Origin of the sequence: Streptomyces sp. NPDC001549 (assembly GCF_042894025.1) — a bacterium.
Lineage (GTDB): Bacteria > Actinomycetota > Actinomycetes > Streptomycetales > Streptomycetaceae > Streptomyces > Streptomyces kutzneri.
Genome location: NZ_JBIAVJ010000001.1, coordinates 1 through 55,340, shown reverse-complemented (window position 1 = coordinate 55,340; position 55,340 = coordinate 1). Strand labels below are relative to the sequence as shown.

Sequence of the window (55,340 nt, the reverse complement as noted above, 5' to 3'; positions counted from 1 at the left end):
AGGTCGCGGATGGAAACGCAGGCGCGGGCCTACAAGGAGGCCGTCGAGGCCGCCGCCCCGCAGGAGCGCACGGAGGCCCTTGCCAGGGCGTTGACCACGGACGGGTACGCTGCTACGGCGAAGAGCGCTCCCGGTCCGCACAGCGGTGAACAGCTCTGCCAGCACCACTGCCCGGTCGCACACGTCGCCGAGCAGTTCCCGCAGCTCTGTGAGGCGGAGACCGAGGTCTTCTCCCGCCTGCTGGGGACCCATGTGCAGCGCCTCGCCACGATCGCCCATGGCGACGGGGTGTGCACGACGTTCATTCCGCGTGGCGCGAGCACCACACAGACCGACACATCAGTATCTGCAAGTACGGCCGGGAGGAACCCCGCATGACCACGGAGATCGCTCACCCTGAGCTCGATGGCCTGGGCACTTACGAATACGGCTGGGCCGACTCCGACGCGGCCGGTGCCGCTGCCAAGCGGGGTCTGTCCGAAGATGTCGTCCGCGACATCTCGGCGAAGAAGTCCGAGCCGGAGTGGATGCTCAAGCTCCGCCTCAAGGGCCTGAAGCTGTTCGACAAGAAGCCCATGCCGAACTGGGGTTCCGACCTCTCGGGCATCGACTTCGACAACATCAAGTACTTCGTGCGTTCCACCGAGAAGCAGGCCGCTTCGTGGGAGGAGCTGCCCGAGGACATCAAGAACACGTACGACAAGCTCGGCATCCCGGAGGCGGAGAAGCAGCGCCTCGTCGCCGGTGTCGCGGCCCAGTACGAGTCCGAGGTCGTCTACCACCAGATCCGTGAGGACCTGGAGGAGCAGGGCGTCATCTTCCTCGACACGGACACCGCGCTCAAGGAGCACCCGGAGCTCTTCCAGGAGTACTTCGGCACGGTCATCCCGGTCGGCGACAACAAGTTCGCGTCGCTGAACACCGCGGTGTGGTCCGGCGGCTCCTTCATCTACGTCCCCAAGGGCGTGAAGGTCGACATCCCGCTCCAGGCCTACTTCCGTATCAACACGGAGAACATGGGCCAGTTCGAGCGGACGCTGATCATCGTCGACGAGGACGCCTACGTCCACTACGTCGAGGGCTGCACCGCCCCGATCTACTCCTCGGACTCGCTGCACAGCGCCGTGGTCGAGATCATCGTCAAGAAGGGCGGCCGCTGCCGCTACACGACGATCCAGAACTGGTCGAACAACGTCTACAACCTGGTCACCAAGCGCGCCGTGGCGTACGAGGGCGCGACCATGGAGTGGATCGACGGCAACATCGGTTCCAAGGTCACCATGAAGTACCCGGCCGTCTACCTGATGGGCGAGCACGCCAAGGGCGAGACCCTGTCCATCGCCTTCGCGGGCGAGGGCCAGCACCAGGACGCCGGCTCCAAGATGGTCCACATGGCGCCGAACACCTCCTCGAACATCGTCTCCAAGTCGGTGGCCCGAGGCGGCGGCCGCACCTCCTACCGAGGCCTGGTCGAGATCGGCGAGGGCGCCCACGGCTCGAAGTCCAACGTGCTGTGCGACGCGCTCCTGGTCGACACCATCTCCCGCTCGGACACGTACCCCTACGTGGACGTCCGCGAGGACGACGTCTCCATGGGCCACGAGGCCACGGTCTCCAAGGTCTCCGACGACCAGCTCTTCTACCTGATGAGCCGCGGTATGACGGAGTTCGAGGCGATGGCCATGATCGTGCGCGGCTTCGTCGAGCCCATCGCGCGTGAGCTGCCCATGGAGTACGCCCTGGAGCTGAACCGGCTGATCGAGCTGCAGATGGAGGGATCGGTCGGCTGACCGCCGGCCGCGCGGCATCCCCCGCCGCACATCCTTTGACGTAGGCAGTGTTCTTTAAAGAGAGTGAGCAAGACGACAGCCATGGCTGAGGCTCAGAACATTCCGGCGGGTTCGACCACCGCCGGCGCGATCGCGGTGGCCGCCGAGTCCACCGTCGCCACCCGGATGAGTGCGCCCCCGTCCTTCGACGTGGCGGACTTCCCGGTTCCGAACGGCCGCGAGGAGGAGTGGCGGTTCACGCCGCTCGCCCGCCTCAAGGGCCTGCACGACGGCACCGCGGTCGCCAACGGCACCATGAAGGCCCAGATCGACGCGCCCGAGGGCGTCACGGTCGAGTCGGTGGAGCGCGACGACGCGCGCATCGGCAAGGCCGGCACCCCGGTGGACCGGATCGCCGCCCAGGCGTTCTCGTCCTTCGCCAAGGCCACGGTCGTCACCGTGCCCAAGGAGACGGTCCTGACCGAGCCGGTGCGCGTGACGCTGCACGGCGAGGGCGGCACCACCTTCGGCCACACCGTCTTCGACGTGCAGGCCTTCGCCGAGGCCGTCATCGTCATCGACCACACCGGTGACGGCGTGCGCGCCGCCAACGTCGACTTCCTGGTCGGCGACGGCGCCAAGCTCACCGTCGTGTCCGTGCAGGACTGGGACGACACCGCCGTCCACTGCTCCCAGCACAACACGCTGGTCGGCCGCGACGCGACCTTCAAGTCGATCGTGGTCACCTTCGGCGGCGACGTCGTCCGCATCCACCCGCGGATCAGCTACGCCGGCCCCGGCGGCGAGGCCGAGCTCTTCGGCCTCTACTTCACGGACGCCGGCCAGCACCAGGAGCACCGCCTCCTGGTCACGCACGACGCCCCGCACTGCAAGTCGAACGTGGTCTACAAGGGCGCGCTCCAGGGCCAGGACGCCCACGCCGTCTGGATCGGTGACGTGCTCATCCAGAAGAGCGCCGAGGGCACCGACACCTACGAGATGAACCGCAACCTCGTCCTCACGGACGGCGCGCGGGTCGACTCGGTGCCGAACCTGGAGATCGAGACCGGCGAGATCGTCGGCGCCGGCCACGCCTCCGCGACCGGCCGCTTCGACGACGAGCAGCTCTTCTACCTGCAGGCCCGTGGCATCCCGGCCGGCGAGGCCCGCCGCCTGGTCGTCCGCGGCTTCTTCGCGGAGCTCGTCCAGCAGATCGGTGTCGACGACATCGAGGAGCGTCTGCTCACCAAGATCGAGACCGAGCTCCAGGGTTCCGTCTGATGAACTACGTCAAGGCCTGCGCGCTCAGCGAGCTGGAGGAGAACACCCCGAAGCGGGTGGAACTCGACGGCACGCCGGTGTCCATCGTCTCCACCGAGGGGGAGGTGTTCGCGATCAACGACATCTGCTCGCACGCGAACGTCTCGCTCTCGGAGGGTGAGGTCGAAGACTGCATGATCGAGTGCTGGCTGCACGGGTCGGCCTTCGACCTGCGCACCGGCAAGCCTTCGGGTCTGCCCGCGACGCGCCCCGTACCCGTATACCCCGTAAAGATCGAAGGGGACGACGTGCTCGTCTCCCTCACCCAGGAGTCCTGAGGTATCCATGGCAACGCTTGAAATCCACGACCTGCACGTCTCTGTCGAGGCCGAGAACGGCGCCCGCGAGATCCTCAAGGGCGTCGACCTCACCGTCAAGCAGGGTGAGACGCACGCCATCATGGGTCCGAACGGCTCCGGCAAGTCCACCCTGGCGTACTCGCTCGCCGGTCACCCGAAGTACACCATCACCGGTGGCACCGTGACCCTCGACGGCGAGGACGTCCTGGAGATGTCCGTCGACGAGCGCGCCCGCGCCGGCGTCTTCCTCGCGATGCAGTACCCGGTCGAGGTCCCCGGTGTCTCGGTCTCCAACTTCCTGCGCACCTCGGCCACCGCGATCCGCGGCGAGGCGCCGAAGCTGCGTACCTGGGTGAAGGAGGTCAAGTCCGCGATGGAGCAGCTCCAGATGGACCCGGCCTTCGCCGAGCGCAACGTCAACGAGGGCTTCTCCGGCGGTGAGAAGAAGCGCCACGAGATCCTGCAGCTGGAGCTCCTGAAGCCGAAGATCGCGATCCTCGACGAGACCGACTCCGGTCTCGACGTCGACGCCCTGCGCCAGGTCTCCGAGGGCGTCAACCGCGTCCGCGCGACCGGCGAGGTCGGCACGCTGCTGATCACGCACTACACGCGGATCCTCCGCTACATCAAGCCCGACTTCGTCCACGTCTTCTCCGAGGGCCGCATCGCCGAGTCCGGTGGCGCCGAGCTCGCCGACAAGCTGGAGGCCGAAGGCTACGAGTCGTACAGCACGAAGGGTGGCGCGACCGCGTGACACAGCTGCCTGGCCTCCTCGACATCGAGGCGATCCGAAAGGACTTCCCCCTTCTGGATCGTGTGGTCCACGACGGGAAGAAGATCGTTTACCTGGACAACGCGGCGACCTCGCAAAAGCCGCGCCAGGTGCTCGACGCGCTGAACGAGTACTACGAGCAGCACAACGCCAACGTTCACCGTGGCGTGCACGTGCTCGCCGAGGAGGCCACGGCGCTGTACGAGGGCGCTCGCGACAAGGTCGCGGCCTTCATCAACGCGCCGAGCCGCGACGAGGTGATCTTCACCAAGAACGCCTCGGAGTCGCTCAACCTGGTCGCGAACATGCTCGGCTGGGCGGACGAGCCCTACCGGGTCGACCGCGAGACCGAGATCGCCATCACGGAGATGGAGCACCACTCCAACATCGTGCCGTGGCAGCTGCTCTCGCAGCGCACCGGCGCGAAGCTGAAGTGGTTCGGCCTCACCGACGACGGCCGGCTCGACCTGTCCAACATCGAAGAGGTCATCACGGAGAAGACGAAGATCGTCTCCTTCACGCTGGTCTCCAACATCATGGGCACGGTCAACCCGGTCGAGGCGATCGTCCGGCGCGCCCAGGACGTCGGCGCCCTCGTGCTGATCGACGCCTCCCAGGCCGCCCCGCACATGCCGCTGGACGTGCAGGCGCTCGGCGCCGACTTCGTGGCCTTCACCGGCCACAAGATGTGCGGCCCGACCGGCATCGGCGTCCTCTGGGGCCGCCAGGAGCTGCTGGAGGACCTGCCTCCGTTCCTCGGCGGCGGCGAGATGATCGAGACCGTGTCGATGCACGCCTCGACCTACGCTCCGGCACCCCACAAGTTCGAGGCGGGTACGCCCCCGATCGCCCAGGCCGTCGGCCTCGGCGCGGCCGTGGACTACCTGACCGCGATCGGCATGGACAAGATCGCCGCGCACGAGCACGCGATCACCGAGTACGCGATCAAGCGCCTCGCGGAGGTGCCCGACCTGCGGATCATCGGCCCCACCACGGCCGAGGACCGCGGCGCCGCGATCTCCTTCGTCCTGGGTGACATCCACCCGCACGACGTCGGTCAGGTGCTGGACGAGCAGGGCATCGCGGTCCGCGTGGGACACCACTGCGCGCGCCCCGTCTGCCTGCGCTACGGAATTCCTGCGACGACGCGAGCGTCTTTCTACCTGTACTCCTCTCCGGCCGAGGTCGACGCGCTGATCGACGGGCTGGAGCACGTACGGAACTTCTTCGGCTGACGGACGAGGCGACGAGGACGCAGTGAAGCTGGATTCGATGTACCAGGAACTGATCCTGGACCACTACAAGCACCCGCACGGGCGTGGCCTGCGCGACGGCGACGCCGAGGTGCACCACGTCAACCCGACGTGCGGTGACGAGATCACGCTGCGCGTGAAGTACGACGGCGAGACGCTGACCGACGTCTCCTACGAGGGCCAGGGCTGCTCCATCAGCCAGGCCAGCGCGTCCGTACTGAACGAGCTGCTCGTGGGCAAGGAACTGGCCGAGGCGCAGAAGATCCAGGCAGTCTTCCTGGAGATGATGCAGTCCAAGGGCAAGATCGAGCCCGACGAGGCCATGGAGGAGGTGCTGGAGGACGCGGTCGCGTTCGTCGGCGTCTCCAAGTACCCGGCTCGTGTGAAGTGTGCTCTGCTGAGCTGGATGGCGTGGAAGGACGCGACGGCCCAGGCTCTGGGCGGCGCGGAGAGGGAGACGGCATGACCGAGAACGCGACGCCCGAGGCGTCGATCAAGCCGGCCACCGAGGAGGAGGTCCGCGAGGCCCTCTACGACGTGGTCGACCCCGAGCTGGGCATCGACGTCGTCAACCTGGGCCTGATCTACGGCATCCACATCGACGACGCGAACATCGCCACCCTCGACATGACGCTCACCTCGGCGGCCTGCCCGCTGACGGACGTCATCGAGGACCAGGCGAAGTCGGCGACGGACGGCATCGTCAGCGAACTTCGGATCAACTGGGTCTGGATGCCGCCGTGGGGCCCGGACAAGATCACGGACGACGGTCGCGAGCAGCTCCGCGCGCTCGGCTTCAACGTCTGAGCCGTTGTGAACGAGGAAGGGCCCCCGGCGTCGTGCCGGGGGCCCTTCGCGTGTCGGCCGGTCGGCCGGCTGTTCGTCCGGCCGCTCAGCTGTCCGCCTCAGCTGTCCGCTTGGCCGTCCGCCTGCCCGTTCGGCTGTCCGTCCGCCTGTCCGTTCGGCCGCGGATCCGGCTGTGGGCCGGTCTCGGTCCGCGGCGGTTCCGGCTGGGCCGGGGGTGCGTCTGCGGGCGGGGCGGCGGGCGCGCCGGGTGTGGCCGTGGGTCCGGTGCCGGGGGTCTCCGCGGCGAGTTCGGCGAGGATGGCGGAGGCCAGGTTCTCGCGCCGGATCCGCTGGTCCACGTACAGCAGACTGCTGAACAGCTGTGTGTACGCGATCTGGAACATCTGGCTCACGCCGCTGCCGAGCAGAATGAACGAGAAGCCGAGCACGAGGGCGACGATCATGCCCGTCGACGGGCCGCCGGTTCCCTCGCCCCCCTCGGCCATGATCGGGAGCATTCCGAACATGCCGATGAACTGGAAGGGCATCTGGATCAGGTAGGAGACACCCATCGCGATCACGCTGCCGACCAGGGTGATGCCGAAGATCCGCCACCAGTCGCCCTTGACCAGTGCGGCCGAGCGGCGCAGCGCGGTCACGGGACCGACTTCCTCCATGACCGCCACGGCGGGTGCCAGGCCGAGCCGGGTGGCGAGCCAGACGGCCACCGGGGCGGCGAGCAGCACGAGCGCGGGCAGGAGGAGCACAACCTCGGGTGACGGGTCGCCACCCGAGGCGGAGGCGATCACCAGCGGAATCCCCACCGCAAGGGCGGCGAACACCGGGGCGCCCGCGATCAGCCCCGTGAGCGCCAGCGCGCCCAGAACGGCGGGAGTCCGCCGCAGGGCCGTGCGCCACATCGCGCGGAAGGTGGTGGGCCGGCCCATGACCGCCTCGCGGAGGACCGCCGGGCACAGGGCGGTGAGCACCGCCATGCCCAGCAGCCCCACGACGCACAGCAGCACGAACAGGGTGATCGCCGCAACGAGGAACGGTACGAGGTGCTCGGCCGACGGCTCCTGTCCGTAGGGCGGGTCGAAGACGGGCTCGATGTGGTCGTACACGGCGGTGACGGCGATGCCCGCCAGCAGGGCCATGACCAGCAGGATGATGCCCTGCACGGCCACCATCACGCCGACCAGCTGCTTCCAGTGGCGGCCGAGCGTGGCGAACGAAGCGCTCGCGATGTCCCCGAGACCCAGGGGCCGCAGGGGTACCACCCCGGGCTTCGGCGGTGGCGGCGGAGCCCATCCTCCCCAGTGCGGCGCGCCGCCCGGGCCTCCCGGCCCCGGCGCCCCCGTGGATCCCCACCCTGCGTTCTGCGTCATGCATCTGCTCCGTCTGTTCGTTCCCCCATCGAACGCACACCGTATACCAGCATGTCAGGGACATGGCGCGACTTTCCTCCCCGCTTGTGTACGGTCGTACGCATCGATGTGTACAGTTGTACGCATGCCTTACGTCATACTTGCCGCGGCCATCGCCGCCGAGGTCGCCGGAACCACCGCCATGAAGTACAGCGACGGCTTCACGAAGCTGTGGCCGTCGCTGGGCACCCTGCTCGGCTACGTCATCGCCTTCACCCTGCTCGCGCAGACGCTGAAGTCGATGTCGGTCGGCACGGCCTACGCGATATGGGCGGGTGTCGGCACCGCCGCGATCGCCGTCATCGGCATGGTGTTCCTGGGGGAGGCGGCCACCGCCGCCAAGATCGCCGGGATCGCCCTGGTGATCGGCGGGGTGGTCCTGCTGAATCTCGGCGGGGCCCACTGATGACCCCCGGTGTGCGGCGCTACGACCCGGACCGGCGGCAGCGGATCATCGACGCGGCGCTCCGGGTGGTGGGCGAGCGGGGCATCGCCGGGCTGACCCACCGCAGCGCCGCCGCGGAGGCCGACGTACCGCTCGGGTCGACGACGTACCACTTCAAGACGCTGGACGACCTGCTGGTCGCCGCGCTGCGCCAGGCCAACGAGGGCTTCGCGCAGGCGGTGGCGGACTCGACCGCACTGGCCGACCCGGACGCGGACCTCGCCGGGGCCCTGGCCCGCCTGCTCGGGGAGTTCCTGGCGGCGGACCGGGGCCGGGTCGAGCTGGAGTACGAGCTCTACCTCGCGGCCCTGCGCCGCCCGGCGCTGCGGCCGGTGGCGGCGCAGTGGTGCGAGGCGATGTCGGCGGCGCTGAGCCCGCGGACCGACCCGGTGACCGCGCGGGCGCTGGTGGCGGCCATGGACGGGATCGGCCTGCAGGTCCTGCTCACGGACGCCGCGTACGACGAGGACTACGCCCGCGAGGTCCTGCGGCGGATCCTGCGGCCGTCGTAGGCGCGCCGCTGCCGCCCGGACTCCTTCCCGCGCGCCGGTCCTCGGACACCGGCCGGGCCCGCACGACCGGGTCCGGGCGGGGCCCGGACCCGGAAGGGGGGAGCGGCTCCATCGGTGGCCGGGCGGCCGGGTGGCGTGGCGGCCGGGTGGCGTGGCGGCCTGGCGGCCGCTCAGCCCGCGGAGCGTACGGCCGCGAGAGCCGTCCGCACGCTCGCCTCGATGTCCTGGATCGGGTAGATCACCTCGCGGACCGTGCGGTCGCGGTCGATGACGAGCGTCAGCCGCTTGATCCGGCTCGTGCCCGCCGCGCGGAACGTCGGCAGGCGCAGCGCGGCCGTCAGCGCCAGATCCGTGTCCGACAGGAGCGGGAACCGCAGCCGCTCCTGCTCCGCGAACTCCCGTTGCTCGTCCGGGCGCTGGGTCGACACCCCGTGTACGGTGGCGCCGGCCGCGGTGAACTCCGCGAGCTGGTCGCGGTAGGTGCACGACTCGAAGGTGCAGCCCCTGGCGCCCGGGATCCCGGCCCAGCCGGGCGGGTAGGACTCGGCGCGCGCGTACGCGCCCGGGAAGCAGTACAGGACCGTGAACGGGGTGTCCGCCACCGGGTCGCTCAGCTCGCCGAAACGGTCCGGCAGCAGCAGCGGGGGCACCCGCGTGCCGCGCAGCGCGTGCACCCGTTCCGCCTCGCGTGAGGTCTCGTCGGCCGTCGCCGTCATCTCTCCCTCTCCCAGGACCCAGGTGTCTCCCCAGTCCTGGAGAGCCACCAGGACGGGCAGCAGCCCCCGCCCGCGCGGGGTCAGCCGGTACTCGTGCCGCACCGGGCGTTCCTGGTACGGCTCGCGCGACAGCACCCCGGCCTCGACGAGCAGCTTCAGCCGCTCCGCCAGCACCTTGCGGGACATCCCCAACTCGCGCTGGAGCTCGTCGAAGCGGTGCAGACCGCGCGCGGCGTCGCGCACGATCAGCAGCGTCCACCAGTCGCCCACCACGTCGAGGGCCTGGGCGATGGCGCAGTCCGCGTCGCCGAGGTGTGTGCGCTGGGCCATGGGAACTCCTTCGTCCGTTGACCCAAGGCTGTCATGCTGACATAGTCCGTTCCCAAAGGGAACTTATTAGTGGGGCGGGGGCACGGGTGTGCTGCAGGGGTTCAAGGACATACCGAGGGTTGTGTGGCTGTTGGCTGCGGGGGTCTTCGTCAACGCCGTCGTCAGCTTCACCTTCGTCTTCGTCTTCCTCTACCTGACCGGCCCGCGCGGCCTCGGCGCCGCCCAGGCGGGCCTCGTCACCGGAATCAGCGGCATCGGCCTGGTCGCCGGCAACTTCACCGGCGGCTGGTACGGCGACCGCTTCGGACACCGCCGGGTGCTGATCGCCGCATCCACCCTCGGGGGTCTGGCCCTCGCGACCCTCCCGCTGCTCCCCCTGCCGCTCCTCTACGTGACCCTGCCCGTGGCCCAGTACGCCTCCGGCGTGATCCGGGCCGCCAACTCCGCGCTCATCTCGGTCAGCGTCCCGGAGGGAGCCCGCCGCCAGGCCTTCGCCCTCGTGCGCTGCGCCTCCAACGGCGGATTCACCCTCGGGCCGCCGCTGGGCGCCCTGATCGCCACCGGCTTCTCCTACGACTGGCTCTTCGTCGGCGACGGCGTCGGCACGCTCATCTTCGCCCTCTGGACCGCACGGGTCGTCCCGGCCCGCGGTGCTCCCCGCACACCCTCCGGGGCCCAGGACGGGGGTCCGGGCCGCGGCGAACGGGGCCTGTGGCGCGAACTGCGCGCCCGCCCCGCCGTGCTGGTGCTGCTCGGCGCGATCCTGGTGACCGACATCGTCTACCGCCAGCAGTACTTCACCTTCCCCGTCTTCCTCGCCGACCACGGCCTGGACGCGCGCGCCTTCGGGCTCGTCATCGCCCTGAACGGAGGGGTGATCCTGCTTCTGGAACTGCCCGCCGCCGTCGCCCTGCGCAAGCGGCCGGCCCTGCCGGTCGTCGGCGCCGGGATGGTGCTCGTCGGGGCCGGGTACGCGGCGCTGCTGCTCGGGGCCGGGATCGCGAGCGCCGTGACGATGATGATCCTGCTGAGCCTCGGGGAGATCCTCTACAAGACCACCGCCACCGCCCACATGGCCGACGAGGCGCCCGAGCACGCCATCGGGCGGTTCCAGAGCCTGTACGCGGGCGTCTCGGTCAGCGGGGTCGTCCTCGGTCCGCCCCTCGGCGGAGCCCTCTACTCCGTCGCGCCCGGGCTGCTGTGGCCGCTCTGCGCGGTGCTGGCGGCGGGGGCGGGCGCGGCGCTGTTGGGGGCGCACGCACGCCAGGCCCGGCACGCGGCGCGACCCGTGCGACCGTCACATGAGACCGGTTCGCAACCGAAGGCCGTCGCCGGTTAGGTTTCGGATATGACTGCTACGCGTACCACCGGCGCCGTCGCCGCCGGACTTGCCACCATCACCGCCGACGGCACCGTCCTCGACACCTGGTTCCCCGCCCCCGAGCTGGTCGCCGAGCCCGGCCCGGCCGGCACCGAGCGCCTCACCGCCGACCAGGCCGTGGAGCTGCTGGGCGCCGCCGCGGCCAGGGCGATCCGCACGGACGCGGTCCGCGGCGTCGAGGTCGTAGCCGTACGCACGGTCATCTCCTCCCTGGAGGACAAGCCGCTGGACGCGCACGACGCGTACCTGCGCCTGCACCTGCTCAGCCACCGCCTGGTCAAGCCGCACGGCCAGAACCTCGACGGCGTCTTCGGCCTGCTGACCAACGTCGCCTGGACCTCGCTGGGCCCGGTCGCCGTCGACCAGGTCGAGACCGTCCGCCTCAACGCGCGCGCCGAGGGCCTGCACCTCCAGGTCACCTCGATCGACAAGTTCCCGCGGATGACGGACTACGTCGCGCCCAAGGGCGTGCGCATCGCCGACGCGGACCGCGTCCGCCTCGGCGCGCACCTCGCCGAGGGCACCACGGTCATGCACGAGGGCTTCGTCAACTTCAACGCCGGCACGCTCGGCACCTCCATGGTCGAGGGCCGCATCTCCGCGGGCGTCGTGGTCGGCGACGGCTCCGACATCGGCGGCGGCGCCTCCACCATGGGCACCCTCTCGGGCGGCGGCAAGCAGATCATCTCGATCGGCGAGCGCACCCTGATCGGCGCCGAGGCGGGCGTGGGCATCGCGCTGGGCGACGAGTGCGTGGTCGAGGCCGGCCTCTACGTGACCGCGGGCACCCGCGTGACCCTGCCGGACGGCCAGATCGTCAAGGCCCTGGAGCTCTCCGGCGCCAACAACATCCTCTTCCGCCGCAACTCGGTGACCGGCGCCGTCGAGGCCCGCCCGTACAAGGCGGCCTGGGGCGGCCTGAACGAGGTCCTGCACAGCCACAACTGACGCCCCGTCGCGTCGGCCTGCACAAGAGCGCCCTCCCGGGACCGGGAGGGCGCTCTTGTGCAGTGACGCACACGTTCCACCGGCTCAGCGGAGCCGATCGGCCTGGTCGTACTCGGCGGCACGAAAGCGGGGCCAGTAGGTGCGCTTCGGTTCTGCCCGCTCGATCATGGCCCGCAGGACCTCACCGTGCAGCACCCGCACACCGTCAGGGCCTGTCCGGCGCCGCGGGGCCGGACGTCAGCTCAGGGGGATCGTGCGCACCAGGCCCGCGAAGGCCTGCTTCTCCGCCTCGGTCAGTTCCACCGACTCCATCGGGTGCGCGGCGGAGCCGCGCTGGGCCGGAATCATCGGCAGGCCCTCGGCGGCGGCGGGATCCGAGGGGGCGAAACGGCTGTCCTCCCGCATGTGGCGGAGGCCGGTGAACCAGACGATCGCGGCCACGAGCAGGACGGCGAGGCCGATTTCCTGAGCGGGGGAGATGGAGGGGAGCACGAGGATCCTCCGGGAGTGCGGTCGGTACGAGCCGGTAGCAAGATCGAGCGTGGAGATACTCAACCACCACAACCGGTCGATTCGGCAGGGATGTGTCGAGCGTCACGCCAGGGCCGAAAGTCCCCAGCTTGTCCGAGAAGGCACCGTTACGGCTCCAGGTGCAGCTTGAAGCCCTCGTGGCTGCGTGCGAAGCCCAGCCGCTCGTAGAACCGGTGCGCGGCCGTCCGCCGCTTGTTGCTGGTCAGCTGGACCAGGCCGCAGCCGCGTGCGCGGGCCCGCTCGGCGGCGAGCCGCATCAGTTCGGCGCCGAGCCCCGCGCCCCGCCGGTCCGCGCGGATCCGTACCGCTTCCACCAGCGCCCGTTCCTGCCCGTTCTGGCCCAGGCCCGGGATGTACGTGAGCTGGAGGCAGCCGAGGACGACCTCGCCCGCCTTGCCCGCCGCGTCCGCCTCGTCCGTGAGGACCAGCAGCTCGTTGCGCGGGTCCGCCTCGATCGCGGCGAAGGCCCGCTCGTGCGCCTCGCCGATCACGACCCGGGCCGGGTCGGCGACCGAGTCCTCGTCGGCGAGCAGGGCGAGTACGGCGGGCAGGTCCTGGCGGGTGGCCTCACGGAAGATCATGGCGGGATTGTGGCAGGGGGCCCGGCCGGGACGGCGGCCGGACCCCCTGCAGTGCGGGACCCGGGGGGTTACGGGCGGAAGCGCAGCACCTGCGGGTCGTGGTCGCTGTTCTGCGCCGAGAACTCCGCGTTGATGTGCACGCTGTCGTACGTGAACTTCTTGATCGCCGGGCTGGTCAGGATCTGGTCCAGCACCTGCGCGTTGCCCTGGTAGACGTAGGAGTAACGCTCCGCCTTCGGCAGCGACTTGATCGCCGGGTACAGCGCCCCGCCGTCCGCCAGCGCGTCCGTCGTCGCCGAGAACTCGAAGTCGTTGATGTCACCGAGGACCAGGACGTCGGCGTTCTTGTCCTCCGCCAGGATCTGCTTCACGAAGCCGTTCACGGCCTGCGCCTGGAGCAGTCGCTTGGTCTCCGAGGAGCGGACCGGCGGCTGGTGGTGCGAGGTCAGGCCCTCGTCGCCGCCCTTGGAGCCGAAGTGGTTGGCGATCACGAAGACCGTCTTGCCGCGGAAGGTGAACTCGCCGGCGAGGGGCTTGCGGCTGTCCGCCCACGCCGGGTTGGCGGGGTCGATGCGGCCGGGGGAGTGAGTCAGGGCGGCCTTGCCGTTGACCTTGGTCACGCCGGTCGCGGTCACCGCGTCGCCCGGGGCGCGCTCGGTGAAGGAGACCCGCGCCGGGTTGAAGAGGAACACCTGGCGGATGTTGCCGCCGGGCTCGCCGCCGTCCTTCTTGTCCTCCGGGTTGATGGTCCGCCACTGGTAGGCCGGGCCGCCGGCGGCCGAGATCGCCGCGGTGAACTTGGCGAGGGTCTGCTCGGCCGAGACGGTGCCGTCGTTCTTGGCGCCGTTGTCGTCCTGGATCTCCTCCAGGGCGAGGACGTCGGGGGAGGCCAGGTTCTCGACGACCGCCTTCGCCAGCGCGTCGAACTTCTCCTGCGGGTCGGTCGGGTCGAGGTTCTCGACGTTGTACGTGGCCACCGCGAGCTCCTGCTCGGCCTGCGGCTTGGTCTTCTCGGGGGCGAGGGTGCCGGCCTTGACGGTGCCGAGGGTGCGGGCCGCCAGCGTGTAGCCGCCGAACTGGTTGAAGTCCAGCGGGCCTTCCGTGGTGCCGGTCAGCCGGTCGCCGACGTTGGCCACCGGGAAGGGCTGCTGCGCGACGGGCGCGAGCTGCTGGATCTGCAGGCGGCCCGTGTTCTGGGACTCGTAGGAGCCGTAGACGGTGCCGCCGCGCTTGGCGGTGTTCTCCCAGCCCTTCACCGTGACCCACAGCTCCGAGTACGGGTCGGTGGCGCCGACCACGCGGGAGGTGCCGATCTTGACGTTCATGCCCTCCAGCGACTCGTAGTGGTCGAGGGCGTAGCGCGAGGGCTCCAGGGTCAGACCGTTGATGCTGCCGCCGGCGGCCGGGTCACCGGCCGGGGCGTACTCCGCGGGCACCGAGTACTCGGTGATCGCGGTGGCCTCGGGCAGCGCGTTGCCGGAGGAGACCACGGTCACCGTCGGCTTGGAGATCTGGGTGACCGACTGGTTGCCGGAGTTCACGCCGCCGGGGATGTACTCGCCGACCGTGCCGGAGACCTTGACCGCGTCGCCCGCGGTGACGGTCGGGACCGAGTTGGTGAAGACGAAGACGCCCTCGCTGGTGGCGTCGTTGTCGTCGGCGTCCGGGTCCTGGATCCAGAAGCCGCGCGAACCGTACGTACGTACGCCCGTCACGATGCCCTCGACGTCGGTGACCTGCTTGCCGTTGAGCGGGGATATCCGGGTGGTGCCCTGAATGTCGTGGATGCGTATCGGATCGGCGGACACGGCGCCTTCGGCCGCGTCGGCGGAGCCCGCGAGCAGGCCGGTGGCCAGTGCGGTGGCGACGAGGGCCGCGACGGCGGCGGAACGGGGATGCGAGGAGCGCATGGGCAGGAACTCCGGTGTGGGAGAGGGAAAAGGTGGGGGGTGCGGCAGTGAGATCTGCGGGAGGCGTGCCGCTCCCTATACATCTACGCGCGTCAATTTCCTGTGTGGCCAGCAAAGTTGTCAAGCCCTCCAGGGAATACGACAGCTGACTGTGGGATGAACCAAAGGGGATGGCCCGCCGGACACGCCCGAAATGCGTCTACGCTGGAGCGCCGTACGAAGGCCACGCCTGTCATCTGCGCCACATCCGCATGCCCGCACTGCCCGTCATGTCGGCCATGTCATCGAAATCCGGGCGCACATGACGGTCCGGCCGACAGACGGCCCGTGTCACCAACGCCACACCCCGTTCCACCCCGCCCTGCCCCGCCCCACCGCGTCCGCGAGGAGAACCGCCCCATGTCCGCAAACTCGCACCCCACGCTGCCGCCCGTACGACTGCACTCCGACGCGGAACTGGCCCGCGACGCCCTCGGCGCCCCGCTGTTCGCGCGCGCGGTACGGCTTGCCCGCTGGGCCGGACCCGACACCCGTGTCGGCGTCGGTGGGGAGCTCGCCACCGCCCAGCTGCCCGAGGCCGCCGCGGTGCTCGGCCTCGACGCCGCCGACGCGGACTCCGCCGGGTACGCGAGCCAGGCCTGGCGCGTGGCCGTGGACACCGGTCTGGTCGACGTGACCGAGCCGGAGGACGACGGCGGGGAAGGCGACGAAGAGCGCTTCGGCACGGCCGCGCCCGGTGAGGACCTCGCGCTGGTGACGGGCGGTGCGCCCGGCGACGTGCTCGACCTCTGGCTGGCGGCGCTGGACACGGTGCTCGCCGACGCGGCGGTGCCCGACCTGGACGACCTCGTCGACGCGCTGGACGCGGGCGGCGAGATCGACTTCGACCGGCTGGACTGGAACCCGGGGCGCGAGGCGGACTTCCTCGACGAGGTCCTCGCCAACCTCTACCTGCTCACCGTCACCGAGGGCAGGTCCGCGGACGAGCCGGTTCCGCTGCCGGTCCTCGCCGCGTCGATCGTCGTGCCCGACGACATGGGCGAGCCGACCGACGCCGTCCTGGAGCAGGTCTCGGACGCGATGATGCGGCTCGACGACCAGTTCCGGCAGCTGGAGCCGATCGGGCTGGTGGAGTTCCGGCCCGTCGACGAGGAGCTGATGGCGGAGACCGACGGACCCCTGGAGCCGGAGGCCGCGAGCGCCGCGACCGCCGTGGACGACGAGGACGTCTCCCGCTACGGGATGGTCCGTCTGACCCCCCTCGGCCTGTACGGGATCCGGGCCCGGATGCTGGAGGCCGGGGTCGATGCCCCCGCGGTCGGTGAACTGGCCGAGAAGGGCGCCGACGCCCTCCTCGACGCGGTCTCCTTCTACTCCGAGAGCGCCGCCCAGGCCGAGATCGAGCAGTGGCTGGCGGGCCGGGAACTGCCCGCCGCGGCCGCCGAGCTGCTGGCCGCCGCCCGCGGGGACGACGAGGGCGGCCCGCTGCGCCGGCTCCGGTGCCAGCAGGCCCTGGCCCCCGCCGGGCCGGAGGCCGAGCCCGCGGTCCGCTCGGTGCTGGACGACCCGGAGCTCGGCGGGCTCGCCCGGGTCTGGCTGGCGGAGCGCGGGGTGAGCGACGTACCGGCGCCGGACCCGGAGATGGTGTTCTGGCTGACGGTGGACACGATCGCGGCGCAGCTCGCCGCCGACGGGGAGACGGAGGAGCTTCCGCTCCTGATGGAGACCCTGACCGCTCATCACACGGGCTTCTTCGATCAGGTGTGGCGGGTGGAGCACCCGGCGACGGCGTACGTCCTGGAGGCGATGGGCCGGCTGCACCCGGACAAGAAGGCGGCCAAGGAGGCCCGCAAGGCCGCGTTCAAGGCCCGCTCCCGCCGCCCGGCCTAGGTCCTGTCGTCGAAGTGGCGTCGGCCCGACGGCACTTGGACGACAGGGCCTAGCAGTCTGGCCCAGGGGAGTTCGGGCGGTCGGGCGCCTCATCCGCATCGGGCCGTGCCCGGCCCGCCCGGGCCGGGGTGCCCGGGCCGGCCCGCCCGGGGCGGGTGTCCGGGAGGGGTGGTGACAATGCGCCGTTCCTGCGGCTGGAGTTGGCCATTCCGGGGCAGGGCAAGGGGTCGGTTCCTCTTGGTGGGTAGTTCAGCCGCCGTTCACGTGCGGGCGGGAGCGTGTGCGCCGACGACCGCACGACAGGCGCACCACCTCCCCACCCCTGGAGACCCGATGCCGCTCAGCCGTAGAGACTTCACCGCCCGTACCGTCATCGCAGGAGCGGGAGTCGCGCTCACCGGGACGGTCGGCGCCCTCGCCACCGCCCCCGGGGCGCTCGCCGCCGAGGACGGCACCGGTCGCGACGAGCACGGGCGGCCCTGCGAGCCCGGCTACGGCCCGCTCGTCCCCGACCCGGCCGGACTGCTGGCCCTGCCCGCCGGGTTCACCTACCGCGTCATCACGCACAGCGGGGTCACCAGGCTGGACTCCGGCGAGACCACCCCGTCCAACCACGACGGGACCGCCGCCTTCGAGGGCCACCGCGGGGTCACCCTCCTCGTCAACAACCACGAGCTCAAGGGCAAGCGGGAGAACTGGGCCCACCCCGTCCCGCTCACCGAGGGCCTCGTCTACGACCCGGCCGCGGCCGGCGGGTGCACGGTCGTCGAGGTCCGGCGCGGCGGCGAGGTCGCCGAATGGGTGGGCATCGCCGGCACGTCGACCAACTGTGCGGGCGGCGCCACCCCCTGGGGCACCTGGCTGACCTGCGAGGAGAACTCGGACCTGGCCGGCAAGAACGGTATGACGAAGGACCACGGCTACGTCTTCGAGGTCGACCCGCACGACCGGCGCGCCAACCGTGACCCGAAGCCGGTCAAGGCCTTCGGGCGTTACGACCACGAGGCCGTGGTCATCGACCCGCGCCAGGGCCACGCCTACCTGACCGAGGACGCCTCCGGCCCCAACGGGCTGCTCTACCGCTGGACCCCGCCCCGCGGTTTCCACCACGGGCGCGGCAGGCTCCGTACGCTCGCGGCCGACGCCGGCGTGCTCCAGGCCGCCAAGTGCATCGACAGCTCCGGCCGGTTCGTCGACGACTTCTCGCGCGCCACGAAGATCGGCACCGTGTACGGGGTCGACTGGGTGGACGTGCCCGACCGCGATGCCCGGACCGTACCGGTGCGCAAGCAGTTCGCGGACGGCGTGGTGACGCGCGGACGCAAGCTGGAGGGCATGTGGTGGGCGGACGGCGGCGCGTACTTCGTCTCGTCCTACGCCCGTGAGGAGAGCCCGGGCGCGGCCCACGACGGTCAGGTCTGGTTCTACGACCCCAAGCGGCGCACGGTCCGGCTCACCGTCCTCATCGGGATCAACGCGGACCCGTCGGCCGACGGCGGCTACGACGGCCCCGACAACATCACCGTGTCCCCGTACGGAGGCCTGATCATCGCGGAGGACGGCTCGGGGCTGCAGCACCTGTTCGGCGCGACCGCGTCGGGACGCACCTACCCGCTGGCGCGCAACGAGCTGAACAACGGATCGGCCGAGGCGCCGGAGTACTCCGAATTCACCGGTGTCTGCTTCTCCCCGGACGGGCGCACGCTGTACGCCAACATCCAGGACCCGGGCATCATGCTGGCCATCACCGGGCCGTGGCGGCGCGCGCACTGACCGTCGGCGGCGCCACGGCGTCGCACCTGCCGCCTACAGGGCCGGGGAAACCTCCGCGCGCGAGGCCTCGGCCCACTCGGCGAGCAGGAACTCATACGCCTCCGAGGGCCACTCGCCGTCCACCCGGGTCTCGACAAGGTGCCGTATCGCCTCGTTCGCCTCGGCGGCGGACGGGCGGGCGGGCCCCGCGGGGGTGAGTGTCTCGTGCATGGTTTCAAGGCTACGGGCGGGCACTGACAGCCACCCACGGATTACGCGTGGCATCCATCACCCGGGACGCGCACCGGTGGCCGCATGTGCCCGCCCACCTGCTCAGAGTGCCTGCGCGGCGGGCTTGACCATGCCGCGCACTGTGCGCGACTTCACAAAGTCGCCCAGGGCGGTCATCTCCCACTCGCCGGAGAACTGCTTGATCAGCTTGGCCATCATCACGCCGGTCTGGGGCTCGGCGCCCGTGAGGTCGAAGCGCACCAGCTCCTCGCCGCTCGCCGCGTCGATGAGCCGGCAGTAGGCCTTGGCCACCTCGGTGAACTTCTGGCCGGAGAAGGAGTTGACCGTGAACACCAGGCCGGTGGCGTCGGCGGGGATCCGGCCGAGGTCCACGACGATCACCTCGTCGTCGCCCGCACCCTCACCGGTGAGATTGTCACCGGAGTGCTTGATGGCACCGCCGAGGATGGACAGCTTGCCGAAGTAGCAGCTGTCGATGTGGTTGCGCTGGGGGCCGTACGCGATGACGGAGGCGTCGAGGTCGATGTCCTTGCCGCGGAAGGCCGGCTCCCAGCCCAGACCCATCTTGACCTGGGAGAGCAGCGGGCGGCCGCCCTTGACGAGGGAGACGGTCTGGTTCTTCTGGAGGCTGACCCGGCCCTTGTCGAGGTTGATCTTCCCGGCGCCGGGCGCGGGGGCCGCGGGTGCGGGGGGCGCCACGGGGGCGGCCGGGGCGGGAGCCGCGGGCGTGGTGGGGCCGCCGAGCCAGGGGGAGGCCGGGTACGAGACCGGCGGGGCCGGGGGTGCGGAAGGCGCCGGGGCCACGGCCTGGGGCGCCGCGGGCTCCTCGTCCACGGAGACCCCGAAGTCGGTGGCGATGCCCGCCAGACCGTTGGCGTACCCCTGGCCTACCGCGCGCACCTTCCACACGCCGCCGCGCTGGTAGACCTCGACGACGACGAGCGCGGTCTCGGTGCCCAGCCGCGGCGGGGTGAAGGAGGCGATCACCGCGCCGCCGTCGGCGTTGCGCACGGTGCCAGTGGGCTCGATGCCCTGGAAGGACTGCCCGGCGGCGTCGGGGCTGGCGGTGACCACGATCCGCTCGATGCCCTGGGGCAGGGCGGCCGTGTCCACGGTGATCGAGTCCGGTGCCGTACCCCCGCCGGACCGGTAGCTGACACCGGGCCCGGAGGGCTGGTTGAAGAAGATGAAGTCGGCGTCGGAGCGCACCTTGCCGTCCGCCGTCAGGAGCAGGGCCGATACGTCGAGCCGTACCGGCGCAGCCACGTCGACCGTCACGCGGACGGCATTGAGCGGCAGGTTGGATCCAGGGGTCATAGCGGTCATGCCCGGAGAACGACCGGAGGTGCTTTGCCGTTCCCTTACCCTCGCGGGATGTTTCGGGCCGTTCGGGTGGTCAGCGCTGATTGCGGGGGTGACCGCGGGCGACGCGCTCGTTGCCGAACTTGTACGAGCCGGTCCAGCGGGCCATCACGAGCTGAGCGTCGCCGGACCCCACCTCGGCCAGGAACTTCTCGGCGCGGCTCCCGCGCAGGGTGATCGCGGTGCGGCCCCGGTGGGTGATGACGACGGAGTCGTCCCGGTGGCGTTCGTAGGTGAACCCGTGCGGCTTCGGCATGCGGCGCAGCCTGCCGCGACGGACCAGGGGCGGGCAACGGGGTTTCCGGTGTCCCGGCGGGCGGCGGCGCCTGCCGGGACACCGGGACGCTCAGCCCCCGGTGACCTGACGCGGCAGCCCCAGCGGGTTGGCCTCGCGCAGCTCCGCCGGAAGGAGCGCGTCCGGCACGGACTGGTAGGCCACCGGACGCAGCCAGCGTTCGATCGCCGTGCCACCCACCGAGGTGGAGTGCGAGGTCGCGGCCGGGTACGGGCCGCCGTGGTGCTGGGCCGGGGCCACCGCGACCCCGGTCGGCCAGCCGTTGACCACGATCCGCCCCGCCAGCCCGGTGACCTGCCCGATCAAATCGGCGGCCGGTCCGGGCGCGCCCTCGGTCTCGGCGGCCGACAGCTGGAGGGTGGCGCTCAGGTTCCCGCCGAGGAGCCCGAGGACCGCGCTCGCCTCGCCCTGGTCGGCGTACCGCACGACGACGGTGACCGGGCCGAAGCACTCCTCCAGGAGCACGTCGTGTGCGCCGCCCTCCAGGAGGCTCCCGGCGCGCACGGTCAGGTAGCCCGCGCCGACGGTGTGCTCGCCGCCGGACCCGGGGGTCACGGGCGCGTCGACGCCGGGCAGCGCGGCCCGCTCGCGTACCCCGGAGACGAAGTTCTCCCGCATCCGGTGGTCGAGCAGCACCCCCGGCTCGGTCTCCCCGAGCGCCTTGGTGAGCTCGCCGGTGACCCGGTCGCCGTCCGCGCCCTCGGGGACCAGCACCAGGCCGGGCTTCACGCAGAACTGGCCGACGCCGAGGGTGACCGAGCCCGCGAGCCCGGCGCCGATCTCCTCGGCGCGCTCGGCGGCGGCGGCCGGGGTGACCACGACCGGGTTGAGGGATCCCAGTTCGCCGTGGAAGGGGATGGGTACGGGCCGGGCGGCGGCCGCGTCGAACAGGGCCCGCCCGCCCCGGATGGAACCGGTGAATCCGGCGGCCGCCACCAGCGGGTGGCGGATCAGATCCAGGCCGGAGTCGAACCCGTGGACCACGCTCACCACTTCGGCCGGAAGCCCGGTCGCGACCGCGGCCCGGCGCAGCAGCGAGGCGCACAGCTCGGAGGTGGCGGGGTGGTCGGGGTGCGCCTTGACGACCACCGGACAGCCGGCGGCGAGCGCGCTCGCGGTGTCCCCGCCGGGGACGGAGAAGGCGAGCGGGAAGTTGGAGGCGGCGTAGACCGCGACCACGCCCAGCGGGACCTTGTAGCGGCGCAGTTCGGGGCGCGGCGGGCTGAGGGAGGGGTCGGCGCGGTCGATCCGGATGTCCAGGTAGGCCCCGGCGTCCACGGCGTCGGCGAAGGCGCGCAGCTGGCCGGTGGTGCGGGCCAGTTCGCCGGTGAGGCGGCCCGGACCGAGCGCGGTCTCGGCGTCGGCGGCCTCGATCACGTGCACGGCGGCCTCGTCCAGCAGCGCGGCGGCGGCGCGCAGGAAGGCGGCGCGCACGGTGGCGTCGGCGAGCGGGCCACGGGCGGCGTGGGCGGCCCGTACGGCTTCGTCCACCTCGCCGGGTGTGGCCTCCACCGCAACCTGTTCGCGCTGCTTCCCGGTGCGGGGGTCCACACTCCAGACTGGTGTCGTTGTCATGGCCCACTGCCTCCTGGATCGTTCAGTATTCTGAACGCAGTTCCGGTGGATGAATGATCACATCTGCTGTGGACTCTATTTCCGCGTCCTCGGCGTGACAAGAGGCGACCAGAGGGGAAGCAGGCGTATGACGACGACCGAGCCGGGGATCCCTGCCCAGGCGGCGCCGGTCAAATCGGCGGTGCGGACCGTCCTGCTGCTGGAGCACTTCGCGGCGCGGCCGGGGCTGCACAGCCTGGCCGACATCCAGAGCGACCTCTCCCTGCCGAAGTCCAGCCTCTACATGCTGCTGCGGACGCTGGTGAACCTGGGGTGGGTGGAGACGGACGCGACGGGCACCCGGTACGGCATCGGCGTACGGGCCCTGCTGGTCGGCAGTTCGTACATCGACGGGGACGAGGTGGTCGCCGCGGCCCGGCCCACCCTGGACCGGCTCTCCGACGACACGACGGAGACCATCCACCTGGCCCGGCTGGACGGGACGAGCGTGGTCTACCTCGCCACCCGGCAGTCCCAGCACTACCTGCGCCCCTTCACCCGGGTCGGGCGGCGGCTGCCCGTGCACTCGACCGCGCTGGGCAAGGCCCTGCTGGCCACGCACACGGACCAGGAGGTACGGGGGCTGCTGCCGCGGCGGCTGGAGGCGGTCACCGAGCACACGGTCACCGACCGGGAGCAGCTCATCGAGGAGCTGGCTCTGGTGCGGGAGCAGGGGTACGCGGTGGACCGGGAGGAGAACACGCTCGGGCTGCGCTGCTTCGGGGTGGCCGTGCCGTACCGGACGCCGGCGCGGGACGCGGTGAGCTGCTCGGTGCCGGTGGCCCGGCTGACGGGGGAGCACGAGCAGGTCATCAAGGCGGCGCTGTTCGAGGCGCGGGACCGGCTGTCGGTGGTGACGCGCCGCATGTGACATGCGGCGCAGGCGGGGCGGGCGTTGTACTCCCCCGCGTGGGGGAGGCGGTTCCCCTTCAAGGGGGAGGTGGCGGGGCCGCGCGGGCGCGACCGTAGAGCCATGAACACGCGAGAGACGCACCCGAGTGACCTGACGGAAGTGAAGCGGCCGTCGCCCTCCCGCCCGGGGAGCGGGCGGCGGATCCTGCGGGCGGTGGCCCTGACCGCCACCGTGCCGTATCTGGGGCTCAAGACGGTCTGGCTGTGCGGGAGTCACCTCGGGATACCCGAGGGCAGCGTGCTGCGGGAGCCGGGCCCGTTCTTCAACGCGGCCAATGCCGTCACGCTGGCCATGGACGCCTGCGTGATCCTGCTGGTGCTGGTGCTCACCAGGCCCTGGGGCATACGGGTACCCGGCCCGCTGCTGACCGTTCCGGTGTTCGTGGCCACCGGGCTGCTGACCCCGATCCTCCTCGGCTTCCCGGGCCAACTGCTCGTACGGGCCATCGGCTTCGGGACGGACCCGGCGGTGGAGGCGGCACGGAAACCCTTCCTGGACCCGTGGGTGTTCCACGTCGTCTACACCGGATTCACGGTCCAAGGACTCGCCCTGGCCGCTCTGTTCGTGCCCTATGCGCGGGAGCGCTGGGGACGGGCCTGGCGGGGCGTGACGGGGGAGCGGCTGCCGTCGTCCACGGGGGTGGCGGCGGCAGCCGCGGCGGCCGTCGGCCTGGCGGTCGCGGGGGTGCTGGTGTACTGGGCCTTCGGAGGCGCCGCCGGTCTGGGCGCCGAGCGGGCGGCCGCGTACTCGGCGGACACGGCCGTGGTGTCGGCGGTCCACGCGATGTGCGCGCTCGCCGCCGGAGCGGGAGCCCTGCTGCTGGCCCGTGGCGGGACGCTGCGGGCACGGTGGCCGCTGGGCCTCGCCTGGACCGGCGGGGCGGCCATGCTGAGCTGGGGGGCATGGATGACGGTCGCCGCGCTGGGACCGCAGCTGGACGGGGGCGAAGGGCCTCCCGCCACAACGCTGTTGATCTACGCTGGTCAGATGATCACCGGATTGCTCACCGGCACCGTCCTCATACGGTTCCTCGCCACCCGCCGCCCCGGGTGAGCCGGCTGCCGGTGGCGCGGGCCCGGTGGCGCTGGGTACACCTGATCCTCGGCGGCGCCCTGCTCATGCCGTACTTCCTGCTCACGCAGGTGGTGGTCGGTGTCGTCGCGGGCGGGGTCAACGCGCTCAACTCCGCCCCGCTCACTTTCCTCGCCTACGCCGCCTCCCTGCCCCTCGTCGCCGTCACGGCGCTGGTCGGGCCGGTCCGGCCGATGTCGGTGGCCGCCGTCCGGGCCATGTGCGAGGTGCCGGGGGAGCGGTTGGCCGACGGTCCGGCCACGTCCTGGGCCGCCCGGGGGCGGGCCTCGGCCTGGTGGACCCTGCACCTGGGGACCGGCGCGCTGATCAGCGGAATGACCCTCGCGGTGCCGCCCATGGCGGTCATGCTGATCGCGGTGCCGGTCGTGGGACGGCTGCGGGACGTCCGGCTGGGGTACGGCTGGTTCTCCACGGCCGCCGACCCGTACATCGCCCCCCTGGTCGGGATCGGGCTGCTGGCCGGGCTCACCCTGTGCGCGGTCGGGGCGGGGAAGCTGCTGGCCAGGATGGCGCCCGTACTGCTCGGGCCCACGGCGGCGGACCGGCTGGCCGCGGCCGAGGAACGGGCCGCCGACCTGGCCGTGCGCAACCGGCTGGCCCGGGAGCTGCACGACGCGGTCGGGCACGCCCTGAGCGCCGTCACCCTCCAGGCGGCCGCCGCCCGGCGGATGCTGGAGCGCGACCCCGGCTTCGTACGGGAGGCGCTGGCCGCGATCGAGGACACCACGCGGCGGACGGTGGGCGAGCTCGACGCCGTACTGGGCCTGCTGCGGGACGGGGACCCGGCCCGGCCGGACGCCGCGCCCGCGCCCACCCTCGCCGCCGACCTCGACGGACTGCTGGCCCGCACCCGGGCCGCCGGCACCACCGTCACCGCGCACCAGGACCCCGGACCCGCCGGGGACTGGGCCGCCCTCCCGGCGATCGCCTCCCGCGAGGCGTACCGGATCGTCCAGGAAGGCCTCACCAACGCCCTGCGGCACGGCGCGGGCCCGGTGGATCTGCGGATCCGCGTCCAGGCCGGCCCCGACACCGCACACCGTGAACTGGAGATCACCATGACCAACCCGCCGGCGGCCCCCGCCGAGGACCGGGAGACCCGTACCACCGGGGGCCGCGGACTGCGCGGCGCCACGGAACGCGCCGCACTGCTCGGCGGCAGCGTCGAGGCCGGCCCGCACGGCGACCGGTGGCGGCTGCGGGCCGTCCTCCCGCTCGCCGGAGAAGCCCGATGACCGCCGCGCCCCCGCCCGCCCCCGCGCCGCGGCCGCCGCTGCGCATCGTGCTCTGCGACGACGAGCGGATGGTCCGCACCGCGCTGCGGGTCATCCTGGAGGCCGAAACCGACCTGGAGGTCGTCGGTGAGGCGGCCACCGGGGCCGAGGCGGTTCCGCTGGTCCGCTCACTGGCCCCCGACGTGGTGCTCATGGACGTCCGGATGCCCGAGATCGACGGCATCCGGGCCACCCAGCAGATCCTCGCCACCATGGCCGAGCCGCCCCGGATCGTGGTCGTCACCACCTTCGAGAACGACGCCTACGTCTACGACGCGCTGCGCGCGGGAGCCGCCGGCTTCCTCCTCAAGCGGGCCGACCCCGACGAGCTGATCGGCGCGGTCCGGCTCGTCGCCCGCGGCGACTCGCTGCTCTTCCCGGCCGCCGTCCGCTCCCTCGCCGCCGCCCATACGGCCGGTGCCCCGCCCGCCGGCGCGCCCTGGGTGGCCCGGCTCACCGAGCGCGAGGCCGACGTCCTGCGTCTGATGGCCACCGGGCTGTCCAACCACGAGATGAGCGAGCGCCTCGGCGTCGGGCCGCAGACCGTCAAGACCCACGTCGCCGCGGTCCTCACCAAGACGGGCTCCCGCGACCGCACCCAGGCGGTCATCGCGGCCTACGAGGGAGGCTTCATCATGAAGAAAGGCTGAGAACCCCGCCACAATCGGGGCAGAGCGGAACGGCTGGGGCCGCAGGGACGTCCTTTTGGGGGATGAACAAGACGATCAGGCGTGCGTCGGTCTTCTGTCTGCTTCTGGTGCTGGCCCTGCTGGTCCGCGTCACCTGGGTGCAGGCGTACCAAGGCCAGGCCCTCGCAGACGACAAGCACAACCGCCGGAATCTCATCGGGCAGTACGAGAACCCGCTGGGCAACATCATCGTGGGCGGGGAGGCGATCACCGGCTCGGTGAAGACGGGCGGCAAGGACTTCGCCTACAAGCGGACGTACGTCGACGGGCCCCTCTACGCACCGGTCACGGGCTACAGCTCCCAGGCCTACGGCACCACCATGCTGGAGGGCATCTACAAGAACGTCCTCAACGGCTCCGACAGCCGGCTGAAGACGGTGATGGACATGCTCACCAACAAGCGGGCCGCCCCCGGCAACGTCCTGACCACCATCGACAAGGACGTCCAGAAGGCCGCCTACGACGCGCTCCAGGGCAAGCAGGGCGCGGCCGTGGCCATGGACCCGAAGACCGGCGAGATCCTCGCCGTGGTGAACAACCCCTCCTTCGACCCGGGCAGCATCGCCGGCGCCAACGACAAGGAGGCGTGGACCGAGCTCTCCGCCGACCAGGGCAAGGCCATGGAGAACGTGGCGCTGCGCAAGCCCCAGGCACCCGGCTCCACCTTCAAGCTGGTCACCCTCGCCGCGGCGATCGAGAACGGCCTCGTCACCGACCTCGACCGGCAGACCGGGATCGCCGACCCGTACACGATCCCCGGCACCCGCACCCCGCTGCCCAGCGAGGCGGGCTCCGCGGCCTGCAACAACGTCTCGGTGCGCACCGCCCTGAAGCTGTCCTGCAACAACGTCTTCGCCGAGCTCGCCTCCAAGCTGGGCCAGGACAAGATGCGGGCGACGGCCGAGAAGCTCGGTTTCAACGTGCAGATCGACACCCCGGTCCGCACCAACCCGCCCAGCAAGTACCCGTCGAAGAAGATGTCGGTCGACCAGGTCGCGCAGACGGGTATCGGCCAGTTCGACGTGCAGGCCACCCCGCTCCAGATGGCGATGGTGACGGCCGCGATCGAGAACGGCGGCAAGCTCGTCGCCCCGCACCTGGTCTCCGAGGTCACCGACGCGGGCGGCAACGTGCTGGAGAGTTTCAAGGACCCGAAGTCCCGGCAGGTCATGGGGGAGAAGACCGCCTCGATGATCCGCGACGCCATGCGCACGGTCGCCTCCGAGGGCGGCGGCAAGCCGGCCCAGGTGTCCGGCGCCGAGGTCGGCGGCAAGACCGGTACCGCCCAGCGCGGTGTCAACAACAGCCTCGCACCGCTGGCCTGGTTCACCTCGTACGGCAAGTCGAACGGCAAGCAGATCGCGGTGGCCGTGGTGATCGAGAACTCCGACACCGACCGCTCCGAGATCGGTGGCGGGAAGCTGGCCGCGCCGATCGCCCAGAAGATGATGGAGGTGTGGCTGAAGAAGTAGCCACGAAGGCCGCGCGGCCGGCGCGCCGGGAACCGTCGAGGCTCCCGGCGCGTTCCCACTCCCGTGATCAGAGCCGCGCACCCCGCCGACCTCCCCGCGATCGCCGCCCTGCACGCCCGGGCCCGTGCCACCTACTACCAGGGCCACATCCCCGAGCAGGCCTACCTGGGCGACGCCGAGCTCCAGCGGACCCGCGAGGGCTGGTCGCGGGCCATGGCCCGGGAAGCGGCCGAGGGCGAGGTGCTCTGCGCCGAGCAGGACGGCGAGCTGACCGGGGTCGCCGCGTTCCGCACGCGGGACGGCGAGACCACCCTCACCCAGCTCCACGTCGACCCCGTCCACTGGCGCCGCGGCACCGGGGCCGCCCTGCACGCCGCCTGCCTGGACGCCTGGCGGCGGGCCGGAATCCGCCGGGTGCGCCTGGAGGTCTACGAGCACAACCTCCGCGCCCAGGCCTTCTACGCCGCCCAGGGCTGGCTCGCGGACGCGTCGGCCCCCCGCTCGGGCACCCACCGCACCCTCTGGCTGCAGGTGGGCCAGGTGCCGGCCCCGTCCGGGGAATGAGACGGGGCGGTGAATGGTTGAACGACAAACCGTTTCCCCCCTGAACCCGGAGAGAAGAAGGATCATGCGCGTCGAAATCTGGAGCGACATCGCCTGTCCCTGGTGCTACATCGGAAAGGCCCGTTTCACCAAGGGGCTGGCCGAGTTCGCGCACCGCGACGAGGTGGAGGTCGTCTTCCGGTCCTTCGAGCTCGACCCGGGCGGGGCGAAGGGCGTCACCGCTCCCGTCGTGGAGATGCTCGCCAAGAAGTACGGCCGCACCCTCGACGAGGCGCGCGGCATGGAGGAGCACGTCGCCGCCAGCGCCCGCGCCGAGGGGCTCACGTACCGGACCGAGGGCCGCGACCACGGCAACACCTTCGACATCCACCGGCTGCTGCACCTGGCCGCCGCCCGCGGCCGCCAGGAGGAGCTGCTCGACCTCGCCTACCGGGCCAACTTCGCCGAGGAGCGCTCCGTCTTCGACCCCGAGGTGCTGATCGCGCTCGCCGTCGAGGCCGGACTGGACGAGGCCGAGGCACGCACCGTCCTCGCCGACGGCTCCGCCTACGCCGACGAGGTCCGGGCCGACGAGCGCGAGGCCGCCGAGCTGGGCGCGAACGCCGTACCGTTCTTCGTCCTCGACCGCCGCTACGGGATCTCCGGCGGACAGCCGGCCGAGGTGTTCACCCGGGCCCTGGAGCAGGCGTGGGCCGGGCGCGAGGTCGAGGAACCGGCCGCGGCCGCCGAGGCCTGCGAGCCCGACGGCGCGTGCGCGGTCCCCCAGGGATAAGGATCACCCGGGGAGACTTGGGGGACTCGGGCGACTCGGGGGACCCGGCGATGGACTGCGGGCCGTTCCTGGCGCAGAGTTGACGGTATGGATCTCCCGCTCCCCGAAGCGACCCGTGCCGAGTTCGCCCACTCCACCACCTACCTCAACACCGCCAAGTGCGGGGTCGTCCCGCGTTCCGCCGTCGCGGCCGTACGGGAGCTGGCCGAGGCGGCGGGGGCCGGGCTCCCCACCGGCTTCGGTGACTTCGACCGCGTGAACGGGGCCCGGGCGGCCTTCGCCCGCCTGGTCGGGGTGGACACCGACCGGGTGTCCACCGGCTCGGCCGTCTCCACCCACGTCGGCCTCGTCGCCGCCTCACTCCCGCCCGGCGCCGAAGTGCTGTGCCCCGAGGGTGAGTTCTCCTCCGTGATCAACCCCTTCGTGGCGCGCGGCGACCTCAAGGTGCGCTTCGCCCCGCTCGAATCCGTCGCCGAGGCCGTGGGCCCCGGCACCGCCCTGGTCTCGCTGAGCGTCGTGCAGTCCGCGGACGGCCGCAAGGCGGACCTGGCGGCGGTGCGCGCCGCGGCGACCGCGCACGGGGCCCGGATGCTCGTGGACGCGACCCAGGCGGTCGGCTGGCTCCCGTTCGACGCCTCGCCGTACGAGTACACGGTCGCCGCCGGGTTCAAATGGCTGCTCGGCGTGCGCGGAGCCTCGTACCTGACGGTGTCGGCGGAGGCCCAGGACACGCTGACCCCGCTGCACGCCGGATGGGTTCCGGCGGTGGCCGAGGGGGACGCCACCTACGGGCCGATGGCGGAACTCGCCCACGGGGCGCGGCGGTTCGACGAGTCCCCGGCCTTCCTCGCCTACCACGCGTCCGAGTCCGCGCTGGCCCTGCTGGAGCGGATCGGCATCGAGGCCGTCCACGCCCACGACACCGCCCTGGCCGCCCGCTACCGGGCCGGGATCGCGCGCCTGGGCCACGAGCCCGTCCCCGGCGACTCCGCCATCGTCTCCGTGCCGGGCCTCGTCGACCGGCAGCCGGCCCTGGAGGCGGCCGGCATCGTCACATCGGCCCGCGCCGGCCTCCTGCGGGCCTCGTTCCACCTCTACAACACGGAGGCGGACGTGGACCGGCTGCTGGACGCCCTCTCCGCCTCCTGAAGCGGCAGGGCCCGTGCGTACAGTGCCGCCATGAGCGGTGTGAGCGGTGTGAGCGGTGTGAGCCATGCAGGCGGTGCGAACGACGTGCGCGACGTGCTGCACGTCAAGGGGCGGGTGCTGGTCGGGCCCGACGAGGTGCGCGACGAGCTGTGGGTGGTCGGCGGGCGGATCTCCTACGAGTGCCCGCGCGGCGCCCGCGAGGTCACCACGGTGACCGGCTGGGCCCTGCCCGGGCTGGTCGACGCACACTGCCACGTGGGCCTGGACGCCCACGGCCCGGTCGACGCCGCGACCGCCGAGCGCCAGGCCCTCACCGACCGCGACGCCGGCACCCTCCTCATCCGGGACGCCGGTTCGCCCTCCGACACCCGCTGGATCGACGACCGCGAGGACCTGCCGAAGATCATCCGGGCGGGGCGGCACATCGCGCGCACCCGCCGCTACATCCGCAACTACGCCCACGAGATCGAACCCGCCGACCTCGTCGAGTACGTCGGCCGTGAGGCGCTGCGCGGCGACGGCTGGGTCAAACTCGTCGGCGACTGGATCGACCGCGAGGCCGGGGACCTCGCGGCCTGCTGGCCGCGCGCTGAGGTCGAGGCGGCCATCGCCGAGGCGCACCGGCTGGGCGCCCGCGTCACGGCGCACTGCTTCGCCGAGGACTCGCTGCGCGACCTGGTCGAGGCGGGCATCGACTGCATCGAACACGCCACCGGCCTCACCGAGGACACCATCCCGCTGTTCGCGGAGCGCGGGGTCGCGATCGTCCCGACGCTCGTGAACATCGCGAACTTCCCGAAGATGGCGGCGGGCGGCGAGGCGAAGTTCCCGCACTGGTCGGCGCACATGCGACGGCTCCACGAACGGCGCTACGACACCGTCCGCGCCGCCTACGACGCGGGCATCGAGGTCTTCGTCGGCACCGACGCGGGCGGCTCCCTGCCGCACGGACTGGTCGCGGGGGAGGTCGCGGAGCTGGTCAAGGCCGGTATCCCACCGATCGACGCCCTCTCCGCGACGGCCTGGGCGGCCCGCGAGTGGCTCGGCAGGCCGGGACTGACCGAGGGGGCACCCGCCGACCTCGTGGTGTACTCCGCCGACCCGCGGGCCGACGTACGCGTGCTGGCGCGGCCGCTGCGGGTCGTCGTGAACGGCAGGGTCAGGGCCTGAACCGTGCGGCCGTGCGGCCGTGCGAGCGGCGCCCGGTTGACGTCGCGTGACATCTGCGGCCCGTCGGTCGTTGAGGATGACCGCTCGGGCCGGGTGTCCGCGAAAGGAGAAGACTCGCGCTCTTCATGAGGCGTAATGATTCGAATATGCACCCGGAAACCACCCTTTGGGGTGAACTCGCGTCAGGTTGCCCCCCGTTCACCCACAGTGCGTAAAGATTCCGGGGTCGAGTCCGTCGGCGCCCGCGATGTCCCCCATCGGCGGCGCGACGGCACCCAACTCCCCGGGGGTTCCACCACCGTGAACAGCCATACCTTCCGCATGCCCGCGGCCGTCCTCCTCGCCACGGGGGCCGTGGCCCTGCTCACCGCTCCGCCCGCCTTCGCCACGGGAGGGGGCGCGGCCGGGGGTGAGGGCAAGGCGGGCGCCGTCGTCCTGCGCGCCGGACTGGACGTGGGCCTGCTCAACAAGGCCGTGAACCTCCCGCTGAAGACGACCCTCAACGAGGTCAGTGCCCCGGCGACGGCCGAGAAGACCGCGCTGACCGTCACCCTGGACGGGGTCGAGGGGAACGATCCGATCAGTGTGCTGCGCGCCGAAGCGGCCACCTCCAAGGCGACCGCCGACAAGACCCGGGCCGAGGCGGAGGCCAACCTCGCCAACGCCTCCGTCCACGTGCCCGGACTGCCGCTGCTCTCCCTCATCGAGGTGGAGAACGTCACCTCCAAGGCCGTCTGCGAGGCGGGCAGGAAGCCGGTGGCGAGCGCGAACGCCCTAGGGAAGGTGACGGCGCTCGGCAAGAAGGTCACCCTGTCGGCGGGCGGCCCCACCAAGGTCGAGGTCCCCGGAGTGGGCCGGATCGACCTGGAGCTGTCCGGTACGGAGACCACCTCCACCACGGCGGCCGCGGCCGCGCTCCGCCTGAAGGTGGCGGTGAACCCGCTGAACCTGAACGTGGCGAAGGTAGACGGCGAGATCGTGCTCGCCGAGGCGCACTGCGAGTCCCCGAGGGGCGCGGCGCCGACGCCGAACCCGCCCGCGGACCCGGACATCAAGCCCCAGGTGGCGACGGGGACCGGCTCCCGTTCCGCCACGTCCGGCGGCACCACCGGCGCCAACCTCGCCGAGACCGGCGGCGGTTCACTGACTCCCTACGTCGCAGGCGGGGCCCTGGCCCTGCTCGCCATCGGCGGGGGCGCGCTCCTGGTCACCCGGCGGGGCAGGTCCTCGTAGGGCGGCCGGGAGCCCCGGGCCGCCGCCCGGCGTGCCCGCCCCGAAGAGCGCACGGAGGGGAGCGCTCAACGGGTACCGGGCGAGGACGGGCGGCGTGTCCGGTGACTCATGGGTCGGCGGGCCCGGTGGCCTGCGGGCCCCGGTGGCCACCGGGCTCGGCGGCGGGTTCGGCGGGTGACGTGCTCAGCCGGTGGCGTGTTCCAGTCCCTGTCCGCCCGCGCCACGGGACATCACGGCCTCGGTGACCTGCTGGTCGATCCGCGCGTACTCGCTCCGCTTCGCGGCCGCGAGCGAGCTGTCCGAGGCCGCGCAGGAGGCGCAGACGACGCGGAACGGCGGCCCCATGTCCGAGTACTGCGTGAGGTATTCGGCCTTCACCACCTCCCAGCGGCCCGGATGGCCCGCCGACGGGGAGAAGGTGAAGCGGGGGACCGAGGACTGGTTGCCGCGCAGTTTGTCGGCCGGTACGAAGCTGGCGACCTGGTCGCCCATCCCGAAGACCACCCAGGTGCCGTTGATCTTCTCGTAGGGCTGCGGCACGTGGTTGTGCGTGCCGATGATCAGATCGATGTCGGGAAGCCCGTCGGCCGAACGGGAGGCGGTCAGCGCCTGCGCCAGCGCCTTCTGCTGTTCGTCCGGCGCGGTCTGCCACTCGGTACCCCAGTGGACGCTGAGCACCACCACGTTCGCGCCCCCCGCCCGGGCGGCCCGGGCGTCGGCGATGATCCGGTCCTTGTCGATCAGGTTGACGGCCCACGGCTTGTCCTGGGGAAGCGGGATGCCGTTCGTGCCGTACGTGTAGGAGAGCTGGGCGACCTTCGCGCCGCCCGCCGCGAGCAGCGCCGGGGCCTTGGCCTCCTCCGCGCTACGGGCCGAGCCGACGTGCGGGATGCCGACCCGGTCGAGGTGCTCCAGGGTGCGGGCGAGGCCCTCGTAGCCGTCGTCCAGGGTGTGGTTCGAGGCGGTGGAACAGCTGTCGTACCCGGCGTCCTTGAGGGCGTCCGCCAACTGGTGCGGGGCCTTGAAGGTGGGATAGCCGGTGTAGGGGCCGCCGGGACGTCCGTACGGTATCTCGTGGTGGCATATCGCCAGGTCGGCGGCGGAGACCAGGGGTTTGACCCCGGCGAGTATCTTCCGGAAGTCGTACTCCCCGGCCTTGCCCGCGTCGTCCGCCGACCGCTGGACGATCGACGGGTACGGGATGATGTCGCCGGTCGCCACCAGCGTGAACGGCTTCCCCGGGGCGGCGGGCTGTGGAGCGTCCGGCTTCCCCCGAGCCGGCTCGCCCTGCCCGGGATCGCCCTGGAGCCGCTGCTCAGCGGCGGGCGCGGCGCCGCTGTCGAGCAGCCGTGGCACGGCGTAGATCCCGCCGCCCACGACCGCGAGCGCGGCCAGCGCCGTGCCCGTCCTGGCGTATGCCTTCATTCCCGACCCCCGATGTCATGCACTGATGACCGATGCGGGGATCCTCACCCGGCCCCGCCCCCGCGGCCATCGTAGGGGGCCGAACGGGTGACGGCATCATCAGCGCTCGGTGAGGATCGCAGGTCAGGCGAGTGCGGTGGAGGTCGGCCCGCTCGGCTCACGGTCGGCGCGCGCTCGGCTCACGGTCGGCGCGCGCTCGGCTCACGCTCGGCGCGCGGTCAGCGCGCGGTCAGCGCGAGGGCGTGGTCCAGGGCCTGGAGCAGCCGGCCTGTCGTCGCCCGGTCGCGCACCGCCAGCCGGAGCCAGGAGTGGTCCAGCCCCGGGAAGGTGTCCCCGCGGCGGACGGCGAAGCCGAGGGCGCGCAGCCGGGTGCGGACCTCCGCCCCGCCCGCCACCCGGATCAGGACGAACGGCCCCTCCGCCACCCCGACGACCGTCACCTCGTCGAACTCCGCGAGCCCGGCCAGCAGATGCGCCCGGTCCACCGCGATCCGCCGGGCCGCCTCCTCCGCCTCGGCCAGCGCCGCCGGAGCCACACAGGCCTCGGCCGCCACCAGCGCCGGGGTCGACACCGGCCACAACGGCTGTGCGGCCGCCAGTTTCGCGATCACCTCGGGCTCGGCCAGCACGTAGCCGATCCGCAGCCCCGCCAGCCCCCACGTTTTGGTCAGGCTCCGCAGCACCACCAGCCCCGGCAGGTCCATCCGTCCGGCCAGGGCTTCCCGCTCGCCCGGGACCGCGTCCATGAACGCCTCGTCCACGACCAGGATCCGGCCCGGCCGGGCCAGCGCGGAGAGGGTTTCCGCCGGGTGCAGCACGGACGTCGGGTTGGTCGGATTGCCGATCACCACCAGGTCCGCGTCCCCGGGCACGGCCGCCGGGTCCAGCCGGAAGCCGTCCGCCGCCCGCAGCACCACGCGCTCGACCTGGTGCCCCGCGTCCCGCAGGGCCGCTTCCGGCTCGGTGAACTGCGGATGCACCACGACCGGCCGTACGGCTCCCAGGGCCCGGGCGATCAGTACGAAGGCCTCCGCGGCCCCGGCCGTCAGCAGCACCCGCTCGACCGGCAGCCCGTGCCGGGCCGCCACCGCCGCGCGGGCACGTCGGCCGTCGGGATATGCGGCGAGATCCCCGAGGGAGGCGGCGATCCGCTGCTTGAGCCAGTCCGGGGGAGTGTCCGCCCGTACGTTGACCGCCAGGTCCACCAGCGCGGAGCCCGCGTCGATCACCTCGGCGTCCCCGTGATGGCGCAGGTCGTGCGCCTGTGCCGTGGCCACGGCGCAGGTCGCCGCCACCGACCGCCGCTTGGGCACGAGGAGTTCCCCGCCGCCCGCGAGGGCCGCGGCCTCCGCCACCGAGGGGGTCCCGGTGGCGGCGCGCGCCGCCTCCGAGGGGTGCGGCACGGCGATGGCGGCCAGCTGGGCGGCGGGATAGCTCACCAGGGGCACGCCGAAACGTTCCGCCGCACCCGTGATCCCGGCCTCACCCGCCTTCGACTCCACCGTGGCCAGCGCCGTCACCGCCCCCACGGCCAGCCCGGCCCCCCGCAGCGTCTCCTCGACCAGGGCGCAGACCTCCGCGACGGAAACCCCCGCGCGTCCGCCGACCCCGACCACCACCTGCGTCGCGTACTCGCCCACCGGGGGCCCTCCTTCCGTAGTCACCGTCGCCGTCACCGTCACCGTCACTGGAACACCACCGGCCGGCCGGCCGTCAACCCTCCGCCACCCGCCACCCGCGCGCGGACGTGCGCGCGGGGCGAGGAGTCTGTATTCAGGGGCGCATGGCCGTGATCGTGGCGTTGGGCGCGTTCCTGATGACCCTGGCGGGCGGATGGGCGGCGCAGCGCGTCACCGACCGCCGCCACCTCGTGCTGGGCCTGGCCGGCGGGCTGATGCTCGGCGTCGTGGGCCTCGACCTGCTCCCGGAGGCCCTCCACGCGGCGGGCGGCGAGGTGTTCGGTGTCCCGCTCGCCCTGCTGCTCTTCGTGGCCGGATTCCTGGTCGCGCACGTCGTGGAACGGCTGCTGGCGGTCCGCCAGGCCTCGCACGGCGCCGAGAACGGTGGCCGCACCCCCCAGGTCGGGCTCACCGCGGCCGCGGCCATGGTCGGCCACAGCCTCGCCGACGGGGTGGCCCTGGGCGCGGCCTTCCAGGTCGGCGGGGGGATGGGCGTGGCCGTGGCGCTGGCCGTCATCACCCACGACTTCGCCGACGGGTTCAACACGTACACGCTCACCAGCCTCTACGGGAACGACCGCCGCAAGGCCCTGATGATGCTCTTCGCGGACGCCGTCGCCCCCGTCGTGGGCGCGGCGTCCACTTTGCTGTTCACCCTTCCGGAGGAACCCCTCGGCGCATACCTCGGCTTCTTCGGAGGCGTCCTGCTGTACCTCGCGTCCGCCGAGATCCTCCCCGAGGCACACCACAAGCACCCCGCCCTGTCCACGCTGATGTGCACGGTGGGCGGGGTGGCCGGGATCTGGCTGGTGGTGGGCATCGCGGACTGAGCGCCGGCCGGGGACGGAGGTCACCGCCGTGCTGCCGCGGCTTCTGTGAAACGGCGCGCGACGGACGGCTCCGCCGCCCAGTGCGTGTGCAGGTAACTCGCGTGCACACCCTGCTGCACGAAGCCCTCGACCCGGCGCTCCGGGTGCGTGAACCCCCACGCCGGGGCCGCCCCGGCGCCCGGCTCGATCACCGTCCGGTGGAACTCGTGCCCGCGCAGCCGGGTCCCGGCCTGCGCGAGCGCGCTGTCGGACACCGCCACCGCCTCGCGGTAGCCGAGGGTGAGGCGCTCCGACATCCGCGCGTCGGCGTCGAGCACCCCGCACATGGGCTTCCCGTCCAGCGACCGGCCGAGGTACAGCAGCCCGGCGCACTCCGCGGCGACCGGGCCGCCGGCCGCGGCGAAGGCGGCCACGGCCGCCCGCAGCGGTTCGTTGGCGGACAGCTCGGGCGCGTACATCTCCGGGAAGCCGCCGCCGATCACCAGGCCCGTGGTGCCGGGCGGGAGCGCCTCGTCCCGGAGCGGGTCGAAGGTGACGACCTCCGCTCCGGCGGCGGTGAGCAGCTCCGTGTGCTCGGCGTAGGAGAACGTGAACGCGGCGCCGCCGGCGACGGCGATGACCGGTGCGGCAGCGTTGCCGGGGGCGCCGCCCCCGGACCCCCGCGCCTCGGACGCCGGCGAGGCCGGATGGGGCGACCACGCCTCGCAGTCCAGCGGCGGGGCCGTGCGGGCCAAGGCCATCAGGGCGTCCAGGTCGCAGCCCGCCCGGACCTGCGCGGCCAGCGCCGACACCGAGGCCAGCGCGTCGGTGTGCCGCTCGGCCACCGGGACCAGCCCCAGGTGGCGCGAGGGCGTGGCCACCTGCGGGGCCCGCCGCAGGACACCGAGGACCGGCATCCCCGCCTCCTCCAGGGCCTCCCGCAGCATCACCTCGTGCCGGTCGGAGCCGACCTTGTTCAGGATCACGCCCCCCAGCCGCACCTGCGGGTCGAAGGACGCGAAGCCGTGCACCAGCGCCGCCACCGACCGCGACTGCGAGGAGGCGTCGACCACCAGCACCACCGGCGCCCGCAGCAACTTCGCGACCTGCGCCGTCGACGCCAGCTCACCCCGGCCCGCGGCGCCGTCGTAGAGCCCCATGACGCCCTCGACCACGGCCAGATCGCACCCGGCCGCCCCGTGCGCGAACAGCGGAGCGACCAGCTCCGGCCCGCACATGAAGGCGTCGAGGTTGCGCCCCGGCCGGCCGGTGGCCAGCGCGTGGTAGCCGGGGTCGATGTAGTCGGGCCCGGCCTTGTGCGGGGACACGGCGAGGCCGCGCTCCGAGAAGGCCGCCATCAGGCCCGTGGCCACGGTGGTCTTGCCGCTGCCGGACGACGGAGCGGCGATGACCAGCCGAGGCACGTTGAAGCCGTACGAAGTCACCACTCGATGCCCTTCTGGCCCTTCTGCCCCGTGTCCATCGGGTGCTTGACCTTGGTCATCTCGGTGACGAGGTCCGCGAACTCCACCAGCTTCTCCGGCGCGTTGCGGCCCGTGATCACCACGTGCTGCGTGCCGGGACGGTTGCGCAGCACCTCGATGACCTCGTCGACGTCGATCCAGCCCCAGTGCATCGGGTAGGCGAACTCGTCGAGCACGTACAGCTTGTGCGTCTCGGCGGCCAGATCGCGCTTGACCTGCTCCCAGCCCTCCTTGGCCGCCTGCTCGTTGTCGAGCTGCGCGTCCCGCTGGACCCAGGACCAGCCCTCGCCCATCTTGTGCCAGACGACGGAGCCGCCCTCGCCGGAGGCGCCGAGCACCTTGAGCGCGTTCTCCTCGCCGACCTTCCACTTCGCCGACTTGACGAACTGGAACACCCCGATCGGCCAGCCCTGGTTCCAGGCGCGCAGCGCCAGCCCGAAGGCCGCCGTGGACTTGCCCTTGCCGGGGCCGGTGTGGACGAAGACCAGCGGACGGTTGCGGCGCTGGCGCGTGGTGAGCCCGTCGTCCGGAACGACGGACGGCTGTCCCTGAGGCATTACGCGGCCCTCCTGTTGCTGTTGCTGCTGTGGGGTGAGGCGGTGGATGTCACTGCGGTACGTACGTTCTTCACGAGCCCGGCCAGCGAGTCGGCCCGCAGCCCGTCGAGCGTGACGGCGGGCCCGCCGAGGTCACGGGCCAGTACGCCGGCCAGCCCCAGCCGGACCGGCCCGGACTCGCAGTCCACGACCACGGAGGCGACGCCCCCGGCCTGCAGCAGCCGCGCGCTGTGCCCGGCGAGCTCCCGCGGGCTGCTGTCCGTACGGCCCCCGGCGTTCCCGGCCGAGGTGGCCCGCCCGTCGGTGACGACCACGAGCAGCGGCCGGCGCGAGGGATCCCGCAGCCGCTCGATCCGCAGCACCTCGTGGGCCTTCAGCAGCCCGGCGGCCAGCGGGGTGCGGCCGCCCGTCGGCAGCTGCTCCAGCCGGGCCGCCGCCGCGTCCACCGAGGAGGTCGGCGGCAGGGCCAGCTCGGCCGTGGCACCCCGGAAGGTGATCAGACCGACCTTGTCCCGGCGCTGGTAGGCGTCCAGGAGCAGCGACAGCACCGCGCCCTTGACCGCGCTCATGCGCTGCCGGGCGGCCATGGAGCCGGAGGCGTCGACGACGAAGAGGACGAGGTTGCCCTCGCGCCCCTCCCGGGTGGCCTGGCGCAGGTCGTCCTTGCGGATCACGAGGCCGCGCCCGTCGCGGCCGCGCGCCTTCTGGTGCGGGGCGGCGGCCTGGATGGTGGCGGTCAGGTGCAGCTTCGTCAGGTGTCCGCGCGGGCGCTGGGCGCCGGTGGTGCGGCCGTGGGCGGTGCGGGCGCGGGACCGGCGGCCGGACGCGCCCTCGCCGAGGCCGGGCACGCTGAGCATCTTGGTCCGGAACGGCTCGGCGGCACGGACCGCGGCCTGCTCGGGCCCTGCGGCCTCCTGGGCGGAGGGCTGCGGGGTCTCGGGGGCTTCCGCGGGAGCCTCGCCGCTCTCGGGGGCCTCGGGGGCCTCGGGGGTCTCGGCCGACGCGCCCGGGTCCTGCGGTCCGCCGCCCTGCGGGGGCGTGCCACCCGGGCCGCCGTCGGGACCGCCGTCCCCGGGTCCGCCGTCGTCGGGGCCCTCGGGGTCCGGCTCCGGCTCGGGCTCGGGGTCCGGCTCGGGCTCGGGTTCCTCGTCGGGGAACTCGTCCAGGATCCGGTCGAGCATGTCCTCGTCCAGCCCCGGCGCGTCGAACGGGTTGCGGCGCCGGCGGTGGGGGAGCGCCAGCAGGGCCGCCTGCCGGACGTCCTCCTTGCGCACGTCGGTCCGCCCGGCCCAGGCGGCCAGCGCGGTCGCGGTCCGGGCCATCACGATGTCGGCACGCATCCCGTCGACCTCGAACCCGGCGCAGGTCGCCGCGATCTGGAGGAGCGCGATGTCGCCGAGCGAGACCTTCGGGAGCAGCGCCCGCGCGGCCACCACCCGGGCGCGGACCTCGTGCTCGTCCCCGGCCCAGCGGGTCGCGAAGCCCGCCGGGTCGTCCTCGTAGGCGAGCCGGCGGCGGACCACCTCGACGCGCTGGGCGGGCTCGCGGGAGGCGGCCACCTCGACGGTGAGTCCGAACCGGTCCAGGAGCTGCGGCCGCAGCTCGCCCTCCTCGGGGTTCATCGTGCCGACGAGCAGGAAGCGGGCGGCGTGCCGGACGGAGACGCCCTCGCGCTCCACGTACGAGGCGCCCATCGCGGCGGCGTCCAGCAGCAGGTCGATCAGGTGGTCGTGGAGGAGGTTGACCTCGTCGACGTAGAGGATCCCGCGGTGGGCGTCGGCGAGCAGCCCGGGCTCGAAGGCCTTCACGCCCTCGGCGAGGGCCCGTTCGATGTCGAGGGCGCCGACGAGGCGGTCCTCGGAGGCCCCGACGGGCAGCTCCACCATGCGGGCGGGCCGGACGCCGCCGGGGCCGGGCTCGTGCGGGCCGTCCGGGCAGGCCGGGTCCGGCGCGGTGGGCGCGCAGCTGAACCGGCAGCCCGATACGACGTCGACCTGCGGCAGCAGTGCGGACAGCGCGCGGACGGCGGTGGACTTGGCGGTCCCCTTCTCACCGCGCACGAGCACCCCGCCGACCGCTGGGCTCACGGCGTTGAGCAGGAGCGCCAGCCGCAGGTCGGACTGGCCGACCACTGCGGTGAACGGGTACGGGGTGCTCATGTGTTGCTCACTCCTTGGTAGGTGCGGGCCCGTGCCGGGGGCCTGGACGAGGTCTGCGGGTGCGGCGCCGTTGCCGGGGCTCCGCCCCGGACCCCGCGCGTCAAACGCCGGCGGGGCCGAATGTGCGGGGCCCGGCCGCCCGTCACGGGGCACCCGGCGGCAGGAACGGGAGGCCGGCCGGGGCGCCGCCCTCGATCAGCTGCAGCAGCGCACGCGTATCGGCGTGTTCTTCGATCAGGTCGCCCAGCAGGTCCAGCTGCTCCTCCCGCAGCGCGGCGAACGAGGTGTCCGGCGCCGGGACGAAGCGGCGGCCGGCTGCCGCGGCCACCTCCCGCAGGAACGCCCGGCGGAAGCCGTCCGACTCCAGCGATCCGTGCCAGTGGGTGCCCCACACCGACCCGACCCGGCAGCCGTCCAGGAAGGCCTCGCCGCCCAGCACCTCGGCGACCCCGTGGTGGATCTCGTAGCCCGCGACCTCCTCGCCCAGCGCCGATCCCACCGGTCGGGCCAGGGTCTTCTCGCGTTCGAAGCGGATGCGCACGGGCAGCAGCCCGAGGCCGTCCACCGACCCGGCCCGCGATTCGACCTCGTCCTCGATGTGCTCGCCCAGCACCTGGAACCCGCCGCAGATGCCCAGCACCGGCCGCCCCTCGGCGGCCCGCCGCAGCAGCGCGTCCGCGAGCCCGCGTTCCCGCAGCCACCGAAGGGCCTTCACCGTGCCCCGGGTGCCGGGTACGACGACCAGGTCCGCGTCGGCCAGTTCCTCGGCGCGGTCCACGAACCGCACCACGACCCCCGGCTCCGCCGCGAGCGCGTCGACGTCCGTGAAGTTCGACATCAGCGGCACCGCGCACACGGCGACCCGCAGCACGTCCTCGCCCACCGGCGGCGCGACCACGGACTCGCGTACCGCCCCGCGCAGGGAGACCCGCAGGCCGTCCTCCTCGTCGATGCCCAGGCCGTGCCGGAACGGCAGCACCCCGTACGTGGCCCGGCCCGTCAGGCCGCGCAGCATCTCCATGCCCGGCTCCAGCAGCGACACGTCGCCGCGGAACTTGTTGACCATGTATCCCGCGATCAGGGACTGGTCCTCGGGGGAGAGCAGCGCCGTCGTCCCGAAGAAGGACGCGAAGACCCCGCCGCGGTCGATGTCCCCGACCACGACCACCGGGAACCGCGCGGCCCGCGCGATCCCCATGTTCACGATGTCGGTCCGGCGCAGGTTGATCTCGGCCGGACTCCCCGCCCCCTCGCAGATCACGGCGTCATACGTGCCCCGCAGCTGCTCCAGGCAGTCCGTGACGATGCCGAGCAACTGCTCCTGGCGCCCGCCGTGGTAGCCGCGGGCGCTCATCTCGCCCACCGGCTTGCCCAGCAGCACCACCTGGCTGCTGCGGTCACTGCCCGGCTTGAGCAGCACCGGGTTCATCAGCGCGGTCGGCTCCACGCGGGCCGCCTGGGCCTGCATCGCCTGGGCGCGCCCGATCTCCGCGCCCTCCAGCGTCACGAAGGAGTTCAGCGACATGTTCTGCGCCTTGAAGGGCGCGACCTTCACACCCTGCCGGGCCAGCCAGCGGCAGATGCCCGCCGTGACCACGCTCTTGCCCGCGTCCGACGTGGTGCCCGCGACCAGCAGACCGCCGCCGCGCTTCGCGCCGCTCATCCGCGCCGCCCTCTCTGTGCCGTTCGGGAGACCAGCAGCCGGGCGGCCACGCAGGCGCCCAGGGCCAGCCAGGTCACCTGCCGCGACAGCCGTACCGCCCGCTCGATGTCCGCGACCTCCACCGGCCGCCCCGCCCCGCCGTTCAGTACGGCCCGGTGCTCGACCCGGCCGCCGTACGCGAGGGTTCCGCCCAGTCTGACGCCCAGCGCCCCGGCGAAGGAGGCCTCGACGGGTCCGGCGTTCGGGCTCGGGTGCGCGGCGGCGTCCGCGCGCCAGGCCCGTACGGCGCCCCGCCGGTCGGGGCCGGCCAGCACGGCGGCGACCGCCGTCAGCCGGGCCCCCGGCCAGCCGGCCAGGTCGTCGAGCCGGGCGGAGGCCCAGCCGTAGCGCAGGTAGCGGGGGGACTTGTGGCCGACCATCGCGTCCAGGGTGTTCACGGCGCGGAAGGCCAGCAGTCCGGGGACTCCGGCGACGGCGCCCCACACGAGGGCCCCGACCACCGCGTCGGAGGTGTTCTCGGCGACGGACTCCACGACGGCGCGGGCCATCTGCTGCCCGTCCAGGGCCTGCGGGTCGCGTCCGCACAGGTGGGGCAGCCGCTCCCGGGCCACCTCGATGTCCCCGGCGGCGAGCGCGCCGCCGATGGCGCGGGCCTCACGGCCCAGGGAGGTGCCGCCCACGACGGCCCAGGTGGCGGCGGCCGTCAGGGCGATACGGGCGGCTGCGGGCCGGGAGCGCACGGCTCGGGCGCCCAGCGCTCCGACGGCGGCCGCGCCTCCGGCGCACACCAGGGTGTGCAGGAGGCCCCGGGCGCGGTCGTCGCGCCACAGGGAGCGTTCGACGGCGCCCGCGGCCCGTCCGAAGGCGGCCACGGGGTGCCCTCGGCGCGGATCCCCGAGGATCCGGTCGCCGATCAGGCCCGCCGTGGCGCCGTACGCGAAGACGCGATCGGCACGCATGGTGACAGGTATGTCCTCACTCAGGGTCCGCGCCCTGGTTCGACGTGTCCGGCGGCGAGAGTTCCTGGCTCCCGGGACGCACGCGCGGCGTGCGGTTCCGGTGACAGTGGCGGGACCGCGCCGGATTCGCACCGGACTTCCTCTCCATGCCGCCGTATTGGCTCCGGCAGTCCACCACGCACGTCGAAGGCCCGTCAACTCGCCGTTGACCTGCGGCGCGGCAGGGGAGCGGCAGGAGGCGCGGGATGCGAAAAGCTCCCTCCGGGACAAACCCGGAGGGAGCCTTCACGCCTGGTCGGCCGCGGGGCGGCGGATCAGGCGACGATCAGGTAGATCCCGTAGCCCACGGCCGCCGCGATGACGGCGAAGCAGGCGTACGCGCCGCTGCGGGCGAGGGTGGCGGTGCCGCCCTGCTCGGTGGCGGTCTCGTGCTTGGACAGGCCCACCAGGCCCAGGGTGAAGAGGGCCACGAGGGCGACGGTCGCGAAGAGGCTGACCCCGAAGACGGAGCCGAGCGCTTCCCAGTCGATCTTCATACTGCCGTTTCCTCTTGTGTCTCTGTCTCGGTCAGACCGCGGCGGCCGGAGCCGCCGGGGTCTGCGTCGCGGCCGGGATGGTGGCCTTGAGGTCTTCGTCCGTGACCGCGGCGGTGGTGCCGGCGGCGGCGACGGTCGGCGGGACGGTGACCGCGGCGATCGCCGTGGTGATGACACCCGGCTCCTCGGCGCGGGCCGGCTCCACCTCGTTGACGTTGTTGTGGTCGACGACCTGGCGGCGCGAGATGAACCAGATGGCCAGGCAGGAGCCGATCAGGAAGAGCGTGACCGCGGCGATGCCGACGTCACCGATGCGCATGACCAGCTCGGCACCGGCCGAGACCAGCGCGGCGGCCGGCAGGGTCAGGCCCCAGGCGACGAACATGCGGGTCGCGGTGGACCAGCGGACCACACCGCCCTTGCGGCCCAGGCCCGCACCCATGACCGCACCGGAGCACGAGTGGGTGGTGGAGAGCGAGAAGCCCAGGTTCGAGGAGGCCAGGATGACGGACGCGGCCGAGGTCTGGGCGGCGAAGCCCTGCTGCGGGTGCAGGTCGGTCAGGCCGCTGCCCATGGTGCGGATGATGCGCCAGCCGCCCAGGTAGGTCCCCATCGCGATGGCCATACCGGCGGAGACGATGACCCAGACCGGCGGGTTCGCGTCGGGCGCGATCGCGCCGCCGGCGATGAGGGCCAGGGTGATGATGCCCATCGTCTTCTGCGCGTCGTTGGTGCCGTGCGCGAGGGAGACGAGACCGGCCGAGGCGATCTGACCGGCGCGGTAACCCTTGGCGGAGGTCTTCTCGCCGACCTTGTCGCCCAGCTTGTAGGTGAGCTTGGCGGCCAGGTACGCGGCGATGCCGGCCACCAGCGGGGCGGCGATCGCGGGGATGAGGACCTTGGTGACGACGACGCTGCCGTTGACCGCGCCGATACCGGCGGAGGCGACCGCGGCACCGATCAGGCCGCCCATCAGGGCGTGCGAGGAGCTGGAGGGGAGGCCGACCAGCCAGGTGACGAGGTTCCAGAGGATCGCTCCGACCAGGGCGGCGAAGATCACCTCTGGCTGGATGCCCTCCTCGTTGACCAGTCCCTTGGAGATCGTCTTGGCGACCTCCACGGACATGAACGCGCCGACGAGGTTGAGCACGGCGGACATGGCCACCGCCGTCTTGGGCTTGAGGGCGCCGGTCGAGATGGTGGTGGCCATCGCGTTGGCTGTGTCGTGGAAACCGTTCGTGAAGTCGAACACGAGAGCGGTAATGATCACGATCCCGAGGAGAAGCGTTATGTGCTCCATTTACCCAGGCTTCTGTTTGACGTCAGTGGCTCGGCGACCGTAGGCAACCTGGGTGAACGGAAGATGAACTGACTCGGGCGGAGCGGTGTACTGGCGCGGGGTGTGATCGGGCCATTCGTCCTGATTCTGGCGTAGATAACGCCATTAATGCACGTCAAAGCCGGGTGAATGAACCCCTCCGCAGGGGGTTCGCCGTGCATACGATCCCACCCCCGGGCCTCGAATGAGACCTAGATCACTCCCTCCGTGCCCGCGGTGGAGGGATCGGCTCCGGTGGCCCGCCCGAGGTCCCGACCCGACACTGGAGCAGTGCGTACCGCGACAGCGACGGCTGCGGCCGTCACGACGACCCTCCTGGGTGCCGGCGCGGCCGCCGTCGCCCTCGGCCGGCACGCCGCCGACGCGGCCCTGCGGCCCGAACCCGGACGTCCGCTCCCCGGCGGGCCGAAGCTCAGCGTCCACTCCGCCACCGACGGCCGGATCACGCTGACCCGCTCGCTCGCCTCCCTGCGCCCCGGCACGTACGGCCTGGTCGCACCCGGTGTGCACGCCGTCGTCGGGCCCGTTCTCCCGGACGCCGACCCCGGCCCGGACGCCGTCGTGAGGCAGCTCGTCTCCGTCACCCACGGCAGCCTCGACCCCGGCACCCGGGTCTCCCTCACCCCCCAGGTGTACGTCGGCAACCCGCGCACCGCCCTCGGGCTCGACCACTCCGACGTGGACATCCCCGGGGAGCTCGGCGCCCTGCCCGCCTGGTTCGTGCCCGCCGCCCGGGACACCTGGGTGATCGCCGTGCACGGGCTCGGCAGCAGCCGGGAACACCCGATGGTGGTCATGCCCTTCCTGCACCGCCACCAGCTGCCCGTCCTGGACCTCGGCTACCGGGGCGACCTGGGGGCCCCCGCCTCCCCGGACGGCCTCGGCCACCTCGGTGAATCGGAATGGCGCGACCTGGACGCCGCCATCCGCTACGCCCTGCGCTACGGAGCCCGCCGCGTGGTCCTGTACGGCTGGTCCACCGGCGCCACCATGGCCCTGCACGCCTTCGAACGCTCGCCGCTCGCCCACCGGATCTCCGGGCTGGTCCTGGACTCCCCGGTGCTCGACTGGCACACCACCCTGCGCGGGCTCGCCGCGGCGCGCGGCGTCCCCGGCGTGGTGCTGCCGCTGGCGGTCCGGGCCGCCGAGGGCCTCGCGGGCCTGCGCGCCGACCGCCGGCCGGCGGGCTCCGACCCCGGCGCGCTGCGCGTCCCCGTACTGATCTTCCACGGCCCGGACGACACGCTCGCCCCCTGGGGGCCTTCGCGCAGACTCGCCGCCGCCCGCCCCGACCTCGTCGCGCTGCACCCCGTGAGCGGGGCCGGGCACGGTGCGATGTGGAACGCCGACCCGGCCGGCTATGAGGAGGTCCTGCGCCGCTTCCTCACCCCTCTTATGTGAAGACCCGGCGAACGGTCCGGTGAACGGCCGAGTGAACGGCTGGGGGAACGGCCGGGTGAACGGCCGTGAAAAGCCATGCGCCGAGGCCCGTCATGTGAAGGCCCTGTGACGGACAGGGCCCCACGGGCGGCTTGTCCCGGTCTGCGCTGCGGCGAACGGCGGCAACGGCCGATTCCGTTTGGGCTTTGGGCCAGTGACGGGCGAGACTGCTTCCGTGACGTCCCGAAAGCCTGATGAGCAGTTGGCTCGCGACTCCAGACTCCGACTCGTCTCGCCGCGCTCCGTCGCCGCGGCCCGCAAGGCGGTGACCGACCGACGCACCCGGCCCGCGCCCAGGCCCCCGGCGGGTACACCCGCCACGGCCGACCTCGCGAACCGGGCCCGGTCCTCGCTCGCCGACGCCGTACGCCTGACCCGCTGGGCCGAGCGCAACCTCGGTGCCGGAGACGGCGGCCGGCCCGCCCCCACGGGCGCCCTGCCCGCGGCCGACGTCGAACGCGCCGCCGCGGAACTGGGCCTGACGCACGGCCAGATCCAGGTCGGCTGGGACCGCGCCCGGCTCGCCGGACTGGTCGAGGTGCACGGCGGCCATGCCCGGCCCGGCTGGCGGCTGCGCGCCTGGGACCGCGACGACACCGCCGTGCTGCGCGGCTGGGTCGCCCTCTTCGACGCCTGGTCGCTGGTCCATCCCGCACCCGCCGACATCGCCCCCTCGGCCGTCGCCGAGGTCGTCGAGGCGATGCCCCAACTCCTCTCCCTGCTCCAGCTGTCCGCCGGCCCGGTGACCGTCCCGGACCTGCTCGACCTGCTCGGGCAGCGCGTCACCGAACTGCGCGACGAACGGTGCGAGATCCCCTACGAGGCCGAGCCCGCCGCAGCGCTGACGTCCGCCGCCGCCGGCCCCGCGGAGGCCCGCCCCGTTCCGCTCGCCCGGCTGCTGCGCTGGGCGCTCGGCGGACTCGCCGCCGTGGACGCCGTCACCCTCGGCCCCGCCCGGGCCACGCTCACCCCGCTCGGCAGCTGGGCCGTCTGGGTCAAGCTGGAGCAGATCTGCGTCGCGGCGCAGAGCCCCGCCGGGAACATCGAGCAGTCCGCCGCCGCCATGCTGCACGGCTGCGCGCGGCTCACCCCCGGCCCGGCCCGCGCCGAGTACCAGGCCTGGCTCGCCGCCCGGCCCGTCGGCCACGCCGTGGCCGAGCTGCTGCAGGCCGCCCGGGGCGAGGACGCCCTGCTGCGCGGCCTCGCCTTCGAGGCGTTGCGCGTGGTCGGCGCCCCCGCCGAGCCCGAGGTGCGCGCCACCGTGCGCGAGCCCGCCCTGCGCCCCTACGCCCTGCTCTGGCTCGCCGAGCACGACGGGATCGACCCCGACGAGGCGCAGGACGTCCTCACCGCCGAGGAGTCGACCTGGCTCTGGGTGGACACCGCGGCCGCCATCGCCGACCACGGCGAGGCCGAGCTGCTGGCCCGCCACCTCGACTCCGCCGTCCGGACCACCGTCCCCCGGCTGCTGGACGAGGTCCGTGCGGTCGGCCATCCGCGCACGGTGCAGGTGCTGGTCGCACTCGCCGCGGCCCACCCCGACCCGACGCTGGCCAAGGCGGTCCGCCGGGCCGCCTTCCAGGTCCACACCGGCGGCGAGTGACCCCGTACGAGCGGGTGACTCCGCAGGGGAACGAGGGCAGGGACGGGTGCGCCGCCAGGGTCAGACCTGCGGCGCGTACGTCCCGAAGCTCCAGACGTTGCCCTCGGCGTCGCGGGCCATGTAGTCGCGGGAGCCGTAGTCCTGGTCGGTGGGCTCCATCACGATCTCCGCGCCGTGCTCGACCGCCCGCCGGTGGTGGGCGTCCACGTCGTCGACCACGACATAGACCCCCGAGGGGCCGGCGCCCTCCATGGCCTTGTCGAAGACCCCGCCCCTGCCCGAACTGCCCAGCATCACCATGCCGTTGCCGTACGCCAGCTCGGCGTGCGTCACCGAGCCGTCCTCACCCTCGTAGACGGCGACCTGGCTGAAGCCGAAGGCCTCGGTCAGCAGCCTGATGGCCGCCTTCGCGTCGCGGTAGACCAGCGTGGGACAGATGGACGGAACGCCTGCCATGACGATCACTCCCTCTCGTGACGGTGACCCGCGTCACACCAGCATGGCAGGCGTCACCGACAGTCAGCGGAAGGTGTTGCACTGGGCCATGTCGCCGGTCCGGTAGCCCTGGTGGAACCACTGCCGGCGCTGCTCGGCCGAGCCGTGGGTCCAGGATTCCGGGGACACCCGGCCCTGGAACTTCTCCTGGATCCGGTCGTCGCCGACCGCGGCCGCCGCGTCCAGCCCGTCCCCGATGTCCGCCTCGGTCAACGTCTTGATCAGCGGCCGCCCGGTGGAGGCGTCCGCGACGTTCGTCGCGTTGCGCGCCCACACCCCGGCGTAGCAGTCGGCCTGCAGCTCGACCTTGACCGCGTTGCTGTTCGGGCCCTGCCGTCCGTCCTGGGCCCGCTGGAGGGTCCCGGTCAGGTTCTGGATGTGGTGTCCGTACTCGTGGGCGACGACGTAGGCCTGGGCGAAGGGGCCGCCGGTCGCGCCGAACTTCGTCCGCAGGTCTTCGAAGAAGCCCAGGTCCAGATAGACCTTCCGGTCCGCCGGGCAGTAGAAGGGGCCCACCGCCGAGCTGGCGGTCCCGCACGCTGTGTTCACCCGGTTCTCGAAGAACACGGTCGTCGCCGGGGTGTACTGGCCGCCGCGCCGGGCGAACTCCTGCTTCCAGAAGGCCTGGGTGCTCCGGGTGACCGCCAGCAGCCGGCAGTCCTCCCGCGTGTTCGCGTCCCGCCCCGTCTTGCAGGCCTGCTGCACCTGGTTGAACGACGAGGAGACCGGCGCCGGCTCCTGCTCCCCGGTGGACAGTCCCAGCTGCTCCGGCCCCACCCCGAACAGCAGACCGATGACCAGCGCGATGAGACCGACGATGCCGCCGCCGACGGTGGCCTTCCCGCCCGGGATGCGGCCGCCGCCGCGCCTGTCCTCGACTTCGGAGCTGTCGAGCCTGGCGTCGTCGTCGAACTGCATCCCGCACCGCCCTCCACACGTCGAACAGGTGCGGTCGCGTCTCCGCCCATGCGGCGAGTATCAACCCAATCATCCCGATCTGCGCCTCGGCCGCTCCGTGGGGCCGCTGGGCCGGACGGGGGACACGGGGGAGCGGATCCCGCAGGCCGGACGGCCCGGCCCGCGCCCGGAAAGTAGTTGCGCACCCCCGGTAGAATGTCTCTCATGGCAAATCTCCTCGCGGATTAGCGGCGTCGAAGCTTCGCGTCCTGCCCCCCTTCCGCCGTCCCGACCCGCCCTGGAGTATTTCCGTGATCACCGCCACCGGCATCGAGCTGCGCGCCGGCGCCCGCGTCCTTATCGAGTCCGCCTCCTTCCGTGTCGCCAAGGGCGACCGCATCGGCCTGGTCGGCCGCAACGGAGCGGGCAAGACCACCCTCACCAAGTGCCTCGCGGGCGAGGGCCAGCCCGCCGCCGGCTCCATCGCCCGCTCCGGCGAGGTCGGCTACCTCCCGCAGGACCCGCGTACCGGCGACCTCGACGTGCTGGCCCGTGACCGGATCCTGTCCGCGCGCGGCCTCGACGTGCTGATCAAGAAGATGCGCGCCAACGAGGAGCGCATCGCCACCGGCACCGGCGGCACCCGCGACAAGGCCATGAAGCAGTACGAGCGCCAGGAGACGGAGTTCCTGACCAAGGGCGGATACGCCGCCGAGGCCGAGGCCGCGACCATCTCGGCCGCCCTGGGCCTGCCCGACCGGGTGCTCGGCCAGCCGCTGCACACCCTCTCCGGTGGCCAGCGCCGCCGCGTCGAGCTGGCCCGGATCCTCTTCTCGGACGCCGACACCCTGCTCCTCGACGAGCCCACCAACCACCTCGACGCCGACTCCATCGTCTGGCTGCGCGACTACCTGAAGACCTACCGCGGTGGCTTCATCGTCATCTCCCACGACGTCGACCTGGTCGAGACCGTCGTCAACAAGGTCTTCTACCTGGACGCCAACCGCTCCCAGATCGACGTCTACAACATGGGCTGGAAGCTCTACCAGCAGCAGCGCGAGGCCGACGAGAAGCGCCGCAAGCGCGAGCGCCAGAACGCCGAGAAGAAGGCCGCGGCCCTGAACTCGCAGGCCGACAAGATGCGCGCCAAGGCCACCAAGACCGTCGCCGCGCAGAACATGGCCAAGCGCGCCGACCGGCTGCTCGCCGGCCTGGAGGCCGTCCGCGTCAACGACAAGGTCGCCAAGCTCCGCTTCCCGGACCCGGCGCCCTGCGGCAAGACCCCGCTGACCGCCGAGGGCCTCTCGAAGTCGTACGGCTCCCTGGAGATCTTCACCGACGTCGACCTGGCCATCGACAAGGGCTCCCGCGTGGTCATCCTCGGCCTCAACGGCGCCGGCAAGACCACCCTGCTGCGCCTGCTCTCGGGCACCGAGAAGCCGGACACCGGCACGGTCGTCCCCGGCCACGGCCTCAAACTCGGCTACTACGCCCAGGAGCACGAGACGCTGGACCCGGAGCGCACGGTCCTGGAGAACATGCGCTCCTCGGCCCCCGACCTGGACCTGGTCGCCGTACGCAAGACCCTCGGCTCCTTCCTCTTCTCCGGGGACGACGTGGACAAGCCCGCCGGGGTGCTCTCCGGCGGCGAGAAGACCCGGCTGGCCCTGGCCACGCTGGTCGTCTCCTCGGCGAACGTGCTGCTCCTCGACGAGCCCACGAACAACCTCGACCCGGCCAGCCGCGAGGAGATCCTGGGCGCGCTGCGCACGTACAAGGGTGCGGTCATCCTCGTCACGCACGACGAGGGCGCCGTCGAGGCGCTGGAGCCGGAGCGCATCATCCTGCTCCCGGACGGCGTCGAGGACCTGTGGGGGCCGGACTACCGGGACCTGGTGGCCCTCGCCTGAGCGGGTTCCGGTTCCCGTTCCGCTTCTGATCCAGTTCCTTATGGATCATTCGGCTCACGGGTGATCCATCATCTGAGTGAGACGGTCTCGTACCGTTGCGCGTCGTACGACGGCCCCGGCCGCACCCGCGAAGGTGCGCGGCCGGGGCCGTTCGTTTTCCGGTTCCGCGCCCCTGACCTGGTGATTCCCGGCGAGGTCAGCGGAGTGTGACGGAAGTCATGCAGCGGAAGAGGAGATTCCGTTCTGCTCGGGTGTCCACCGGTCGGGAAATGCCGTCGTACCGACCTTGCTGAATGGGTGGCCAGGAAGCGTGGGAGGGGTGATCATGAGAAGTCCAGAGCGCACTTCCCATGAGGAGGCACGGGTGGCCGAGACTCTGAAGAAGGGCAGCCGGGTAACCGGCGCCGCGCGCGACAAGCTCGCGGCAGACCTGAAGAAGAAGTACGACTCCGGTGCGAGTATCCGGGCGCTGGCCGAAGAGACCGGCCGGTCCTACGGATTCGTCCATCGGATGCTCAGTGAGTCCGGGGTGTCGTTGCGTGGTCGCGGAGGCGCGACGCGCGGCAAGAAGGCCGCTACGGCCTGACCCCGGTCCCATCGGTTCCGACGCTTCAACGGCTTCAAGGTTCATCATGATCCGACGGTTCCTTCGGTGACCCCCGGTCGGCCTTCCGGTCGGCTGGGTGGTTACTGTGCAGTCACTTAGGCCGAGCTTGCGGCCGACTGCACACCGGAGGCATGAGAGATGGCTCTGCTCGACAAGGACGGCGTACGACTCACCGTCGACGACACGGTCGCCACGGTGACACTGACCAATCCGGCCAAGCGAAATGCCCAATCCCCCGCGCTCTGGCGGGCTTTGGCCGAGGCCGGGAGGTTGTTGCCGGGCACCGTCCGGATCGTCGTGCTGCGCGGTGAGGGCAAGTCCTTCTCCGCAGGGCTCGACCGGCAGGCGTTCACCCCCGAAGGTTTCGAGGGCGAGCCCTCCTTCCTCGATCTGGCACGCGGTTCGGACGAACTGCTCGACTCCACGATCGCCGAGTACCAGGAGGCATTCACCTGGTGGAGGCGTAACGACATCATCTCCGTCGCCGCCGTGCAGGGGCACGCGATCGGCGCCGGCTTCCAGCTCGCGCTCGCGTGCGACCTGCGCGTGGTCGCGGACGACGTGCAGTTCGCCATGCGCGAGACCAGCCTGGGCCTGGTCCCCGACCTGGCCGGTACCCAGCCCCTGACCTCCCTGGTCGGCTACGCCCGCGCGCTCGAGATCTGCGCGACGGGCCGCTTCGTGCACGCCGAGGAAGCGGAGCGGGTCGGCCTCGCCAACCTCGTCGTCCCCGCGGACGAGCTCGACGCCGCCGTCCAGGACCTCACCACGGCCCTGCTGGCCCCGCCGCGGGACGCCGTGATCGAGACGAAGACGCTGCTCCGTTCCGCCCAGGCCCGTCCCTACGACGACCAGCGCGCCGCCGAGCGCGCGGCCCAGGCCCGCCGCCTGCGGGACCTGGCCGGTCTCTCCGACTGAGGGCCGCCACAACGCAGGAGCCCCGGGGAAAGTCGGCCAGCCGCCCGGCGTAGTCCCGGGGCGCCCGCGCGCCGTGGCGCCTAACGTGGTGCGGAGTGAGTCCGCCAGCCACGCGAAGGGACACGCGATGACCGAATCCGCATCAGGGGTCTCCGGCAAGGAGCCCGGCGACCGGGGACGCACGAGCATCGCCGACGGGGTGGTCGAGAAGATCGCCGGGCTGGCCGCCCGCGAGGTGGTCGGCGTACACGCCATGGGCAGCGGCAGCGGCCTCTCCCGTACCTTCGGCGCCGTCCGCGACCGGGTGCCCGGCGGCGCCAAGGCCAGCGTCAGCCGCGGGGTCAAGGCGGAGGTCGGCGAGGTCCAGACAGCCCTCGACCTCGAGATCGTCGTCGACTACGGGGTATCGATCCGGGACGTGGCACGGGCCGTCCGGGAGAACGTCATCTCAGCCGTCGAGCGGATGACCGGCCTGGAGGTCGTCGAGGTCAACATCGCGGTGAGCGACGTCAAGCTGCCCGATGAGCCCGACGAGGAACCGGAATCCCGTCTCCAGTAGCCGAAAGGAGCCCGCATGAGCATGGCGATCGCCGGACTCTTCGCCGGCATGGCCCTGGCGTTCGCCGGCTACTTCGGCGGTTTCGGGGCCTTCCTGCTGGTGGCCGCCCTCGGCGCCATCGGTTTCGTCGCCGGGCGGTTCCTCGACGGGGACCTGGAACCGGGTGACCTGTTCCGCCGCCGTGACGACCGGCGCGGGTGAGGCGCCGATGAGCAGCCCGCCGCGCTCCGCCCCGCCCAGGGTGGCCGCCGCCGAGCGCGGTTTCACCCGTATCGCCGACCGGGTCGTCGCGAAGATCGCCGCCCAGGCCGCCCGGGAGGCGCTCGCCACCACCCCGGGCACGCCCCCGCACGCCACCGTCACCGTGCACCACGACATCGCCCGGGTCCGGGTCAGCCTGGAGCTGGACTACCCCTCCGACCTGGCCGCCCAGTGCGCGGCCGTACGCCGGCAGGTCGCACTGCGGATCGAGGAGTGCGCGTCGATGTCCGTACCCGAGGTGGACGTCGACATCGAGCACCTGCACTCCACCCACACCCGGACCGCCGCCGGGCGGGACCGGCGGCTGCGGTGACGGCCCCCGGCTCCGGCCCGGCCCCGGCCCGGGCCCGCCGGTTCCGCTCCGCCCGGCGGGTGCCCGCCGCACTCACCGCCCTGGTCGTGCTCGGGGTGGCGGTCCTGTTCCTGTACGACCTGGCCGCCCTGCGGGCCGACCGGCCCGGGATGAGCTGGCGCCGCGACCTCGCCGACCAGCTGGCGGCGCACACCCCCGCGGACCTGGGGGTGCAGCTGATCGCAGGGGCCCTGGTCCTGGCCGGGGTGGTGCTCCTGCTGCTGGCACTGGCCCCCGGGCTGCGCGGGATCCTGCCGATGCGGACCCCGGAGCAGCGGGCGGGCGTCCGGGCCGGGCTCGGCCGCAAGGACGCCGCGCAGATCCTGCGGGACCGGGCCATGGAGGTGTCCGGAGTGCGGTCCGTCCGGGTCAAGGTGGGCCGGTCCCACGTCGGGGTGCGGGCCACCTCGCACTTCCGCGAGCTGGACGACGTACGGGCCGACCTCGACGCGGTGCTCGCCGTCGGCATCGAGGAACTGGGCCTCGCGCACCCGCCGCAGCCGCGCGTACGGGTCAGGAGGTGACGGAATGCTCGGAACGGTGAACCGGGTCCTGCTGGCGCTGGCCGGAGCGGTCCTGGTGGCGGCCGGGACCGTGGTGCTGACGGGCGCGTGGCCGTTGCACGGCCGCCACGCGCCGCTGCTGAGCGAGCAGACCAGGAACCGGTACTGGCACGCCGAGGGCTGGTGGTGGTGGGCGGTGCTCGCCGCTCTCGCGGTGGGCGTGCTGCTGGCGCTGTGGTGGCTGCTGTCCCAGTTCAGGCGCCGGCGACTGCAGGCGGTGGTGGTGGACACCGGGGACGGGGCGTTCGCCATGCTGCGCGGGCGCGCGCTGGAGGAGGCGGTGGCCGCGGAGACCGGCGCCCTGGACGGGGTCGCCGGCTGCCGGGTCGCCCTGCGCGGGCGGCGCGGGTCGCCGGCGCTGCGGGTCGCGCTGCAGCTGGAACCCCACGCGGTCCCGGCCGACGCCCTGGCCGCCGTGGCCGGCCCGGTCCTGACCCACGCCCGGACCTCGGCGGGCCTCCCGGAACTGCCCGCGGAGGCCCGCCTCAAAGTGACGTCCCACCGGGCCCAGCGCGTGACCTAGTGCTGTGACCCGGTGGACCTTTCCGGTCACAGCACTAGTGTGATGCGCCAGAAATCCTGATGGTTATTTACTACGCTGTTGTCATGTCGCATTCGGGTCCTTCTGCTGTGGAGATCACGCTGTCCGAAG

Annotated in this window: 55 protein-coding genes and 1 riboswitch (1 of these 56 running past the window's edge); of the genes, 35 read left to right on the top strand and 20 right to left on the bottom strand. The window is 72.5% G+C overall.

The window, feature by feature from the left end; all coding sequences use genetic code 11:
- The 8 genes from ACFY04_RS00275 to ACFY04_RS00240 form a co-directional block, all read left to right on the top strand.
- On the top strand, positions 1-378 hold the 3' portion of the coding sequence (locus ACFY04_RS00275; protein WP_389113432.1) for a helix-turn-helix transcriptional regulator. The gene continues 384 nt to the left of window position 1, outside the view; the window shows 378 of its 762 coding nt (coding positions 385-762); its start codon lies off the left edge, out of view; the stop codon is at positions 376-378.
- The gene (gene sufB / locus ACFY04_RS00270) at positions 375-1,790 is read left to right on the top strand and encodes a Fe-S cluster assembly protein SufB (protein WP_389113430.1); all 1,416 of its coding nucleotides are present in this window, start codon (positions 375-377) and stop codon (positions 1,788-1,790) included. The genes ACFY04_RS00275 and sufB overlap by 4 nt, the downstream gene beginning before the upstream one ends.
- 81 nt (positions 1,791-1,871) lie before the next feature.
- Positions 1,872-3,050 (top strand): Fe-S cluster assembly protein SufD, encoded by a 1,179-nt coding sequence (gene sufD, locus ACFY04_RS00265; RefSeq protein ID WP_389113428.1) that lies wholly within the window; start codon positions 1,872-1,874, stop codon positions 3,048-3,050.
- Entirely contained in the window at positions 3,050-3,367 is a 318-nt protein-coding gene (locus ACFY04_RS00260) for a bifunctional 3-phenylpropionate/cinnamic acid dioxygenase ferredoxin subunit (RefSeq protein ID WP_030009135.1), read from the top strand. Before sufD ends, ACFY04_RS00260 begins: the two co-directional genes overlap by 1 nt.
- Before the next feature lie 7 nt (positions 3,368-3,374).
- Positions 3,375-4,142, top strand: coding sequence for a Fe-S cluster assembly ATPase SufC (sufC, locus tag ACFY04_RS00255; protein WP_030720347.1), 768 nt, complete (start codon positions 3,375-3,377; stop codon positions 4,140-4,142).
- Positions 4,139-5,395, top strand: coding sequence for a cysteine desulfurase (locus tag ACFY04_RS00250; RefSeq protein WP_030009137.1), 1,257 nt, complete (start codon positions 4,139-4,141; stop codon positions 5,393-5,395). The genes sufC and ACFY04_RS00250 overlap by 4 nt, the downstream gene beginning before the upstream one ends.
- A gap of 22 nt (positions 5,396-5,417) precedes the next feature.
- On the top strand, positions 5,418-5,879 hold the full coding sequence (gene sufU, locus ACFY04_RS00245; RefSeq protein ID WP_150256905.1) for a Fe-S cluster assembly sulfur transfer protein SufU: 462 nt from the start codon (positions 5,418-5,420) through the stop codon (positions 5,877-5,879).
- Positions 5,876-6,220: a metal-sulfur cluster assembly factor gene (locus ACFY04_RS00240; RefSeq protein WP_030009139.1), complete on the top strand. Its 345-nt coding sequence runs from the start codon at positions 5,876-5,878 to the stop codon at positions 6,218-6,220. The genes sufU and ACFY04_RS00240 overlap by 4 nt, the downstream gene beginning before the upstream one ends.
- A 98-nt stretch (positions 6,221-6,318) precedes the next feature.
- On the opposite strand, the gene ACFY04_RS00235 is transcribed toward ACFY04_RS00240, so the two are convergent.
- On the bottom strand, positions 6,319-7,587 hold the full coding sequence (locus ACFY04_RS00235; protein WP_389113426.1) for a hypothetical protein: 1,269 nt from the start codon (positions 7,585-7,587) through the stop codon (positions 6,319-6,321).
- Positions 7,588-7,711: 124 nt separating this feature from the next.
- Here ACFY04_RS00235 and ACFY04_RS00230 point away from each other — a divergent pair, with 124 nt between their 5' ends.
- The gene (locus ACFY04_RS00230; protein ID WP_389113424.1) at positions 7,712-8,032 is read left to right on the top strand and encodes a DMT family transporter; all 321 of its coding nucleotides are present in this window, start codon (positions 7,712-7,714) and stop codon (positions 8,030-8,032) included.
- Positions 8,032-8,583 carry a TetR/AcrR family transcriptional regulator gene (locus ACFY04_RS00225; RefSeq protein WP_389113422.1) on the top strand — a complete coding sequence of 184 codons (552 nt, stop codon included), beginning with the start codon at positions 8,032-8,034 and terminating at the stop codon, positions 8,581-8,583. Before ACFY04_RS00230 ends, ACFY04_RS00225 begins: the two co-directional genes overlap by 1 nt.
- A gap of 170 nt (positions 8,584-8,753) precedes the next feature.
- Here the strand turns inward: ACFY04_RS00225 and ACFY04_RS00220 are convergent, their stop codons facing one another.
- Positions 8,754-9,629 carry a winged helix-turn-helix transcriptional regulator gene (locus ACFY04_RS00220; protein ID WP_389113420.1) on the bottom strand — a complete coding sequence of 292 codons (876 nt, stop codon included), beginning with the start codon at positions 9,627-9,629 and terminating at the stop codon, positions 8,754-8,756.
- A 121-nt stretch (positions 9,630-9,750) separates the two neighbouring features.
- Between ACFY04_RS00220 and ACFY04_RS00215 the strand changes: the two genes are divergently transcribed.
- Positions 9,751-10,968: an MFS transporter gene (locus ACFY04_RS00215; protein WP_389113418.1), complete on the top strand. Its 1,218-nt coding sequence runs from the start codon at positions 9,751-9,753 to the stop codon at positions 10,966-10,968.
- Positions 10,969-10,977: 9 nt separating this feature from the next.
- Positions 10,978-11,958: a 2,3,4,5-tetrahydropyridine-2,6-dicarboxylate N-succinyltransferase gene (gene dapD / locus ACFY04_RS00210; protein ID WP_389113416.1), complete on the top strand. Its 981-nt coding sequence runs from the start codon at positions 10,978-10,980 to the stop codon at positions 11,956-11,958.
- A 237-nt stretch (positions 11,959-12,195) separates the two neighbouring features.
- On the opposite strand, the gene ACFY04_RS00205 is transcribed toward dapD, so the two are convergent.
- The 3 genes from ACFY04_RS00205 to ACFY04_RS00195 all read right to left on the bottom strand — a co-directional run bounded on the left by ACFY04_RS00205 (position 12,196) and on the right by ACFY04_RS00195 (position 14,980).
- Positions 12,196-12,450: a hypothetical protein gene (locus ACFY04_RS00205; RefSeq protein ID WP_389113414.1), complete on the bottom strand. Its 255-nt coding sequence runs from the start codon at positions 12,448-12,450 to the stop codon at positions 12,196-12,198.
- 146 nt (positions 12,451-12,596) lie between these two features.
- Positions 12,597-13,070: a GNAT family N-acetyltransferase gene (locus ACFY04_RS00200; protein ID WP_389113412.1), complete on the bottom strand. Its 474-nt coding sequence runs from the start codon at positions 13,068-13,070 to the stop codon at positions 12,597-12,599.
- A gap of 68 nt (positions 13,071-13,138) precedes the next feature.
- Positions 13,139-14,980 carry an endonuclease/exonuclease/phosphatase family protein gene (locus tag ACFY04_RS00195; RefSeq protein ID WP_389113410.1) on the bottom strand — a complete coding sequence of 614 codons (1,842 nt, stop codon included), beginning with the start codon at positions 14,978-14,980 and terminating at the stop codon, positions 13,139-13,141.
- 399 nt (positions 14,981-15,379) lie between these two features.
- On the opposite strand from ACFY04_RS00195, the gene ACFY04_RS00190 reads away from it, so the two are divergent.
- Complete coding sequence (locus ACFY04_RS00190) at positions 15,380-16,870, top strand: hypothetical protein (protein ID WP_389113408.1); 1,491 nt, start codon at positions 15,380-15,382, stop codon at positions 16,868-16,870.
- A 333-nt stretch (positions 16,871-17,203) separates the two neighbouring features.
- Positions 17,204-18,643, top strand: coding sequence for an alkaline phosphatase PhoX (locus ACFY04_RS00185; protein WP_389113406.1), 1,440 nt, complete (start codon positions 17,204-17,206; stop codon positions 18,641-18,643).
- Between the two features lie 33 nt (positions 18,644-18,676).
- On the opposite strand, the gene ACFY04_RS00180 is transcribed toward ACFY04_RS00185, so the two are convergent.
- The 4 genes from ACFY04_RS00180 to ACFY04_RS00165 all read right to left on the bottom strand — a co-directional run bounded on the left by ACFY04_RS00180 (position 18,677) and on the right by ACFY04_RS00165 (position 22,106).
- Entirely contained in the window at positions 18,677-18,853 is a 177-nt protein-coding gene (locus tag ACFY04_RS00180) for a hypothetical protein (protein WP_189735878.1), read from the bottom strand.
- A gap of 102 nt (positions 18,854-18,955) precedes the next feature.
- On the bottom strand, positions 18,956-20,200 hold the full coding sequence (locus tag ACFY04_RS00175; RefSeq protein WP_389113404.1) for a TerD family protein: 1,245 nt from the start codon (positions 20,198-20,200) through the stop codon (positions 18,956-18,958).
- Between the two features lie 70 nt (positions 20,201-20,270).
- On the bottom strand, positions 20,271-20,492 hold the full coding sequence (locus ACFY04_RS00170; protein ID WP_389113402.1) for a hypothetical protein: 222 nt from the start codon (positions 20,490-20,492) through the stop codon (positions 20,271-20,273).
- Positions 20,493-20,582: 90 nt separating this feature from the next.
- Complete coding sequence (locus ACFY04_RS00165) at positions 20,583-22,106, bottom strand: aldehyde dehydrogenase (NADP(+)) (protein WP_389113400.1); 1,524 nt, start codon at positions 22,104-22,106, stop codon at positions 20,583-20,585.
- 127 nt (positions 22,107-22,233) lie between these two features.
- Here ACFY04_RS00165 and ACFY04_RS00160 point away from each other — a divergent pair, with 127 nt between their 5' ends.
- The 10 genes from ACFY04_RS00160 to ACFY04_RS00115 all read left to right on the top strand — a co-directional run bounded on the left by ACFY04_RS00160 (position 22,234) and on the right by ACFY04_RS00115 (position 32,473).
- Entirely contained in the window at positions 22,234-23,016 is a 783-nt protein-coding gene (locus ACFY04_RS00160) for an IclR family transcriptional regulator (protein ID WP_389113398.1), read from the top strand.
- 102 nt (positions 23,017-23,118) lie between these two features.
- On the top strand, positions 23,119-24,111 hold the full coding sequence (locus tag ACFY04_RS00155; RefSeq protein WP_389113396.1) for a hypothetical protein: 993 nt from the start codon (positions 23,119-23,121) through the stop codon (positions 24,109-24,111).
- A gap of 5 nt (positions 24,112-24,116) precedes the next feature.
- On the top strand, positions 24,117-25,385 hold the full coding sequence (locus ACFY04_RS00150) for a sensor histidine kinase (protein ID WP_389113892.1): 1,269 nt from the start codon (positions 24,117-24,119) through the stop codon (positions 25,383-25,385).
- Positions 25,382-26,074 (top strand): response regulator, encoded by a 693-nt coding sequence (locus tag ACFY04_RS00145; protein WP_389113394.1) that lies wholly within the window; start codon positions 25,382-25,384, stop codon positions 26,072-26,074. The genes ACFY04_RS00150 and ACFY04_RS00145 overlap by 4 nt, the downstream gene beginning before the upstream one ends.
- 62 nt (positions 26,075-26,136) lie before the next feature.
- Entirely contained in the window at positions 26,137-27,585 is a 1,449-nt protein-coding gene (locus ACFY04_RS00140; RefSeq protein WP_389113392.1) for a peptidoglycan D,D-transpeptidase FtsI family protein, read from the top strand.
- 63 nt (positions 27,586-27,648) lie between these two features.
- Positions 27,649-28,149, top strand: a complete 501-nt coding sequence (locus ACFY04_RS00135) for a GNAT family N-acetyltransferase (RefSeq protein ID WP_389113390.1) — start codon at positions 27,649-27,651, stop codon at positions 28,147-28,149.
- A 64-nt stretch (positions 28,150-28,213) separates the two neighbouring features.
- On the top strand, positions 28,214-28,921 hold the full coding sequence (locus tag ACFY04_RS00130; RefSeq protein WP_389113388.1) for a DsbA family oxidoreductase: 708 nt from the start codon (positions 28,214-28,216) through the stop codon (positions 28,919-28,921).
- 87 nt (positions 28,922-29,008) lie between these two features.
- On the top strand, positions 29,009-30,070 hold the full coding sequence (locus ACFY04_RS00125; RefSeq protein WP_389113386.1) for an aminotransferase class V-fold PLP-dependent enzyme: 1,062 nt from the start codon (positions 29,009-29,011) through the stop codon (positions 30,068-30,070).
- Between the two features lie 30 nt (positions 30,071-30,100).
- Positions 30,101-31,240, top strand: a complete 1,140-nt coding sequence (locus ACFY04_RS00120) for an amidohydrolase family protein (protein WP_389113384.1) — start codon at positions 30,101-30,103, stop codon at positions 31,238-31,240.
- 300 nt (positions 31,241-31,540) lie between these two features.
- Positions 31,541-32,473, top strand: coding sequence for an SCO1860 family LAETG-anchored protein (locus ACFY04_RS00115; RefSeq protein ID WP_389113382.1), 933 nt, complete (start codon positions 31,541-31,543; stop codon positions 32,471-32,473).
- A 183-nt stretch (positions 32,474-32,656) separates the two neighbouring features.
- On the opposite strand, the gene ACFY04_RS00110 is transcribed toward ACFY04_RS00115, so the two are convergent.
- A complete protein-coding gene (locus tag ACFY04_RS00110; protein ID WP_389113380.1) occupies positions 32,657-33,898 on the bottom strand; it encodes a CapA family protein in 1,242 nt (413 codons plus the stop codon).
- A gap of 218 nt (positions 33,899-34,116) precedes the next feature.
- Positions 34,117-35,538: an Rv2231c family pyridoxal phosphate-dependent protein CobC gene (gene cobC, locus ACFY04_RS00105; RefSeq protein WP_389113379.1), complete on the bottom strand. Its 1,422-nt coding sequence runs from the start codon at positions 35,536-35,538 to the stop codon at positions 34,117-34,119.
- A 143-nt stretch (positions 35,539-35,681) separates the two neighbouring features.
- Between cobC and ACFY04_RS00100 the strand changes: the two genes are divergently transcribed.
- Complete coding sequence (locus ACFY04_RS00100; protein ID WP_389113377.1) at positions 35,682-36,407, top strand: ZIP family metal transporter; 726 nt, start codon at positions 35,682-35,684, stop codon at positions 36,405-36,407.
- 20 nt (positions 36,408-36,427) lie between these two features.
- Here ACFY04_RS00100 and ACFY04_RS00095 read toward each other — a convergent pair whose 3' ends face one another.
- From ACFY04_RS00095 to ACFY04_RS00065, 7 genes are all read right to left on the bottom strand, one after another.
- Entirely contained in the window at positions 36,428-37,834 is a 1,407-nt protein-coding gene (locus ACFY04_RS00095) for a cobyrinate a,c-diamide synthase (protein ID WP_389113375.1), read from the bottom strand.
- Positions 37,828-38,427, bottom strand: a complete 600-nt coding sequence (gene cobO, locus ACFY04_RS00090; RefSeq protein ID WP_030013115.1) for a cob(I)yrinic acid a,c-diamide adenosyltransferase — start codon at positions 38,425-38,427, stop codon at positions 37,828-37,830. Before cobO ends, ACFY04_RS00095 begins: the two co-directional genes overlap by 7 nt.
- Positions 38,427-40,586 (bottom strand): putative cobaltochelatase, encoded by a 2,160-nt coding sequence (locus ACFY04_RS00085; RefSeq protein WP_389113373.1) that lies wholly within the window; start codon positions 40,584-40,586, stop codon positions 38,427-38,429. The genes cobO and ACFY04_RS00085 overlap by 1 nt, the downstream gene beginning before the upstream one ends.
- Before the next feature lie 142 nt (positions 40,587-40,728).
- Positions 40,729-42,249, bottom strand: coding sequence for a cobyric acid synthase (locus ACFY04_RS00080; protein ID WP_389113371.1), 1,521 nt, complete (start codon positions 42,247-42,249; stop codon positions 40,729-40,731).
- On the bottom strand, positions 42,246-43,208 hold the full coding sequence (locus ACFY04_RS00075; protein WP_389113369.1) for a cobalamin biosynthesis protein: 963 nt from the start codon (positions 43,206-43,208) through the stop codon (positions 42,246-42,248). The genes ACFY04_RS00080 and ACFY04_RS00075 overlap by 4 nt, the downstream gene beginning before the upstream one ends.
- Positions 43,209-43,266: 58 nt before the next feature.
- Positions 43,267-43,352: riboswitch (cobalamin riboswitch) on the bottom strand.
- 170 nt (positions 43,353-43,522) lie between these two features.
- Positions 43,523-43,744, bottom strand: a complete 222-nt coding sequence (locus tag ACFY04_RS00070) for a hypothetical protein (RefSeq protein WP_030012731.1) — start codon at positions 43,742-43,744, stop codon at positions 43,523-43,525.
- A 31-nt stretch (positions 43,745-43,775) separates the two neighbouring features.
- Entirely contained in the window at positions 43,776-45,044 is a 1,269-nt protein-coding gene (locus tag ACFY04_RS00065) for an anion permease (RefSeq protein ID WP_389113367.1), read from the bottom strand.
- A gap of 309 nt (positions 45,045-45,353) precedes the next feature.
- Here ACFY04_RS00065 and ACFY04_RS00060 point away from each other — a divergent pair, with 309 nt between their 5' ends.
- Together ACFY04_RS00060 and ACFY04_RS00055 are read left to right on the top strand one after the other, a co-directional pair.
- The gene (locus ACFY04_RS00060; protein WP_389113365.1) at positions 45,354-46,484 is read left to right on the top strand and encodes an alpha/beta hydrolase family protein; all 1,131 of its coding nucleotides are present in this window, start codon (positions 45,354-45,356) and stop codon (positions 46,482-46,484) included.
- 214 nt (positions 46,485-46,698) lie between these two features.
- The gene (locus ACFY04_RS00055) at positions 46,699-48,126 is read left to right on the top strand and encodes a hypothetical protein (protein ID WP_389113363.1); all 1,428 of its coding nucleotides are present in this window, start codon (positions 46,699-46,701) and stop codon (positions 48,124-48,126) included.
- Positions 48,127-48,186: 60 nt separating this feature from the next.
- Here ACFY04_RS00055 and ACFY04_RS00050 read toward each other — a convergent pair whose 3' ends face one another.
- Positions 48,187-48,582 carry a VOC family protein gene (locus ACFY04_RS00050; protein ID WP_189735839.1) on the bottom strand — a complete coding sequence of 132 codons (396 nt, stop codon included), beginning with the start codon at positions 48,580-48,582 and terminating at the stop codon, positions 48,187-48,189.
- A gap of 63 nt (positions 48,583-48,645) precedes the next feature.
- A complete protein-coding gene (locus ACFY04_RS00045) occupies positions 48,646-49,539 on the bottom strand; it encodes a neutral zinc metallopeptidase (RefSeq protein ID WP_389113361.1) in 894 nt (297 codons plus the stop codon).
- 290 nt (positions 49,540-49,829) lie between these two features.
- Here ACFY04_RS00045 and ACFY04_RS00040 point away from each other — a divergent pair, with 290 nt between their 5' ends.
- The 8 genes from ACFY04_RS00040 to amaP all read left to right on the top strand — a co-directional run bounded on the left by ACFY04_RS00040 (position 49,830) and on the right by amaP (position 55,211).
- Positions 49,830-51,428 (top strand): ABC-F family ATP-binding cassette domain-containing protein, encoded by a 1,599-nt coding sequence (locus tag ACFY04_RS00040; RefSeq protein ID WP_030010788.1) that lies wholly within the window; start codon positions 49,830-49,832, stop codon positions 51,426-51,428.
- A gap of 364 nt (positions 51,429-51,792) precedes the next feature.
- Positions 51,793-52,014: a helix-turn-helix domain-containing protein gene (locus tag ACFY04_RS00035; protein WP_030010789.1), complete on the top strand. Its 222-nt coding sequence runs from the start codon at positions 51,793-51,795 to the stop codon at positions 52,012-52,014.
- A 159-nt stretch (positions 52,015-52,173) separates the two neighbouring features.
- Positions 52,174-52,953 (top strand): enoyl-CoA hydratase/isomerase family protein, encoded by a 780-nt coding sequence (locus ACFY04_RS00030; RefSeq protein WP_189735835.1) that lies wholly within the window; start codon positions 52,174-52,176, stop codon positions 52,951-52,953.
- Between the two features lie 127 nt (positions 52,954-53,080).
- Positions 53,081-53,512, top strand: a complete 432-nt coding sequence (locus tag ACFY04_RS00025; RefSeq protein ID WP_301371953.1) for an Asp23/Gls24 family envelope stress response protein — start codon at positions 53,081-53,083, stop codon at positions 53,510-53,512.
- Positions 53,513-53,527: 15 nt separating this feature from the next.
- Positions 53,528-53,713, top strand: coding sequence for a hypothetical protein (locus ACFY04_RS00020; RefSeq protein ID WP_030010792.1), 186 nt, complete (start codon positions 53,528-53,530; stop codon positions 53,711-53,713).
- 7 nt (positions 53,714-53,720) lie between these two features.
- Entirely contained in the window at positions 53,721-54,086 is a 366-nt protein-coding gene (locus ACFY04_RS00015; RefSeq protein WP_389113358.1) for a hypothetical protein, read from the top strand.
- Positions 54,083-54,649, top strand: a complete 567-nt coding sequence (locus ACFY04_RS00010; protein ID WP_389113356.1) for a DUF6286 domain-containing protein — start codon at positions 54,083-54,085, stop codon at positions 54,647-54,649. The genes ACFY04_RS00015 and ACFY04_RS00010 overlap by 4 nt, the downstream gene beginning before the upstream one ends.
- A gap of 4 nt (positions 54,650-54,653) precedes the next feature.
- The gene (gene amaP, locus ACFY04_RS00005) at positions 54,654-55,211 is read left to right on the top strand and encodes an alkaline shock response membrane anchor protein AmaP (RefSeq protein WP_389113354.1); all 558 of its coding nucleotides are present in this window, start codon (positions 54,654-54,656) and stop codon (positions 55,209-55,211) included.
- Positions 55,212-55,340: the final 129 nt, after the last annotated feature.

What these genes read in the sequence shown, in the direction of transcription:
- ACFY04_RS00065 (WP_389113367.1), bottom strand. Translation starts at nt 45,044, where the DNA reads ATGGAGCACATAACGCTTCTCCTCGGGATCGTGATCATTACCGCTCTC.
- ACFY04_RS00030 (WP_189735835.1), top strand. Translation starts at nt 52,174, where the DNA reads ATGGCTCTGCTCGACAAGGACGGCGTACGACTCACCGTCGACGACACG.
- ACFY04_RS00230 (WP_389113424.1), top strand. Translation starts at nt 7,712, where the DNA reads ATGCCTTACGTCATACTTGCCGCGGCCATCGCCGCCGAGGTCGCCGGA.
- ACFY04_RS00080 (WP_389113371.1), bottom strand. Translation starts at nt 42,249, where the DNA reads ATGAGCGGCGCGAAGCGCGGCGGCGGTCTGCTGGTCGCGGGCACCACG.
- ACFY04_RS00045 (WP_389113361.1), bottom strand. Translation starts at nt 49,539, where the DNA reads ATGCAGTTCGACGACGACGCCAGGCTCGACAGCTCCGAAGTCGAGGAC.
- ACFY04_RS00260 (WP_030009135.1), top strand. Translation starts at nt 3,050, where the DNA reads ATGAACTACGTCAAGGCCTGCGCGCTCAGCGAGCTGGAGGAGAACACC.
- ACFY04_RS00130 (WP_389113388.1), top strand. Translation starts at nt 28,214, where the DNA reads ATGCGCGTCGAAATCTGGAGCGACATCGCCTGTCCCTGGTGCTACATC.
- ACFY04_RS00085 (WP_389113373.1), bottom strand. Translation starts at nt 40,586, where the DNA reads ATGAGCACCCCGTACCCGTTCACCGCAGTGGTCGGCCAGTCCGACCTG.
- ACFY04_RS00185 (WP_389113406.1), top strand. Translation starts at nt 17,204, where the DNA reads ATGCCGCTCAGCCGTAGAGACTTCACCGCCCGTACCGTCATCGCAGGA.
- dapD (WP_389113416.1), top strand. Translation starts at nt 10,978, where the DNA reads ATGACTGCTACGCGTACCACCGGCGCCGTCGCCGCCGGACTTGCCACC.
- ACFY04_RS00190 (WP_389113408.1), top strand. Translation starts at nt 15,380, where the DNA reads ATGTCCGCAAACTCGCACCCCACGCTGCCGCCCGTACGACTGCACTCC.
- ACFY04_RS00125 (WP_389113386.1), top strand. Translation starts at nt 29,009, where the DNA reads ATGGATCTCCCGCTCCCCGAAGCGACCCGTGCCGAGTTCGCCCACTCC.
- ACFY04_RS00180 (WP_189735878.1), bottom strand. Translation starts at nt 18,853, where the DNA reads ATGCACGAGACACTCACCCCCGCGGGGCCCGCCCGCCCGTCCGCCGCC.
- ACFY04_RS00225 (WP_389113422.1), top strand. Translation starts at nt 8,032, where the DNA reads ATGACCCCCGGTGTGCGGCGCTACGACCCGGACCGGCGGCAGCGGATC.
- ACFY04_RS00235 (WP_389113426.1), bottom strand. Translation starts at nt 7,587, where the DNA reads ATGACGCAGAACGCAGGGTGGGGATCCACGGGGGCGCCGGGGCCGGGA.
- sufB (WP_389113430.1), top strand. Translation starts at nt 375, where the DNA reads ATGACCACGGAGATCGCTCACCCTGAGCTCGATGGCCTGGGCACTTAC.
- ACFY04_RS00175 (WP_389113404.1), bottom strand. Translation starts at nt 20,200, where the DNA reads ATGACCGCTATGACCCCTGGATCCAACCTGCCGCTCAATGCCGTCCGC.
- ACFY04_RS00240 (WP_030009139.1), top strand. Translation starts at nt 5,876, where the DNA reads ATGACCGAGAACGCGACGCCCGAGGCGTCGATCAAGCCGGCCACCGAG.
- ACFY04_RS00155 (WP_389113396.1), top strand. Translation starts at nt 23,119, where the DNA reads ATGAACACGCGAGAGACGCACCCGAGTGACCTGACGGAAGTGAAGCGG.
- ACFY04_RS00170 (WP_389113402.1), bottom strand. Translation starts at nt 20,492, where the DNA reads ATGCCGAAGCCGCACGGGTTCACCTACGAACGCCACCGGGACGACTCC.
- ACFY04_RS00145 (WP_389113394.1), top strand. Translation starts at nt 25,382, where the DNA reads ATGACCGCCGCGCCCCCGCCCGCCCCCGCGCCGCGGCCGCCGCTGCGC.
- ACFY04_RS00015 (WP_389113358.1), top strand. Translation starts at nt 53,721, where the DNA reads ATGAGCAGCCCGCCGCGCTCCGCCCCGCCCAGGGTGGCCGCCGCCGAG.
- ACFY04_RS00025 (WP_301371953.1), top strand. Translation starts at nt 53,081, where the DNA reads ATGACCGAATCCGCATCAGGGGTCTCCGGCAAGGAGCCCGGCGACCGG.
- ACFY04_RS00020 (WP_030010792.1), top strand. Translation starts at nt 53,528, where the DNA reads ATGAGCATGGCGATCGCCGGACTCTTCGCCGGCATGGCCCTGGCGTTC.
- sufC (WP_030720347.1), top strand. Translation starts at nt 3,375, where the DNA reads ATGGCAACGCTTGAAATCCACGACCTGCACGTCTCTGTCGAGGCCGAG.
- ACFY04_RS00075 (WP_389113369.1), bottom strand. Translation starts at nt 43,208, where the DNA reads ATGCGTGCCGATCGCGTCTTCGCGTACGGCGCCACGGCGGGCCTGATC.
- ACFY04_RS00050 (WP_189735839.1), bottom strand. Translation starts at nt 48,582, where the DNA reads ATGGCAGGCGTTCCGTCCATCTGTCCCACGCTGGTCTACCGCGACGCG.
- sufD (WP_389113428.1), top strand. Translation starts at nt 1,872, where the DNA reads ATGGCTGAGGCTCAGAACATTCCGGCGGGTTCGACCACCGCCGGCGCG.
- ACFY04_RS00220 (WP_389113420.1), bottom strand. Translation starts at nt 9,629, where the DNA reads ATGGCCCAGCGCACACACCTCGGCGACGCGGACTGCGCCATCGCCCAG.
- ACFY04_RS00120 (WP_389113384.1), top strand. Translation starts at nt 30,101, where the DNA reads ATGAGCGGTGTGAGCGGTGTGAGCGGTGTGAGCCATGCAGGCGGTGCG.
- cobO (WP_030013115.1), bottom strand. Translation starts at nt 38,427, where the DNA reads ATGCCTCAGGGACAGCCGTCCGTCGTTCCGGACGACGGGCTCACCACG.
- ACFY04_RS00165 (WP_389113400.1), bottom strand. Translation starts at nt 22,106, where the DNA reads ATGACAACGACACCAGTCTGGAGTGTGGACCCCCGCACCGGGAAGCAG.
- ACFY04_RS00140 (WP_389113392.1), top strand. Translation starts at nt 26,137, where the DNA reads ATGAACAAGACGATCAGGCGTGCGTCGGTCTTCTGTCTGCTTCTGGTG.
- ACFY04_RS00200 (WP_389113412.1), bottom strand. Translation starts at nt 13,070, where the DNA reads ATGATCTTCCGTGAGGCCACCCGCCAGGACCTGCCCGCCGTACTCGCC.
- ACFY04_RS00110 (WP_389113380.1), bottom strand. Translation starts at nt 33,898, where the DNA reads ATGAAGGCATACGCCAGGACGGGCACGGCGCTGGCCGCGCTCGCGGTC.
- ACFY04_RS00195 (WP_389113410.1), bottom strand. Translation starts at nt 14,980, where the DNA reads ATGCGCTCCTCGCATCCCCGTTCCGCCGCCGTCGCGGCCCTCGTCGCC.
- ACFY04_RS00160 (WP_389113398.1), top strand. Translation starts at nt 22,234, where the DNA reads ATGACGACGACCGAGCCGGGGATCCCTGCCCAGGCGGCGCCGGTCAAA.
- amaP (WP_389113354.1), top strand. Translation starts at nt 54,654, where the DNA reads ATGCTCGGAACGGTGAACCGGGTCCTGCTGGCGCTGGCCGGAGCGGTC.
- ACFY04_RS00070 (WP_030012731.1), bottom strand. Translation starts at nt 43,744, where the DNA reads ATGAAGATCGACTGGGAAGCGCTCGGCTCCGTCTTCGGGGTCAGCCTC.
- ACFY04_RS00100 (WP_389113377.1), top strand. Translation starts at nt 35,682, where the DNA reads ATGGCCGTGATCGTGGCGTTGGGCGCGTTCCTGATGACCCTGGCGGGC.